Origin of the sequence: Shimia gijangensis, from assembly GCF_900142085.1 — a bacterium.
Classification (GTDB): domain Bacteria; phylum Pseudomonadota; class Alphaproteobacteria; order Rhodobacterales; family Rhodobacteraceae; genus Shimia; species Shimia gijangensis.
Map to the genome: position 1 here is coordinate 113,046 of NZ_FQZQ01000004.1, position 56,874 is coordinate 169,919.

The 56,874-nt window shown below is 54.8% G+C and carries 56 protein-coding genes (1 of these 56 cut by a window edge); 16 read left to right on the forward strand and 40 right to left on the reverse strand.

Annotated elements, in window-relative coordinates; translation table 11 throughout:
* The 3 genes in view from BUC32_RS05030 to BUC32_RS05040 are tightly spaced (at most 51 nt apart) and all read left to right on the forward strand, a layout consistent with a single transcriptional unit that may run on beyond the window.
* On the forward strand, positions 1-217 hold the final stretch of the coding sequence (locus BUC32_RS05030; RefSeq protein ID WP_073250149.1) for an acyl-homoserine-lactone synthase. It extends 428 nt beyond the left edge of the window; only the last 217 of its 645 coding nucleotides appear in the window; its start codon lies off the left edge, out of view; it ends in the stop codon at positions 215-217.
* A gap of 51 nt (positions 218-268) precedes the next feature.
* Positions 269-1,792, forward strand: coding sequence for an ATP-dependent DNA helicase (locus BUC32_RS05035; protein ID WP_073250152.1), 1,524 nt, complete (start codon positions 269-271; stop codon positions 1,790-1,792).
* Entirely contained in the window at positions 1,789-2,523 is a 735-nt protein-coding gene (locus BUC32_RS05040; protein ID WP_073250155.1) for an SDR family oxidoreductase, read from the forward strand. Before BUC32_RS05035 ends, BUC32_RS05040 begins: the two co-directional genes overlap by 4 nt.
* A 57-nt stretch (positions 2,524-2,580) precedes the next feature.
* On the opposite strand, the gene BUC32_RS05045 is transcribed toward BUC32_RS05040, so the two are convergent.
* From BUC32_RS05045 to trpS, 15 genes are all read right to left on the reverse strand, one after another.
* A complete protein-coding gene (locus BUC32_RS05045) occupies positions 2,581-3,342 on the reverse strand; it encodes a TIGR02186 family protein (RefSeq protein ID WP_073250159.1) in 762 nt (253 codons plus the stop codon).
* A 1-nt stretch (position 3,343) separates the two neighbouring features.
* Complete coding sequence (locus BUC32_RS05050) at positions 3,344-4,261, reverse strand: sulfite exporter TauE/SafE family protein (RefSeq protein ID WP_073250503.1); 918 nt, start codon at positions 4,259-4,261, stop codon at positions 3,344-3,346.
* An 83-nt stretch (positions 4,262-4,344) separates the two neighbouring features.
* Positions 4,345-5,313: an ABC transporter permease gene (locus tag BUC32_RS05055; RefSeq protein ID WP_073250162.1), complete on the reverse strand. Its 969-nt coding sequence runs from the start codon at positions 5,311-5,313 to the stop codon at positions 4,345-4,347.
* Positions 5,313-6,407 carry an ABC transporter permease gene (locus BUC32_RS05060; RefSeq protein WP_073250165.1) on the reverse strand — a complete coding sequence of 365 codons (1,095 nt, stop codon included), beginning with the start codon at positions 6,405-6,407 and terminating at the stop codon, positions 5,313-5,315. Before BUC32_RS05060 ends, BUC32_RS05055 begins: the two co-directional genes overlap by 1 nt.
* A gap of 1 nt (position 6,408) precedes the next feature.
* The gene (locus BUC32_RS05065; protein ID WP_073250167.1) at positions 6,409-8,001 is read right to left on the reverse strand and encodes an ABC transporter ATP-binding protein; all 1,593 of its coding nucleotides are present in this window, start codon (positions 7,999-8,001) and stop codon (positions 6,409-6,411) included.
* Positions 7,998-8,354 carry a hypothetical protein gene (locus BUC32_RS05070; RefSeq protein WP_073250170.1) on the reverse strand — a complete coding sequence of 119 codons (357 nt, stop codon included), beginning with the start codon at positions 8,352-8,354 and terminating at the stop codon, positions 7,998-8,000. Before BUC32_RS05070 ends, BUC32_RS05065 begins: the two co-directional genes overlap by 4 nt.
* A gap of 65 nt (positions 8,355-8,419) precedes the next feature.
* Entirely contained in the window at positions 8,420-9,424 is a 1,005-nt protein-coding gene (locus tag BUC32_RS05075) for a BMP family lipoprotein (protein WP_073250172.1), read from the reverse strand.
* A gap of 160 nt (positions 9,425-9,584) precedes the next feature.
* Entirely contained in the window at positions 9,585-9,998 is a 414-nt protein-coding gene (locus BUC32_RS05080; protein ID WP_073250175.1) for a GNAT family N-acetyltransferase, read from the reverse strand.
* Positions 9,995-10,576, reverse strand: coding sequence for a tRNA (adenosine(37)-N6)-threonylcarbamoyltransferase complex dimerization subunit type 1 TsaB (gene tsaB, locus BUC32_RS05085; protein WP_073250178.1), 582 nt, complete (start codon positions 10,574-10,576; stop codon positions 9,995-9,997). The genes BUC32_RS05080 and tsaB overlap by 4 nt, the downstream gene beginning before the upstream one ends.
* Positions 10,566-11,129, reverse strand: coding sequence for a NifU family protein (locus BUC32_RS05090; RefSeq protein WP_073250504.1), 564 nt, complete (start codon positions 11,127-11,129; stop codon positions 10,566-10,568). The genes tsaB and BUC32_RS05090 overlap by 11 nt, the downstream gene beginning before the upstream one ends.
* Before the next feature lie 78 nt (positions 11,130-11,207).
* Positions 11,208-12,272, reverse strand: coding sequence for a COG3904 family protein (locus BUC32_RS05095; RefSeq protein WP_073250181.1), 1,065 nt, complete (start codon positions 12,270-12,272; stop codon positions 11,208-11,210).
* A 1-nt stretch (position 12,273) separates the two neighbouring features.
* The gene (locus tag BUC32_RS05100) at positions 12,274-12,729 is read right to left on the reverse strand and encodes a universal stress protein (RefSeq protein WP_073250184.1); all 456 of its coding nucleotides are present in this window, start codon (positions 12,727-12,729) and stop codon (positions 12,274-12,276) included.
* A 72-nt stretch (positions 12,730-12,801) separates the two neighbouring features.
* Entirely contained in the window at positions 12,802-13,668 is an 867-nt protein-coding gene (locus BUC32_RS05105) for a branched-chain amino acid aminotransferase (protein WP_073250187.1), read from the reverse strand.
* A gap of 143 nt (positions 13,669-13,811) precedes the next feature.
* Positions 13,812-15,695, reverse strand: coding sequence for a PhoX family protein (locus BUC32_RS05110; protein WP_073250190.1), 1,884 nt, complete (start codon positions 15,693-15,695; stop codon positions 13,812-13,814).
* Positions 15,696-15,923: 228 nt separating this feature from the next.
* Positions 15,924-16,958: a tryptophan--tRNA ligase gene (trpS, locus tag BUC32_RS05115; protein WP_073250193.1), complete on the reverse strand. Its 1,035-nt coding sequence runs from the start codon at positions 16,956-16,958 to the stop codon at positions 15,924-15,926.
* Between the two features lie 73 nt (positions 16,959-17,031).
* Here trpS and BUC32_RS05120 point away from each other — a divergent pair, with 73 nt between their 5' ends.
* Positions 17,032-17,718: a rhomboid family intramembrane serine protease gene (locus BUC32_RS05120; RefSeq protein ID WP_073250195.1), complete on the forward strand. Its 687-nt coding sequence runs from the start codon at positions 17,032-17,034 to the stop codon at positions 17,716-17,718.
* A 71-nt stretch (positions 17,719-17,789) separates the two neighbouring features.
* Here the strand turns inward: BUC32_RS05120 and BUC32_RS05125 are convergent, their stop codons facing one another.
* The 4 genes from BUC32_RS05125 to BUC32_RS05140 all read right to left on the reverse strand — a co-directional run bounded on the left by BUC32_RS05125 (position 17,790) and on the right by BUC32_RS05140 (position 23,884).
* Positions 17,790-18,317: an HdeD family acid-resistance protein gene (locus BUC32_RS05125; RefSeq protein WP_073250198.1), complete on the reverse strand. Its 528-nt coding sequence runs from the start codon at positions 18,315-18,317 to the stop codon at positions 17,790-17,792.
* Positions 18,318-18,412: 95 nt separating this feature from the next.
* The gene (gene murJ / locus BUC32_RS05130; protein WP_073250201.1) at positions 18,413-19,957 is read right to left on the reverse strand and encodes a murein biosynthesis integral membrane protein MurJ; all 1,545 of its coding nucleotides are present in this window, start codon (positions 19,955-19,957) and stop codon (positions 18,413-18,415) included.
* Positions 19,954-22,764 (reverse strand): [protein-PII] uridylyltransferase, encoded by a 2,811-nt coding sequence (locus BUC32_RS05135; protein WP_073250206.1) that lies wholly within the window; start codon positions 22,762-22,764, stop codon positions 19,954-19,956. The genes murJ and BUC32_RS05135 overlap by 4 nt, the downstream gene beginning before the upstream one ends.
* Positions 22,724-23,884 carry a penicillin-binding protein activator gene (locus BUC32_RS05140; protein ID WP_073250209.1) on the reverse strand — a complete coding sequence of 387 codons (1,161 nt, stop codon included), beginning with the start codon at positions 23,882-23,884 and terminating at the stop codon, positions 22,724-22,726. Before BUC32_RS05140 ends, BUC32_RS05135 begins: the two co-directional genes overlap by 41 nt.
* Before the next feature lie 97 nt (positions 23,885-23,981).
* Here BUC32_RS05140 and rsmI point away from each other — a divergent pair, with 97 nt between their 5' ends.
* From rsmI to gshB, 3 genes are all read left to right on the forward strand, one after another.
* The gene (gene rsmI, locus BUC32_RS05145; RefSeq protein ID WP_073250212.1) at positions 23,982-24,842 is read left to right on the forward strand and encodes a 16S rRNA (cytidine(1402)-2'-O)-methyltransferase; all 861 of its coding nucleotides are present in this window, start codon (positions 23,982-23,984) and stop codon (positions 24,840-24,842) included.
* 19 nt (positions 24,843-24,861) lie between these two features.
* Complete coding sequence (locus tag BUC32_RS05150) at positions 24,862-25,266, forward strand: YraN family protein (protein WP_245815134.1); 405 nt, start codon at positions 24,862-24,864, stop codon at positions 25,264-25,266.
* 63 nt (positions 25,267-25,329) lie between these two features.
* Positions 25,330-26,265 (forward strand): glutathione synthase, encoded by a 936-nt coding sequence (gene gshB, locus BUC32_RS05155; protein WP_073250217.1) that lies wholly within the window; start codon positions 25,330-25,332, stop codon positions 26,263-26,265.
* A 3-nt stretch (positions 26,266-26,268) separates the two neighbouring features.
* Here gshB and BUC32_RS05160 read toward each other — a convergent pair whose 3' ends face one another.
* The 4 genes from BUC32_RS05160 to cobU form a co-directional block, all read right to left on the reverse strand.
* The gene (locus BUC32_RS05160; RefSeq protein ID WP_073250220.1) at positions 26,269-27,777 is read right to left on the reverse strand and encodes a YifB family Mg chelatase-like AAA ATPase; all 1,509 of its coding nucleotides are present in this window, start codon (positions 27,775-27,777) and stop codon (positions 26,269-26,271) included.
* A gap of 128 nt (positions 27,778-27,905) precedes the next feature.
* Complete coding sequence (locus BUC32_RS05165) at positions 27,906-28,778, reverse strand: glutathione S-transferase (protein ID WP_073250223.1); 873 nt, start codon at positions 28,776-28,778, stop codon at positions 27,906-27,908.
* A 58-nt stretch (positions 28,779-28,836) separates the two neighbouring features.
* Entirely contained in the window at positions 28,837-29,412 is a 576-nt protein-coding gene (locus tag BUC32_RS05170) for a histidine phosphatase family protein (RefSeq protein ID WP_073250224.1), read from the reverse strand.
* A complete protein-coding gene (gene cobU / locus BUC32_RS05175; RefSeq protein WP_073250227.1) occupies positions 29,409-29,930 on the reverse strand; it encodes a bifunctional adenosylcobinamide kinase/adenosylcobinamide-phosphate guanylyltransferase in 522 nt (173 codons plus the stop codon). Before cobU ends, BUC32_RS05170 begins: the two co-directional genes overlap by 4 nt.
* A 94-nt stretch (positions 29,931-30,024) precedes the next feature.
* Here cobU and BUC32_RS05180 point away from each other — a divergent pair, with 94 nt between their 5' ends.
* The 5 genes from BUC32_RS05180 to BUC32_RS05200 all read left to right on the forward strand — a co-directional run bounded on the left by BUC32_RS05180 (position 30,025) and on the right by BUC32_RS05200 (position 34,514).
* Positions 30,025-30,903, forward strand: a complete 879-nt coding sequence (locus BUC32_RS05180) for an RNA polymerase factor sigma-32 (protein WP_073250230.1) — start codon at positions 30,025-30,027, stop codon at positions 30,901-30,903.
* Positions 30,900-31,700: a ChaN family lipoprotein gene (locus BUC32_RS05185; RefSeq protein WP_073250232.1), complete on the forward strand. Its 801-nt coding sequence runs from the start codon at positions 30,900-30,902 to the stop codon at positions 31,698-31,700. The genes BUC32_RS05180 and BUC32_RS05185 overlap by 4 nt, the downstream gene beginning before the upstream one ends.
* A gap of 65 nt (positions 31,701-31,765) precedes the next feature.
* Entirely contained in the window at positions 31,766-32,959 is a 1,194-nt protein-coding gene (gene coaBC / locus BUC32_RS05190; RefSeq protein ID WP_073250235.1) for a bifunctional phosphopantothenoylcysteine decarboxylase/phosphopantothenate--cysteine ligase CoaBC, read from the forward strand.
* A gap of 53 nt (positions 32,960-33,012) precedes the next feature.
* The gene (dut, locus tag BUC32_RS05195; RefSeq protein WP_073250239.1) at positions 33,013-33,474 is read left to right on the forward strand and encodes a dUTP diphosphatase; all 462 of its coding nucleotides are present in this window, start codon (positions 33,013-33,015) and stop codon (positions 33,472-33,474) included.
* Positions 33,474-34,514: a HesA/MoeB/ThiF family protein gene (locus tag BUC32_RS05200; RefSeq protein ID WP_073250242.1), complete on the forward strand. Its 1,041-nt coding sequence runs from the start codon at positions 33,474-33,476 to the stop codon at positions 34,512-34,514. Before dut ends, BUC32_RS05200 begins: the two co-directional genes overlap by 1 nt.
* Positions 34,515-34,520: 6 nt before the next feature.
* Here the strand turns inward: BUC32_RS05200 and BUC32_RS05205 are convergent, their stop codons facing one another.
* Positions 34,521-34,754: a hypothetical protein gene (locus BUC32_RS05205; RefSeq protein ID WP_073250245.1), complete on the reverse strand. Its 234-nt coding sequence runs from the start codon at positions 34,752-34,754 to the stop codon at positions 34,521-34,523.
* 189 nt (positions 34,755-34,943) lie between these two features.
* On the opposite strand from BUC32_RS05205, the gene BUC32_RS05215 reads away from it, so the two are divergent.
* Complete coding sequence (locus BUC32_RS05215; protein ID WP_073250251.1) at positions 34,944-36,953, forward strand: M3 family metallopeptidase; 2,010 nt, start codon at positions 34,944-34,946, stop codon at positions 36,951-36,953.
* A 79-nt stretch (positions 36,954-37,032) separates the two neighbouring features.
* Here the strand turns inward: BUC32_RS05215 and BUC32_RS05220 are convergent, their stop codons facing one another.
* The 7 genes from BUC32_RS05220 to BUC32_RS05250 all read right to left on the reverse strand — a co-directional run bounded on the left by BUC32_RS05220 (position 37,033) and on the right by BUC32_RS05250 (position 44,630).
* Positions 37,033-38,529, reverse strand: coding sequence for a phosphomannomutase/phosphoglucomutase (locus tag BUC32_RS05220; protein ID WP_073250253.1), 1,497 nt, complete (start codon positions 38,527-38,529; stop codon positions 37,033-37,035).
* Between the two features lie 25 nt (positions 38,530-38,554).
* On the reverse strand, positions 38,555-39,388 hold the full coding sequence (kdsA, locus tag BUC32_RS05225) for a 3-deoxy-8-phosphooctulonate synthase (protein ID WP_073250256.1): 834 nt from the start codon (positions 39,386-39,388) through the stop codon (positions 38,555-38,557).
* Positions 39,389-39,391: 3 nt separating this feature from the next.
* A complete protein-coding gene (locus BUC32_RS05230) occupies positions 39,392-41,056 on the reverse strand; it encodes a capsule biosynthesis protein (protein WP_073250259.1) in 1,665 nt (554 codons plus the stop codon).
* Entirely contained in the window at positions 41,034-41,693 is a 660-nt protein-coding gene (locus tag BUC32_RS05235; RefSeq protein WP_073250261.1) for an ABC transporter ATP-binding protein, read from the reverse strand. Before BUC32_RS05235 ends, BUC32_RS05230 begins: the two co-directional genes overlap by 23 nt.
* A 190-nt stretch (positions 41,694-41,883) precedes the next feature.
* A complete protein-coding gene (locus BUC32_RS05240) occupies positions 41,884-43,131 on the reverse strand; it encodes a Na+/H+ antiporter NhaA (RefSeq protein ID WP_073250264.1) in 1,248 nt (415 codons plus the stop codon).
* A gap of 127 nt (positions 43,132-43,258) precedes the next feature.
* Entirely contained in the window at positions 43,259-44,293 is a 1,035-nt protein-coding gene (locus tag BUC32_RS05245) for a permease (RefSeq protein ID WP_073250266.1), read from the reverse strand.
* Positions 44,286-44,630, reverse strand: coding sequence for an ArsR/SmtB family transcription factor (locus tag BUC32_RS05250; RefSeq protein WP_073250269.1), 345 nt, complete (start codon positions 44,628-44,630; stop codon positions 44,286-44,288). Before BUC32_RS05250 ends, BUC32_RS05245 begins: the two co-directional genes overlap by 8 nt.
* A gap of 105 nt (positions 44,631-44,735) precedes the next feature.
* On the opposite strand from BUC32_RS05250, the gene BUC32_RS05255 reads away from it, so the two are divergent.
* Positions 44,736-45,317, forward strand: coding sequence for a uracil-DNA glycosylase family protein (locus tag BUC32_RS05255; protein WP_073250506.1), 582 nt, complete (start codon positions 44,736-44,738; stop codon positions 45,315-45,317).
* Positions 45,314-46,105 carry an SseB family protein gene (locus BUC32_RS05260; RefSeq protein ID WP_073250272.1) on the forward strand — a complete coding sequence of 264 codons (792 nt, stop codon included), beginning with the start codon at positions 45,314-45,316 and terminating at the stop codon, positions 46,103-46,105. Before BUC32_RS05255 ends, BUC32_RS05260 begins: the two co-directional genes overlap by 4 nt.
* Before the next feature lies 1 nt (position 46,106).
* Here BUC32_RS05260 and BUC32_RS05265 read toward each other — a convergent pair whose 3' ends face one another.
* The 6 genes from BUC32_RS05265 to BUC32_RS05290 all read right to left on the reverse strand — a co-directional run bounded on the left by BUC32_RS05265 (position 46,107) and on the right by BUC32_RS05290 (position 52,736).
* Positions 46,107-47,036: a 2-hydroxyacid dehydrogenase gene (locus BUC32_RS05265; RefSeq protein ID WP_073250507.1), complete on the reverse strand. Its 930-nt coding sequence runs from the start codon at positions 47,034-47,036 to the stop codon at positions 46,107-46,109.
* Between the two features lie 59 nt (positions 47,037-47,095).
* A complete protein-coding gene (gene rodA / locus BUC32_RS05270; RefSeq protein ID WP_073250275.1) occupies positions 47,096-48,235 on the reverse strand; it encodes a rod shape-determining protein RodA in 1,140 nt (379 codons plus the stop codon).
* Positions 48,232-50,178 (reverse strand): penicillin-binding protein 2, encoded by a 1,947-nt coding sequence (gene mrdA / locus BUC32_RS05275; protein ID WP_073250278.1) that lies wholly within the window; start codon positions 50,176-50,178, stop codon positions 48,232-48,234. The genes rodA and mrdA overlap by 4 nt, the downstream gene beginning before the upstream one ends.
* Positions 50,175-50,717, reverse strand: coding sequence for a hypothetical protein (locus BUC32_RS05280; RefSeq protein WP_073250281.1), 543 nt, complete (start codon positions 50,715-50,717; stop codon positions 50,175-50,177). Before BUC32_RS05280 ends, mrdA begins: the two co-directional genes overlap by 4 nt.
* Positions 50,710-51,630: a rod shape-determining protein MreC gene (gene mreC / locus BUC32_RS05285; protein ID WP_073250284.1), complete on the reverse strand. Its 921-nt coding sequence runs from the start codon at positions 51,628-51,630 to the stop codon at positions 50,710-50,712. Before mreC ends, BUC32_RS05280 begins: the two co-directional genes overlap by 8 nt.
* A 65-nt stretch (positions 51,631-51,695) precedes the next feature.
* Entirely contained in the window at positions 51,696-52,736 is a 1,041-nt protein-coding gene (locus BUC32_RS05290) for a rod shape-determining protein (protein WP_073250287.1), read from the reverse strand.
* Positions 52,737-52,910: 174 nt separating this feature from the next.
* Here BUC32_RS05290 and BUC32_RS05295 point away from each other — a divergent pair, with 174 nt between their 5' ends.
* Complete coding sequence (locus BUC32_RS05295) at positions 52,911-53,693, forward strand: 23S rRNA (adenine(2030)-N(6))-methyltransferase RlmJ (RefSeq protein WP_073250290.1); 783 nt, start codon at positions 52,911-52,913, stop codon at positions 53,691-53,693.
* Between the two features lie 17 nt (positions 53,694-53,710).
* On the opposite strand, the gene BUC32_RS05300 is transcribed toward BUC32_RS05295, so the two are convergent.
* The 3 genes from BUC32_RS05300 to BUC32_RS05310 form a co-directional block, all read right to left on the reverse strand.
* Entirely contained in the window at positions 53,711-53,962 is a 252-nt protein-coding gene (locus BUC32_RS05300) for a hypothetical protein (RefSeq protein WP_073250292.1), read from the reverse strand.
* 211 nt (positions 53,963-54,173) lie between these two features.
* On the reverse strand, positions 54,174-55,748 hold the full coding sequence (locus tag BUC32_RS05305; RefSeq protein ID WP_073250295.1) for a 2-isopropylmalate synthase: 1,575 nt from the start codon (positions 55,746-55,748) through the stop codon (positions 54,174-54,176).
* Positions 55,749-56,003: 255 nt separating this feature from the next.
* The gene (locus tag BUC32_RS05310) at positions 56,004-56,819 is read right to left on the reverse strand and encodes a COG3904 family protein (RefSeq protein WP_073250298.1); all 816 of its coding nucleotides are present in this window, start codon (positions 56,817-56,819) and stop codon (positions 56,004-56,006) included.
* Between the last annotated feature and the right edge of the window lie 55 nt (positions 56,820-56,874).

Genomic DNA, 56,874 nt, shown 5'->3' on the forward strand with positions numbered 1-56,874 from the left:
GCGCATCTATCGCATGATTGGCTCATCTCCTGAGGTGCTGGGTGCCATGGGAACTGGTCGTGATCAGATTAGCGTTGGTCTGTGGAGTTTCACTGAACAGGCGCGTCTGTCCGTGGCCGAAAAGGCTGGCATACCGCCTGAAACGTCGCGACGTTGGTTTAACCTGGCCTTTGGTGACTTGGTGACCACCGATCAACCGGCGCAGCGTATCGCCTGATTTTCACTTTGAGAACTGGCGCTTGTTTCGGGGCGACTGTAGGGTCGCCTCATGGACAACGCGCTAACTCTTTCCCACGATCAGGCCGAAGCATTTGACAGCATTTCTGAGATGCTGCGAAGCGCAGGTGTCGACCTTGAAGACAGCCTGTTAACGCCGCCGCGCGATGGGAAATCTTCGGTTGCAGCGGTGATCGGCAAGGCTGGGTCAGGCAAGACACTGCTGCTGGCCGAACTGGTGAAAGAGTTGGAGGCGGCCGGGGTTGATATCGTCTCGGGCGACTATGAAGGCAAGCGACGCAAAGACCGGCGCACGTTGGCTATTCTTGCGCCAACGAACAAGGCGGCAAGTGTTCTGAGAATGCGCGGCGTCCCCGCAACGACGATTCATCGAATAATCTATACGCCAGTCTATGACCCAGAGTATGAACGCATCGCAGAATGGTTGCAGGGCAACGGCGAACGTCCTGAGATTGAAGGTCTGACCATTGAGGCTTTGGATCGTGCTATGGCCTTTTACCAAACCCACAAATCGATTCCGGGTGCGCTGGCATCCGCCGGACTTCGCGGATCAGACTTTATCACTGGTTGGAAACGCCGGGATGAACCTCTGGACATTGGTCTCGTCGATGAAGCGTCGATGCTGGACGAGAAGCAGTTCGAAGACCTCAAAGAAATCTTTCCAACACTGTTGTTGTTTGGCGATCCGGCACAGCTGGCTCCGGTGAACCAGTCTGGGTCAATGGTTTTTGAACGTCTGCCTGCGCCGGCCAAATTTGAACTTCAACGCATTCACCGACAGGACGCCGACAATCCAATCCTGGATCTGGCACATGCGCTGGCAGACCCGGCGCTTGAGTTCCACGACTTTGAGACACTGATCGAAGAAACAGCCCGCAAAGATGAGCGTGTGGTTTGGGGACAAAGGGTTGAAGTTGATCTGATGGCACGCTCACCGGTTCTGGTGTGGCGTAATGCGACCCGCATACGACTGATCAACGCGTTTCGATCTGTGCATGGCGCGCCTGAAGATATGCTGCTTGAGGGGGAGCCGTTGATCTGTGATGGGCTGGAATTGCCCTCAAAGCATCGCAAGAAACGGCTTGATCTTGAGGCGCGCGGGCTGATCAAGGGCGCTCAGGTAATTTATCTGGGGCCGGGTCGAAAACCCGGATTTTCCCGTTTGCACGTGATTGGTGCAGAAGATCCACAAGTGTCGGCCGCGTCCATCGTGAAGATCGAGATACCCGACGAGGAAGAGCCGTTTATCCCGTTCGCTGCGCGTATGGGGGCTACGTTCCTGCATGGATCAGCCGTTACGATACACAAGGCGCAAGGCTCGCAATGGGAGAATGTTCAGGTTTTCGCACCGGATCTATACGTAGCAGCCAAAATGGGCCGCGTGGAAGCCGGACAGCCACTGTGGAAGCGGTTGGCCTATGTTGCGATCACCCGAGCTCAGGAGCGTCTGATATGGGTGGTTAGAAACCGGCTATCGCGCCCAACGGGGCCGCTCCGCGTAGATGACTTGCGTGTGGCGCCTGCACCGCTGAAGCTTGAAGAGGAAACAACATGAAATCGGTCCTGATCACCGGCGCTAGCTCGGGCATTGGCGAGGCAACAGCGCGGGAATTTCTGGCGGCCGGCTGGCGGGTTGGTTTGGTGGCGCGACGGGCTGAAAAGCTACACAAACTGGCTGAAAGCCATGAAAATGCGGTCGTACTTGCCGGTGACGTGACGGATGCGGCACGTATGGAAGAGGTCTTTTCCGAGTTTGTGGGCCAAGCTGGCCGATTAGATGTGTTGTTCAATAATGCCGGGTTGTTTGGGGTGGCTGGCCCAATTGACGAGATTGCACTTGAGGATTTTGAACATGTGATGAACGTCAATATCAGGGGCATGTTCATCTGCGCGCGTCTCGCGTTTGGGCATATGCGCAAACAGTCGCCGCAAGGTGGGCGGATCATCAATAACGGGTCATTATCTGCGCATAATCCACGCCCTGGATCAGTTTCTTACACGACAAGCAAACATGCGATTACCGGGCTGACCCGAACCCTTTCACTGGACGGTCGTCCTTTTGATATTGCGTGCGGTCAGATTGATATCGGAAATGCCCGCACCGAAATGGTTGAAGATCTGAACGCCCGCATATTGGCAGCTGATCCCAGCGCCGAACTTATGCCAACGATGAATGTAAAAAATGCGGCAGAGTCCGTTGTGCATATGGCGAGTATGCCGCCGTCCGCAAATGTCCAGTTCATGACTGTGATGGCCACCAAGATGCCATACATTGGGCGTGGGTAGCAGAGCTTTCGAGACGCTCTGCCTTACCATTTCGCAAATTGCATCTCGCCCTGTTGCTTAGCCCTGGCGCAGCATCCGGAAGGCCGCTGATGCACCCCAGCCTGCCGCAATGGCAATCGCCAAAGACAAAAGGCCGTAATACAGCGGTTGTTCACGTGACAGGTTAAACAGCCAGCGTTCCAGGCCCACTTTGCGCACGTCGATCGTGGTTTCAAACTGGGAGACCACCTCGCCGCCGCGTGTCAGGAAAATACGCGTCACGTAGTCCCCTTCGGTCAGGTTCGCGGGCATCGTGATGGACGTGCGAAACAGAGTTTGCTGATCCACAATCACCGAGTTTTCACGAAGCTGATACGATCCGTTGGCTTCTCGGATGCGCATGACCGCATCCGGAAAACGCTGTGCGTCCTGAACGTCCATTGGGGCGCCGACAGATCGGATCATCCGAGGAATGGACACTTTGTACCGCAAATCTTCGACGTGGTTCATGACTTCGTCAAAAGGTTTGCTTGTCGCGACCGCATAAAAACTGGGTGCCGCGTCCACTTCCACATTTTCCGTGTTGATCCAGATGCCGAATTTTTTTTCCTTATAGCGCACGCTGACCGGGTGAGATGGGCCGGCAACCGCAATCACAACCTCCAAAGGCGGGTCATCTTGAATGGCGCTCTCGCGTTTGACCGCGCCAAACAGCAGAATTTCAGAGCCGTCAAAATTGGCGGTGATCGCGACCCGATCCTGGCTCATGCCCAGGACAACTTCTTCAGCGGCCAAGGGTAACGACAGGAGCGAAAAGAGGGTGATTAAACGGATGAACATATCAGTGCCCCCCGCTCGCGCCCAAAGAATACAGCTCAGATGGCATCACCAGCAAATCAAAGGCCAGCTTTCCACACACCGTCAACACCATCATGGCCAGAAGAATGCGCAGTTGTTCTGCCTTTAGTTTGGTGCCGATACGGGTGCCGATCTGGGCGCCGACGACACCACCGATCAACAACAAAACTGCCAGGGCCATGTCCACAGTATAGTTGGTGGTGGCGTGTAGAAGGGTCGTGAAGGCGGTGACAAAAATGATCTGAAACAGCGAGGTTCCGACGACGACTTTGGTTGGCATGCCCAAGAGGTAAATCATCGCGGGCACCATGATGAACCCACCACCAACGCCCATGATTGCCGCTAACACACCAACACAAAGGCCAACGATAAGGGGCGGAATCACTGAGATATAGAGGCCAGACACACGAAAACGCATTTTGAAGGGCAGGCCGTGAATCCAGTTATGTTTCTTGCGCTTAACCGGGCCTGAGTTCTTGCGCGATTTGCGGATCGCATTCAGGCTTTCGATGAACATCAATCCACCGATAATGCCAAGAAATACAACGTAGCAAAGTTTGACCAGCAGATCGACCTGACCCATCGACTTGAGGTAGTTGAATAACATCACCCCAAGTGCAGCCCCAACAAGCCCGCCGATCAGCAGAACCACGCCCATTTTAAGATCAACAGACCTTCGCCTGAAATGCGCAAGGACGCCTGAGAAACTGGAGGCAACGATTTGGTTGGCTTCGGTCGCCACAGCAACAGCCGGGGGGATACCGATAAAAAACAAAAGCGGTGTCATCAAAAACCCGCCGCCGACACCAAACATGCCCGACAGAATCCCGACGATACCGCCCAACCCTAACAACAGGAACGCGTTTACTGAGACTTCGGCTATCGGTAAGTATATCTGCATAACCACTGTTAGCGTGTCGCAGTGCAGCATGGCAACCTGCCCAAGCGGCTTGGACAGGTTAAAAACCAAATTTTGGACTTAGATTAGCGTTCTTTTACGTAAGGCTCGCCACCTGCCCGAGGTGGAATTGCCTTACCGACGAAGCCTGCCAGAATCACGACGGTTAAAATGTAGGGCAATGCGCCTAGCAATTGGACCTGCACTTTGACGCCAATGACCTGTTGAATCAGGTCTGGTCGCAGTTCGAGAGCCTGGAATAATCCAAACAGCAATGTCGCCCACAGCGCGTACCACGGCCGCCATTTGGCAAAGATCAGAGCCGCCAATGCGATGTACCCGCGCCCAGCCGTCATGTCTTTGACAAAGCCCGCTTGCAGGGCGGTCGCCAGATAGGCCCCCGCAAGGCCACAGAGTACGCCACAGATCATCACGGCCGAATAGCGCAGGGCCACAACCGAAACACCGGCTGTATCCACCGAGGCTGGGTTTTCTCCAACGGCACGTAATCTCAGACCGAATCGTGTGCGGAACAAGATCCACCACGTCAGAGGAACCAACGCAAAGGCAATATAGACAAGGATCGGATGGCCAGAGATCAATTCGTAATATAGCGGGCCGATAAACGGCACCTCGCGAAGTGTCTCGGCAAAGGGCAGAGTGATCGGTTCGAACCGCGCCGCCCCTTCCAATTGCGGTGTGCGCCCACCTTGTTTGAACCAATCCTGCGCGATCAGAACCGTCATGCCGCCTGCAAGCATGGTGATCGCCAATCCCGAAATCAACTGGTTGCCTCGGAAGGTGATCGACGCAAGACCGTGGATGCCCGAAAGAACCAAGGACACGCCAATTCCGGCAAGAAGGCCAAGCCAGACCGATCCGGTGCTATAGGCAAACGCGGCCGAAAAGAACGCTGCTGCCAGCATTTTACCTTCAAGACCGATGTCAAAAATGCCTGCGCGTTCCGAATAGAGTCCTGCCAGACAGGCCAGCAACAAGGGAGTGGCCAGACGAACCGTGGTGTCCAGCAATTGCAGAAGGGTCAGAAAATCCATCAGGCGTCTCCCTTGCGAAATGCGAGGAATATCTTTTCAAGCGGCATGCGGACCATGTTGTCCAAAGCGCCCGTAAACAAAATCACCAAAGCCTGAATAACCACAATCAGTTCGCGTGGGATATTGGTCCAAAGGGCCAGTTCCGCACCACCCTGATAAAGAAACCCAAACAGGATCGCGGCAAGAAACACGCCAAACGGATGGCTGCGACCCATCAGGGCGACCGCGATGCCGATAAACCCGGCGCCTTCGGTCGAGTTCAAAACCAATCGTTCGCTTTCGCCCATTGTGGTGTTGATCGACATCATGCCCGCAAGTGCACCCGAGATCACCATAGAAATAACTGTGATTTTCACGGGCGAGATGCCGGCATATTTTGCGGCGGTTTCGGAGTGCCCGAAGGCGCGAATTTCGTAGCCAAGTTTGGTGCGCCAGATCAAGAACCAGACCAGCACACAGGCCGCAACAGCTATGAAGAACGTTACGTTGGCGGGCGCACCGCGAAACATAATTGTCTCAGCGGTTGAGAACATATCGCGGAACGACGGCAGATGTGTCGCCTCGGGGAAGGTGGCTGTGGCGGGATCCATCGAACGTGGCGGGCGCAGAACGTTAACAAGGAAATAGTTCAGCAAGGCCGCTGCGATAAAATTGAACATGATCGTGGTGATAACAATGTGGCTGCCGCGCTTGGCCTGAAGATAGGCCGGAATTACGGCCCAAAGTGCGCCAAACATGGCGGCCCCAAGGCTGGCCCCGATCAGCGCCAATGACCAATGCGGCCATGGAATGAAAAGGCAAACATAAGCCACACCCAAACCACCCAGCATCGCCTGGCCTTCACCGCCGATATTGAACATACGGGCATGAAATGCGACCGCGACAGCAAGGCCGGTAAACATAAAGTTAGTGGCGTAATAAAGCGTATAACCCCAGCCCGCCGAGCGCATCAGCGCGCCCTGAACCATAAGGTTAAAGGCGTCAACCGGGCTTTCGCCAATCGCAAGGATCACCAAGGCTGACAGCATTGCTGCAAGGATCAGTGAGATAAGAGGGATCAGGACAATGTCAGCCCAATGTGGCATCTTTTCCATTTTATGCTCCCCCCAACTCTTGGTCCTGCAAAGCGAATTGCTGGTCCACAACTTTGTAATCTGCGGCCGCCGGTTCTTGGGTGACACCTGCCATCAGAAGGCCCAATTCTTTCTCATCTGTTTGGTCCGGCATGCGTTCGCCCATGATGTGCCCATCAAACATGACCGCAATACGGTCGCTGAGGGATAGGATTTCTTCCAACTCAACGCTGACCAGCAAGATCGCCTTGCCTTGATCGCGCAGGCTGATGATCTGTTGGTGAATGAACTCGATCGCGCCAATGTCGACACCCCGGGTGGGTTGACCAATCAGCAACAGATCCGGGTTGCGTTCAATTTCACGGGCCAGGACAATTTTCTGCTGGTTTCCGCCAGAAAAGTTTTTGGCAGCCAGTTTGGGGTGAGGTGGGCGTACGTCAAACCGCTCCATTTTGGCCTGTGCTTCGGCCTGTATGCCGACATTATCCATCAGGATGCCCTTTTGATAAGTCGGATCGAGGTGATACCCGAAAATGGTGTTTTCCCACGCGGTGTATTCCATAATCAGGCCTTCGCGTTGGCGGTCCTCGGGGACATGGGCAATGCCACGGGCGCGCCGTGATTGGCCATCGCTGTACTTGCCAGTGAGATCAAGCTCTTCACCGTTGATGCGAATGTTGCCTTTGCCATCTGCAAACCCGCCCAACACCTCGAGCAGTTCAGACTGTCCATTTCCGGCCACGCCAGCAATGCCGAGGATTTCCCCGGCGCGCACAGTAAGGTCGATACCTTTCACGCGCAGAACACCTTTGTCATCGATCACGCGAAGCCCTTCAACTTCCAGAACCACATCGCCCGGTGAGGCGGACTTTTTGTCGACTCGCAGCAGAACTTTGCGACCCACCATCAACTCCGCCAGGTGTTCAGGGCTGGTTTCAGATGTTTTTACGGTCGCCGTCATTTCGCCACGACGCATCACGCTTACCGTGTCGGTGATCTCCATGATCTCACGCAGCTTGTGGGTGATAAGGACAATCGTTTTACCTTCTTCACGCAGGCGATCCAGAATTCGAAACAGTTGATCGGCTTCGGCAGGCGTGAGGACACCCGTCGGCTCGTCCAAAATCAGAATGTCAGCCTGACGGTAAAGCGCCTTGAGGATTTCTACACGTTGTTGATGTCCGACGCTTAGGTTTTCGATCAGCGCATCGGGATCGACATTCAATTCGTATTCTTCTGCCAGATGCGACAAAGTTCTGCGCGCCTTAGCCAAGGATGGGCGCAGCAGGCGACCTTCTTCGGCGCCAAGAATGATGTTTTCCAGAACGGTAAAGTTTTCGACCAGTTTAAAGTGTTGGAACACCATACCGATGCCCGCCGCGATGGCAGCCTGGCTATCCGGAATTTGGGTTTTGTCGCCTTTGATGAATATCTCGCCTTTGTCGGCTTTGTAGAAGCCATAAAGGATCGACATCAGTGTCGACTTTCCCGCACCATTTTCGCCAATAATGCCGTGAATTGTTCCTGGCTGCACGGAGATCGAGATATCTTTGTTGGCCTGAACGGGGCCGAAGGCTTTGGAGATGCCTTTGAGTTCAATTGCAGGGGCGGTCATTCAGGCTCTCCCAGACCGACAAATCCGACCATGCGACAAAGGTGGGATTGGTCGTCAGTTTCAATGAAATATTGGCCAAGCTGCGTTCTCCCGTCCGCAAGACGGAATTCAACGGTGGCGCGAAAGCTGTTTTGTGTTTCTGAGAGGCCTGCCAGTCGTGCTGTCGCACCGGGTGCCATTTGCGTGTACATCCCGACATATTCGACAAGCTCGTCAACACTGGGGATGATCCCGGAGGTGCGAGGATCGGCGTAAGACACTTTATCGGACAGGCTGGCGCGCAAGACCGTCTCGCGGATATCCGGATTGGATTCGCCCCAGGCCGCAAAAAAACTCTCAATCGCGTGTGACATCGTATTCCTTTTGCAAAAAGGGCCGCACCGCGGTGGTCCGGCCCTTTGCTTGTTCTCTTGCTGGCTTAGAAGTCGTACGCAGGACAGCTGTCGTTGGTATAGTAAGCCACAACTTCAAGATCACCGCTAATGATCTTAGCGCGCGCGTCTTCCACGGCGGCTTTCATATCGTCCGAGATCAACGGCGCGTTGTGCTCGTCCAGAGCCCAGCCAACACCTTCTTCGGCAAGGCCAAGCGTTGTGAAACCACCGGTTTCCATCTCAGCACCGGCCATCATGGAGTTATAAACAGCCACGTCCACGCGCTTTGTCATCGAGGTCAGAACCTTGCCCGAATGCAGGTGGTTCTGGTTGCTGTCTACGCCGATTGACAGGATGCCTTCGTCGGCAGCGGTTTGCAGAACACCCACGCCCGTGCCGCCAGCCGCTGCATAGACAATGTCTGCGCCTTGGCTGATCTGAGCTTTGGTCAACTCAGAGCCCTTAACTGGGTCGTTCCATGCTGCAGGGGTGGTGCCGGTCATGTTGGCGACAATCTTGATGTCTGGGTTCACGGCCTTAGCACCTTGGGCATATCCGCAGCCAAAGTGACGGATCAGCGGGATGTCCATACCGCCGATAAAGCCGACAGTACCGGTTTTGGAGGACATCGCTGCCAGCATGCCAACCAGATACGAGCCCTGGTGCTCTTGGAAGCCGATCAGTTGCACGTTCGCAGGCACTTCGGGCATCCAGCCATCAATGTTGACAAATTTGGTATCAGGATAGTCACCAGCCACAGATTCAACCGGGGTTGCAAAGGCAAAACCAGTAGTGATCACCGGATTGGCACCAGCCTCGGCAAAGCGACGCAAGGCTTGCTCGCGCTGGGCTTCGGATTGCAGTTCGATTTCCAGAAATTTGCCGCCGGTTTCATCTGCCCAACGTTGCGCGCCACGAAAGGCTGCCTCGTTAAAAGATTTGTCGAACTTGCCGCCAAGGTCGAAAATCAGGGCCGGTTCAGCAAGCGAAGCACCAGCGGTCAAGGCCGCGGCAGCAGCTGCACCGAGGAATTTTTTCATCAGGGTCATGTATCTCTCCCAAGTGTTATTCGGGCCATTTTTAGTTTTGTTCCGGCCCGTTGGACTCATTGATCCAGTCAGATCATCTGCGATTAAGGCCGCAGAGACCCGCAAGGGTCAAGGGAGTATTGACGATTTGGTCAGGATTCCAAGGATTCCTATGCTGACGTCAGGGAAGTGACCGTGTCAGGATGAGCGCATCGACGAAAATGCCGCCTGAGCGAGCGTAATATCTCTTGCGCAAGGCCGTCTGTGCCCAGCCTTCCGACTCATAAAGAGCAATTGCCCGCGTGTTGTCAGCAGCGACTTCCAAAAAAACCGTGGTCGCGCCACGTGCGGCTGCGTGGGTTTGAAAAGCCAACAGACTTTGCCGACCAAATCCGGTGCGTTGTTGAGGTGGGTGTGTTGCGATGGTCAACAATTCGGCTTCATCCGCAATCACGCGACCAATGGCAAAGCCATTTTCCCCCCCGACGACAAAGCAGAAAGGCGAGGCCAGTAACTCGGTAAACTCCTGTGCCGACCAACCCCGGCTATCGGCAAAGGCAGATTGATAGAGTGCTGCGAGATCTTCGGGTGTCATGGCAAAATAGTCGGGGCCGGATCGCGAGGTGGAGCCGCATCTGCGGCTTTGATGTACAGCGGGGCAGGCCGGTCAGAGGTATCCATTCGGTCTTGGGCCACACGCGCGATATTCGCGACCAGCTGGGGCGCGGCGGGTGGGGTCAGAACGGTCACCTCAGGTGTCAAAGGCGCGACTTCCAACCTTGGGGTGCCGCCGGGTTCACAAGCATAGACCTGATCGCGCGGGGCGGGCACGGTAGAAACATGAGAACCTGCCTGACCAAAAGAAGTGGCGTCAAAAGTCGACACGCCAATGGCAGGGATCTCCAAAGCGAGCGCCAGCCCTCGCGCCGCAGATACAGAAATGCGAATGCCCGTAAAATTGCCGGGCCCGACGCCCACCGCGATCGCATCAAGGTCGCCCCAGAGGTGGCCAGCATCAGACAAGGTTTTTTCCAGTAACGGCATCAAATGCTCGGCCTGTCCCCGGCCCATATCCAGAGCATGGGAAGCCAGTATCTGATCGCCGCATAGCAAAGCGGCCGCACAATGCGCGGCCGATGTGTCAAATCCCAGAACCAAAGGTTCAGACGGCAACGGGGCGCACCTCGGTCACTTCGGGAATGTAGTGGCGCAGAAGGTTCTCGATGCCCATTTTTAAGGTCAACGTTGATGACGGGCAGCCCGCGCAGGCGCCCTGCATGTGCAGATAGACAACGCCGCGATCAAATCCGTGGAACGTAATGTCGCCGCCATCCTGCGCAACGGCCGGGCGCACCCGTGTGTCGAGCAATTCTTTGATTTGTCCAACAATTTCACCGTCCGGTCCGTCGTGCTCTGCGTGGCCCGAAGGCGCGGCGGCCTCGCCAGCCATCACTGGCTGACCCGATTGGAAATGCTCCATAATGGCGCCCAGAATGGCGGGTTTCACATGGTCCCATTCGATATCATCCGCTTTGGTGACTGTGACAAAATCATTGCCAAAGAATACACCGCTCACACCTTTGACCGCAAAAATGCGCGCCGCCAGAGGAGAGGCGTCTGAGCCTGTCGCGGTCGGGAAGTCTGCAGTGCCCATTTCCAAAACGGTCTGCCCGGGCAGAAATTTCAGCGTTGCTGGGTTCGGAGTCGATTCAGTTTGGATGAACATTGGCAGACCTTTCTTGTCAGGAATGGATATGCGCTTCTTGCTGCGCGGTGTCAAGGTTTGGAACAGTTCTAAACTGCCTTAGCCAATACAATAACGAAATGCAGCGGCGAGCATTTGCCTGTCCATATCGGATAGGATCAAATTCACCGAATATTCCCCACCAGCGTAATTGGCAAAGCCAAAAGCTGTGAACAACTCTTGCCCTTCAAGCATGGCGTTTGCCATTGCATCATCAATCGTGGCCGAGATGAAGGCTGCTTCATCTGAAACGATCAGTTTGACTGAGGATGCGGGGTATTCGAACTCTTGCTCATCGACCATGGCCCAAAGGCTGGCTTTTTCGTCACCTGTTAGTCCGTGTTCCTTGGAACGCACCAAAAGACCCGGCGTGCCGCCCTTGCAGAACGCAGAAATCTGATCCGCAAGATCATACATTCTGATTGAATCGGTGCGTTCCGAGGACGCAATAATCCCGTCCCGGTAAGGCTTGAGGATAAAAGGCGCGTAGCCCGGAGGTGTCACAAGATCATATTCGCGGGCTTGTTCTGCATCGACGTGATACATGCTTTGGCTATTCTCTGCGCTGGCCACCACAAATACTCGTGCGTCTACGCCCATCTCGAGAATATAGGAAATCAACTGTCCCGAAATGGCTTGGGCCGATTCTCCGTCAATAGTTTGCCCCGCGGCCTTGAAGCGGTGAAACCCAATCAGGCTATCAGAATGCATGACCCGGTTTACACCGCCCATAAACACATAAGCACAAGCACTTTCACAGCGCCCGCCTGGAGGGTAGTCTTCCAAACCGTGCAAGTCCAAGGAACCATCGGAATTGCGGAACATACCTTCGCTACTGCCGACGCGTGTGTTCCATTCCCAGTCTCGTAACAACCGGCCAAATTTCAGAGCTTCGGCCAGATTCCCGCCGGGGCTATTGATGATCAGGCGGTTACCCTCGACACCTTCGTCTTCGACAAATTTTTCAAACCGTTCCGTGAGACCCTTGTCGATGGTGCCTTCCAGCAAAACAAAACAGGTTTCGGAATTGCCCCGTATACAGGTGAAATCCAAGTAGGCTTCGGCTTTTGCTGCGGTCGACAAGCCAATCGCGCAAAGTGCACTTAGAATGGTTTGGCGAAGCATGTCAGGTAATTGCTTCCAGCCGTTCTTTTGACAAATCGCCAGGAACAATGGTCACTGGAATCGGCAGGTTGCCTGAATTGCGCGACATTTGCGTAACCAGCGGACCCGGCCCCTTTTTGTCGTCCCCAGCGCCCAGAACCAGCACTCCGACGTCTTTGTCTTCGCTGATCTGATCAAGGATTTCCCGAACGACTTCGCCCTCCCGGATCACAAGCTCGGGGTCGACCCCTTGTTTGTCACGCATCCATTTGGCGAATACTTCGAAATGCGCGTTGATCCGTTCGCGGGCTTCTTCCCGCATGATGTCACCGACGCCAATCCAATGGTTGAATTCATCTGGAGGAATGACCGATAAAATCTGCACACCGCCTTGAGTATGCGCCGCGCGCATTGCGGCAAAACGCATCGCATTCAGGCATTCACGGCTGTCATCCAGTACGACAAGAAACTTACGCATATCAGATCTCCATTCAGGTTAGAGCATGGCCGTAAGAGAGCATCAGGGCAATAGATGAATCTTTGCCTATGATTAATTCGATGATGCCCAGTCCCAGTACATTTCACGCACGTGACGGGTGACAGGACCAACCTGATATTGACGGTCGTCAAAGGATGTCACCGGTGTCACCTTTGCCATGTTGCCTGACAGGAATACCTCGTCGGCGCCCGCAAAGTCTTCGAATGACAGAACCTTTTCATGCACCAACAAACCGTCGCTCCGCATGTTGGTCAGGTGGCGTGAACGGGTGATGCCAGCCAGAAAGGTGCCGTTTGGAATGGGCGTGAACACCTCTCCGTCCTTGACCATAAAGACATTGGCTGTGGCGGTTTCTGCCACATTGCCCATCGCGTCAGCGACCAAAGCGTTGGCAAACCCCTTTGATCGAGCCTCGACCAGCATGCGCGCGTTGTTGGGATAAAGACAGCCCGCCTTGGCATTCACAACTGCATCCTCAAGGACAGGGCGGCGAAAGCGTGTTCGGGTCAGGCTGGTGGTGGCGTCCGGTTTAGCCATTGGAATTGCCTCAAGGCAAATGGCAAAACCTGTTTTATCCTTGGTGGGGGCAATGGCGCTGTAATCCATGTTCGAATCGATGCCCCAGTACATTGGGCGGATATAAACCGCCTCATCCGGCTGAAACCGTTTCAGGCCTTCGCGCGTAATCTCGAGCATGTCTTCGACAGACACTGTCGGGTTCAGCATCAGCGCTGCCGCCGACCGATTGACACGGGCCAGATGTGCCTCAAGATCAGGGGTCATTCCATCGAAGTATCGCGCACCGTCGAACACTGTGGTGCCCAGCCAGCTGCCGTGATCCGCAGCCCCCATAACCGGAACATCGCTGTCATGCCACGCGCCATCAAAATAGGTTTTCACATTCTTGCTGACGGCCATGGTCTCTTCCCCTCATCCTCGCTTTGGGCGGATGCTAGTCTCGCCCTGCGCCAACGTCCATCCAAAAAGAAAACCCCCGGTCATGTGGGTGACCGGGGTGCGAAAATTGGGTCTGAAATGCGTCGGTTTGAGCTTCTTGGATGCTAGCCGATCAAGCCACCATCGGTGCGAGAGATGGCGAATACACCCGACCGCGGTACTGAGGTTCCACCCCTGGGGAAATGAGAGTTGCCTTTTTCACCGGGGTGTTGGATTCCAACGAACATAGTGCGGCGATCTGGTGACCAACATGCACCGGTCACTTCGCACTCTTTCGGGCCCACCATAAAACGACGAATTTCTCCAGTGGCAGTGTCCCCGCAAAGCATCTGGTTGTTGCCCATCCCGGCAAAGTCACCTTCGTTGGTGTATTTTCCATCGGTTTGAATCCACAACAGGCCGGTTTCATCAAACGCCATGCCATCGGGCGAGTTGAACATATTGCCCGAATTGATGTTTGGCGATCCGGCATAGGCATCATCATGCACGTCAGGATTGCCCGCCAATGCGAACAGGTTCCAGTCAAACTCGGCGGAGGCGTGATCTTCATTGTCCGGGATCCAACGCAGGATTTGACCGTATTTATTCCTGTCACGCGGGTTGGGCCCATTGACCGAAGTGTCATCCCCGCCTGCATTTGGCTTTTTGCCGCGATTCTTGTTGTTGGTTAGTGCCACATAGGATTCAACCTTGGTTGGGTTCACAGCGACCCATTCCGGGCGATCCATTGTGGTTGCGCCCACATGTGATGCTGCTTGACGGGAGTGAATTCGGATTTCAGCCTCCGACATGCCAGTTTTCTCTGGTGTCAGCGCCAACCATTCGCCCCGCAAATCGTCATGAAACTTAGCCACGAACAGATCGCCGGCTTCCAGTAGGTCAGTGTTATCACCTGTCGCCGAGTAGGTGCCTGCCGAGACAAATTTGTACAGAAACTCCCCACGTTCATCATCTCCCAGATAAACAACAGCCTTGCCGTTGGCCGCAATTACTACGGCCGCATTTTCATGTTTGAACCGCCCCAAAGCCGTGCGTTTCTTCGGAGTCGACGTTGGATCAAACGGATCAATCTCAACCACATAGCCCGCGCGGTTCGGCTCGTTGGGATGCTTGGCTACGTCAAAGCGGTCATCCACCCTGGCCCAGCCATACCCCCAGTCTTTGGAAGACACGCCGTAACGCTTCAGCTCGGCGCTGACTTCATGGGCTTCATCTTCGGTTGAAAAGTAACCGTTAAAGTTTTCTTCGCAGGTGAGGTACGTGCCCCAGGGTGTTTCGCCATTGCCGCAATTGTTCCAGGTGCCAAGGGTCTTGGTACCGGTCGGTTCGGCCGCAGTTTTCAACATATCGTGGCCCGCTGCCGGCCCGGTCAGGTCCATTTCTGTGCGCGGGGTGATACGGCGATTGAGATCGCTGTCTTTCACCACCTGCCATTGGCCCGCGTCATCCCGTGCAACTTCAAACACAGACACACCATGCGCCATCATACTTTTTTCAATGTCATCAGAGTCGACCGGCTCGCCTTCAGGTCGGTTGCCCCACAGGATCTTGCGGTTGGTGTATTCGTTGTTGATCGCCATGACAGTGCGTTCGTCTTTGGTAAAGATCGCCATGCCGTCATTGTTGTCGCCAAAGGCACGCGCCTGACTGGCGGCTGTGCCTCGGGTGGCATCGTCAAATTCGGGTACATCCGACCACAGCGGATCGCCCCATTGCACAACCGTCTGCCATTCAAAGCCATCCGGTAGGGTGATAGTGTCTTCGGTGTTGGCGGCAACTTGTTCGAATCCGAACCGATCACCGGCCTGCGCCTCGCGGGTCAAGGCGGTTGTGCCAACCAAAAACGATCCAAGGCCAAAGCTCATGACCCCGCCCAGAAATCCACGGCGCGAAAGGGCGGTTTCCACGATCCGATCAAAGTCCGTTTCTTGGCTCGTCGGATTGATCAGCTCGTCATATTCGTCAAAAGTCAGCTCGTCTCGGTCCATCTCTGGCTCCCTGAATTGCAGCACTTAGCCTAATGCGTTTCGCCACAGAGGCTAGTGCAGACAAGATTCAGATTCGTGACGGTCTTGTGACGGCTATGTAACGCGCCAACAAATTGCTCAAACTTCAAATTTCAAAAAATACTCCAGGGTGAATGCGCTTTGCGCAGGTGGGCAGCCCCCCAGACCGCGCCTAACGGAGCCCCACGAAATCTGGGGCTCCGTTAGGCATCAGGCGCCGACCATGCCGACAATTTCATAGGTCTTCTTGAGGATCGGAGCTGCCACTTCGCGGGCCCGTTCCGCGCCGCGATCAAGTATTTTGTCAATCTCGCCGGCATCTTGTGTCAGCCGCGCCATTTCGGTCGAAATGGGGGCCAGTTTTGCGACGGCTAATTCTGACAATATCGGCTTAAACTCAGAAAACTGCTTGCCGCCCGCGTCTTTCAATACCGCCTCCACCGACATGTCAGCAAGCGCCGCATAAATGTTGACCAGGTTGCGGGCCTCCGGGCGGTTTTCCAGGCCTTTGGCTTCAGAAGGTAAAGCGTCGGGGTCAGTCTTGGCTTTGCGAATCTTCTTAGCAATTGTGTCGGCATCATCTGTCATGTTGATGCGGCTGGCATCCGAGGGATCAGACTTGGACATCTTTTTCGATCCGTCCCTCAAGCTCATCACGCGCGTTGCAGCGCCTTCAATCACGGGTTCCGTGATGGGAAAGAAATCCACACCATAATCATGGTTGAACTTGGTCGCGATATCGCGGGTCAGCTCAAGATGCTGTTTCTGGTCTTCACCCACTGGCACGTGTGTGGCGTGATAGATCAGAATGTCGGCGGCCATCAGAGCGGGGTATGCAAACAGGCCAAGGGAGGCGTTTTGTGCATTCTTGCCTGCTTTGTCCTTGAACTGAGTCATGCGCTGCATCCAACCCATGCGGGCAACACAGTTGAATATCCACGCCAATTGTGCGTGTTCCGGAACGGCCGACTGGTTGAAAAGGATCGACTGTTCTGGATCAATGCCAGCGGCGATGAAACCAGCGCAAAGCTCGCGGGTAGCATGACGGAGCTTCGCAGGGTCTTGCCAGACAGTGATCGCATGCAAATCGACCATGCAATAAATCGTCTCATAGTCCTGGCCTTGCATGTCCACAAAGCGCTTCATCGCGCCGAGATAATTGCCAAGGGTCAGGCCGCCCGAGGGTTGGATCCCCGAAAAGACGCGTTGGGTGAACTGAGAGGACGTTTGGACCGCCTCGATCATGATATTTCTCCGTCTGGATTTATAGGTCTCGTTGCCTTACCCATGACCCAAATCGCCGTCAAGGAGCGCAGGCATGGATCATCCACCCAATCAAAGCCCGATCAACCCGTTACCTCCCGTGGTCGTGGCCTTGTTTTTGGTCATTGTTGGGATCGAAGCCATGTTCGCGCTGGGCGCCCGTGGCATGATCGGCGGTCCCGAAGCGATTGGTTGGCGGATCATGGCGCTGCAAAAGTACGCCTTTTCAGGAGATATTTTTGACTGGATGCTGGTCAACAACATGTGGCCGTTGGAACATGTGATCCGATTTGTCACTTACATGTTTGTCCACGGAAATTTCACCCATGCGGCTTTTGCGGGAGTGATGCTCATCGCGCTTGGCAAAATGGTTGGCGAGGTGTTTTCCGCTGTCTCCACATTGGCTGTGTTCCTTGTGTCGGGCATTACGGGCGCTGTGGTTTTTGGTCTGGTGCTGAACAACCCTGCGCCTTTGTTCGGTGCCTTTCCCGGTGTCTATGGCTTGATAGGGGCGTTTACCTTTCTTTTGTGGACGCGTCTGGGGCAGATGGGCGCCAATCAGGCCCGCGCTTTTTCGATGATCGGATTTCTGATCGGCATCCAGCTGCTTTTTGGTCTGCTGTTTGGCGGCAATCAGGACTGGATCGCAGATGTTGCCGGTTTCGCGACAGGGTTTGCATTGTCGTTCTTTCTGGTACCCGGCGGGTGGCGGCGCATTGTCGAACGCTTGCGTCGGGACTGAGACTTCGGTTCGAACGTAAAAAAGGGCGCATCAGAATGGACGCGCCCATTTTTATTAGGATGAGTAGTTTTTTATGCGTCTGTCATGGCACCATCTTTGCGGGCCAAGGCCAATGCGATCATGCTGACCCCATTTGACAAAAGCTCAACGGCAAGCAAAACGCCAAGCATTGTTGCGGCCGACTGGGGCAAGTTACTTAAGACCATGAACCCCAAAAAGGCGGAAATAATACCAGAAAACATAACTGCCCATTTCAGTTGAGGATTCTCTATCCGCAAGCCAATGATGAGTTTGAACAAGCCAGACGCCAGGAACATGATTCCAACCAAGGTGGTTAAAACCAACATGCCCTTAAGCGGTTCGCCCAAAAGGTTTACACCCAGAAACACTGCGATGACCCCCATAAGGATCGACCACATCTTTCCGCTCCAGCCTTGCGCACGCAGCCCTTCAAAGATTTGAAGAATACCGAGGATCAAAAAGGACCACCCGGCAATCGCGGTAACGACCAGTGACGCCCCAAACGGATTGAACAAAGCCATTAGCCCGGCAATGATACCCAGAATGCCAATGCCGAACAAAATTACCCAATTGCTCATGTCTTACTTCCCTCATTATCCGTGACTGATTTTAGCAAACGGTAATCTAGGGCGACTTGGCAACTGTTCCACTAAATTTGATTGGATTTCTAAGGCTACAAATCGCGTCTGGCGGCGCCTTTGAAATCCGACAGTCGAAAAGCGCCAATCAAATGACCGGTTCCAAAGTAAGTCAGGCAGCCTGAGCCAACAAGGACGGCAAGCGCAAGATACCGCCAACCTTCGGTGCCCAGTGACGGACCCAATACCAGAGCAGTCATCCACAATTGCCCCCCCATCAAGGCGGAAGCGACAACGATGCGGGGCAGTCGGGTTCGAAGGCGTGCATCGAAGCGCGCGACATATCCCATCGGCTTGGTGCCTTTTGCCAGCAATCCCACCATGACCCATGCCGCCAAAGTGGTCGCGATGGCAGGGGCTACCCAACCGATCAAAGGCGACAACCCAACCGCGACGACAACGTTCACACCCATGGCCCATACTGCAAAACGGAACGGGCTTTTGGTGTCCTCGCGTGCAAAAAACAAAGGCTGCAACAGCTTTTGCAGAACAAAGGCAGGCAATCCAAGCCCATAGATCGAGACAGCTACGGCGATAGCGGCACTGTCGTCCGATGTCGCAGCGCCCCTTTCAAACAGAACGGATACCAACGGAAAGGGTATGACCATCAACGCCACTGCACATGGAATGGTCAGGGCCAGAGAAATCTCCCCGGCGCGGGAAAATGCCGTACGTGCGCCGGCATCATCATGGGCTTTTAGTCGGCGTGACAAGTCCGGGAGCAATACAATTCCGATGGCAATACCAACCACGCCCAAGGGCAATTGGTACAATCGGTCTGCAGTATAGAGCCAGCCAACGGCGCGATCAAAATATGAAGCGACCTGTTGACCCACCAAAAGGTTGACCTGAACCACCCCGCCTGCAAGGGCTGCCGGCAAGGCAATCGTGACGAGGCGTTTCATTTCAGGCGACCAGCGTGGACGTTGCAGGCGCATGGGAAATCCTGCTTTGGCCGCAGCAATCCAGACCAACGCAAGCTGGGCCACCCCGGCGACGGGGATCAGCCAGATCAAGGTACGCGCCACGTCAGCGCCTTGCCAGGCGGCGATGGATATCCCGCTCACCAGCAGCACGTTTAGCAGAACAGGCGCGGCGGCTGCGGCTGCAAAACGACCGGTGGCATTCAACACACCTGATAAAAGTGCTGCGAGGGAAATGAACAGGACATAGGGAAAAGCAATCCGCCCAAACTCAACAGACAGATCAAACTGCTCCTGCCCTCTGAACCCGGATGCCAGCCCCCACATCAACCAGGGCATGGCCATCTGCGCGACCAGCGTCAAAACAATCAGAACCGACGCCAACCCCGCAAAGGCTTCGCGGGCAAAGCTAAGCGCGTTTTCTTCCCCTTCAAGCTTCTTGGAGAACTTAGGCACAAAGGCCATGTTGAATGCACCCTCGGCAAAGAACCGACGAAACATGTTGGGCAGGCGAAAGGCCACAACAAAAGCTTCGTACAAAGGGCCAACACCCAAAAGTGCAAGGATCAGCGCATCGCGCACAAAGCCCAGCACCCGGCTGGCCATAGTCCAGCCACCAACCGTCAAAAATCCTCGCATCAGGCGGATGGGTTTCACGTAGTTGCCCTTTCAGCACCCTTGGAAATTGCCTCACGCAATTTCTTTTCCAGAGCGTTCTGTTTGGATTTTGAATGGAACTTCAACCCGAACATGTCTTTTACATAAAAGGCATCAACCACTTGTTCACCGTAAGTCGCGATGACAGCACTTGCGATATAGATATTGGTATTGGCCAGAGTCCGGGTCAGATCGAACAACAGGCCCGGGCGGTCACGCGTATCGACTTCGATGATTGTGTAAATCTCGGACCCATCATTGTCGAATGTGATCGTGGTCGGCACTTTGAAGGCACGTTCGCGTTTCTTGATGACGTCGCGCGACTTGATGGCCTCGGTCGTGACCACTTCGCCGTTCAGAGTTTTTTCGATCATCTGACGCAAGCGCTTCAACCGACTTACCTCATATGGGCTGCCGTCACCGTCCTGAATCCAGAACGCGGCTGTGGCATAGCCATCTTTCGATGTGAATGTGCGCGCATCCACAATGTTGGCCCCCATCAGGGCCAAAGCACCGCACATCCGGCTAAAAATGCCGGGGTGGTCGGCCATGGCAAAGCAAGCTCGGGTGGCGTCCCGATCCTCGTCCGGATGCAGATCAATTCGGATTTCGTTGTCTTCAATATCGCGCAGCAACTCGGCAAAGATTTTGTGGGCGGTGATATGCAGCCCTTGCCAGTAAGGGTCATAGTGCCGTCCAGTTTCTTTTTTGAGCAACTTGGCTGGCCAATCGGATAATTCGGCACGCAGTTTTTTCTTGGCTTCTGTCCCGCGGTTTTCGCGGGTGATTGCTTCCATGCCGTCTTCCAGCGCGACACGGGTCTGGCGATAGAGCGCCCGTATAAGCACGGCCTTCCAATTGTTCCAGGTGTCCGGCCCAACGCCGCGAATGTCACAGACCGTCAACACCGTCAGCAGGTTCAGGCGATCAACTGTCGACACCAATTTGGCAAAATCCCGGATTGTGCGCGGGTCAGCAATATCCCGTTTTTGCGCGGTGTCTGACATCAAAAGGTGATAGCGCACCAGCCATTCCACGGTTTCACTTTCAGCTTTGGTCAGGCCCAGATTGGGAGCAACTTTGCGCGAGATTTGCGCACCCAGAATGGCGTGGTCGATATCACGCCCTTTGCCGATGTCATGCAGCAACATGGCCACCATCAGCACTTTGCGGTTAATACCTCTTTCCAGAATTTCCGAGGACAAAGGCAGTTCTTCCTGCAACTCTTCGCGCTCAATCCCGGCGTAGTTCGAGATCACCTGAATGGTGTGTTCATCTACCGTATAGGAATGATACATATTGAATTGCATCATCGCCACAATGGGTTCGAATTCGGGGATAAACGCGGCAAGAACGCCCAGCTCATTCATTCGCCGCAAAGCGCGTTCCGGATTACCGTGCTTCAATAACAAGTCCAGAAAAATCCGCCGGGCTTCTTTGTTCTGACGCAGATCGTCATCGATCAAATCCAGATTGGCTGTAACCAGTCGCATGGCGTCCGGGTGAATAAGCAATCCGGTGCGCAAGCCTTCTTCGAACAGGCGCAGAATGTTGACCTTGTCTTCCAAGAACGAATCGTCATCGGCGACTGCCAGTCGGTTGTGAATGACTTTGTAGTCTTTCTTAATGCGACGGCGACGGCGAAACAGGCGCTCCATAAGCGGGCCTGCTTTGGCATGATCCGCTTCCAGCTTGGTCAACAGGATGCGGGTCAGATCACCGACACTTGTGGCATGGCGAAAGTACTCTTGCATAAAGTGTTCGACAGCACGCCGCCCACCTTTGTCGCAATACCCCATGCGCTCAGCCACCTCGACTTGAATGTCAAAGCTCAGCTGTTCGACCGGTCGGCGGGAAATCAAATGGATGTGGGCGCGCACAGCCCACAGAAAATTCTCGGCCTTTGCAAAACGTTCATGTTCGTCCTCGCGAAACAGATCGCGATCCAGCAAGTCGCGCGCGGATTGAACGTGGTAGACGTATTTGGCAATCCAGAACATCGACTGAAGGTCGCGCAAACCGCCTTTGCCTTCTTTGACATTCGGCTCGACCATATACCGCTGGCCCTGTTTTTCGTGACGGGCATCACGTTCGGCCAGCTTGGCTTCGATAAACTCGCGCTCGCTGCCGAGAAAAAGATCATTTTGTAAGCGCTCGTTCAGCAGCTCTGCCAAAGGCGCATGTCCGCGTAGAAAGCGATTTTCCAACAGAGAGGTGCGAATGGTGAAATCTTCGCTACCCAGTCGAATGCAGTCATCAACGGTTCGCGACGCATGTCCGACCTTCAGGCGCAAATCCCAAAGAATATATAGCATCGATTCAATGACGCTTTCAGCCCAGGCAGTAATTTTGTAAGGCGTCAGAAACAACAAATCGACGTCGGATTGTGGTGCCATCTCACCACGTCCGTAACCGCCTACCGCCAGCAAGGCGATCCGTTCGCCTTCGGTCGGGGTGGCCAGTGGGTGCAAAATGGTTGTCGCAACAAAATGCGCAGACCCCACAAGACAATCCGTAAGCCACGTATAAGCGCGAGTCATTGGGCGGGCATCGAACGGTTGCGCTAGAAATGCGGCCTCGATTGCTGCGCGCCCGGTTTTTTGCGCACCCATCAGGATTTGTACGACTTCACCGCGCAACGCACGGTCGTCTGTTCGCTTTTCGGCTGCGCTTGTGATTTTGTCCGCGATTGCGCTGCGGTCAAATATCTCATCCACCGCGCAGATAAGCGCGGTGGATGGGTCAGGAATGTTCATTGGTTTCGGTTCAGAAACCGCCGCCGCTGAAGCTTTTTGGGGCTGGGTCAATTGTCACCACCTGTTTGTCGCGGATTGTGACAACGGCCAGTCCGCGCTCGTTCGATCCGTCAGCTCGCAGGCGGAAAATTCCGTTCACCCCTTGAAAGCCAGCACCCTGTGTCAGCGCGCTGGTGGTCAATGCATTGCTTTTACCAGCTTTGACCAGTGCGCCGATCGCCGCAACACCATCATAGGCCAATCCGCCCAACGCGTGAGGCAGCCCGCCGTATGCTTGGGCATAGCGTGTTTGGAACTGTTGCGTCAGCGCAGAGTCAGGCCGTGCGAACCAGCCTCCCTGCACGCCCGGCAAGGCAAGCGTTTGCGACGGGATATCCCAGCGAGTCAGGCCGATGTATTGCACCTTGTCCGCAGTCAGACCAGACTCGGGCAAAAGCTGTGAAATCAAAGGCAATGCACCGGATGTGGAGGATGTCAAAAAGATCGAATCCGCCTGGTTTTGTTCTGCGGTTGCCTTGATGGCACTGACCGCATTCACCACACCTTGCTGCGAAAATTCGTAAGATACGGTGCCTGCATTGCTGGCCGATGTGCCTGCGATTGCGTTGTTGATTGCTGCACTGCCTGCTTGCCCCGAAACGTTACTGGCGTGAGCTACCAAAATTCTCTGTTTTCCCTGAGAGACAGCAAATCTGACAAGGCGATTGGCAGTGTTGTCAAAGGTGGCCCCCAGAACGAACACGTTGCCACCCGCAATGCCGGTATTGTTTGAGAAAGACAAAACGTTGATACCACGACCTGCCACGGCTTTGCCCGCTGCATTCGCCGCTTCACCGTGCAACGGCCCCAGAATGATCTTGGCACCTTCGTCAACTGCTTTGACGGCTGCGGCCTGCGCCGTGGCTGCGTTGCCGGCGGTCGAATACACCCGTAGATCAATTTTCACACCCTCAAGATCAGCTATGGCCAGCCGGGCGGCATTCTCAAGGCTTTGCGCAATCACCGCGTCACCAGAATCACTTGAACCTGAGGGCACCAGCAAAGCGACGGGAACCGGATCTGATGTGGAAATGGTTGGCCCGGTCTCGACGCAAGACACGAGGCCTAGCATTGCAAGGGCCGTCACGGCCCCTTTCAGAAACAGACGGGCAGGGTTATTACGGGTTAACATTAGAATCCTCACTCCCTATGGCGGGTCTGAAATTGACTGGCAAAAAGGCCGCCCACTCAGACGAGGATCATAAACGACACAAGCACTGGGTCCAGCTTTGAATCATCTAATCCAGAGATTGCCGGCAGGGTTGTACTTTGTCGCCACACCGATCGGCAGTGCCCGAGATATCACTTTGCGCGCACTGGATGTGTTGGCGTCGGCGGACGTGATTGCGGCAGAAGACACACGATCAATGCGGCGCTTACTGGAAATCCATGGGGTTGCGCTTGGGGACCGCCCATTGCTGTCTTATCACGATCATTCCGGCGCACGTACCCGCGAGAAATTGTTGGGATTTCTGAGCGCGGGCAAGGCTGTGGCGTATGCTTCCGAGGCCGGTACACCGCTGATAGCGGACCCAGGATATCACCTGTCAAAAGAAGCTGCCGAGGCGGGACATTTGGTGACCTCAGCGCCCGGTCCATCGGCCATCATAACCGCTTTGACTTTGGCAGGCCTTCCTACGGATGCCTTCTTTTTCGGCGGGTTTTTGCCAAATGCCAAGGGCGCACGCAGAACATCTCTTGAGGCATTGCGCGACGTGCCGGGCACTTTGGTATTCTACGAATCCCCTCGTCGGGTGGCTGAAATGCTGAAAGACGCGGCGCGTGTGATGGGGGATGATCGACAAGCGGCAGTCTGCCGCGAGCTGACCAAAAAGTTTGAAGAAGTGCGTCGCGGCACTTTAAGCGACCTCGCGAGCGAATTGGATGGGGTCAATGTCAAAGGTGAGATTGTTGTGCTGATTGATCGGGCTGCACCGCGTGAGATCAGCGACGAGGATCTGACCGAAGCATTGACCGAGGCTTTGAAATCCATGTCGGTGCGGGATGCGGCTGATGGTGTGGCCAAGGCCTTTGGCGCGCATAAACGAAAAGTTTACCAAATGGCTCTTAAGATCGCTGGGAACAGTTGATTTTTTAGGGGACGGGCAATTGGATCAGGCCGCAGGTTTAATGTTTTCGCCGGGCACTGACATCGAAGACAGGGGCAGACGCGCCTACTTGTCAGGCAAAGCGGCCGAAGACGCCGTTGAACGGCACTACCGTCATCTGGGCTGCAGTGTGGTCGCCCGCCGCTGGCGCAAGGGTGCTGGAGAACTGGATTTGGTGCTTCGACAAAGAGGGGTCCTGCTCTTTGTTGAGGTCAAGAAGTCGCGCGATTTTTCCCGAGCAGCAGAAAGTCTGTCTCATCGCCAGATCAATCGCCTGTTGGCTGGTGCGGCATCCTTTATGGCTCATGAACCCAACGGTGAACTCACGGACTGTCGCTTTGATGTGGCTTTGGTCAATCGCTATGGAGAAATTCACATTCTTGAGAATGCACTGGCCGGGTACTGAGAAGGCATTGCAAGGCGCGCCATGGTACGCCATGTAAGGGGCAAGCCAATTTCGAGGATGCCCATGAAAATCGCCTTCCAAATGGACCCGATCCAGTCGGTAGATATCAACGCCGACAGTTCCTTCCGTCTTGCCGAAGAAGCTCAGGCCCGCGGACATGAGTTGTTCTACTACTCCCCAGACCATCTGGCATTTGATGAGGGGCGTGTGACTGCCAAGGGCTATTTTTTTACCGTGCGGCGCGAGCAAGGTAACCATGCCGACCTAAGCGAATTGACCCATGTCGACCTTGCCGACTTTGACGTGGTCTGGCTTCGGCAAGACCCGCCGTTCGACATGCACTATATCACCTCAACCCATATTCTGGATCGCTTGATGCCGGAAACGCTTGTGGTGAACGATCCGTTTTGGGTGCGCAATTACCCTGAAAAACTGTTGGTTCTGGATTTTCCTGACCTCACGCCACCCACGACGATTGCGCGCGATCTGGACGCCATCAAAGCCTTCAAGGGAAAGCATGGCGATGTGATCCTCAAGCCGCTTTACGGCAATGGTGGTGCCGGGGTGTTTCGCTTGGACCGCAACGACCGCAACCTGACGTCTTTGCATGAATTATTCACCAGCTTCAGCCGAGAGCCCTTGATTGTACAGAAGTTCCTGCCTGACGTCAGCAATGGCGATAAACGGATCATTTTGGTTGATGGAGAACCTGTGGGCGCGATCAATCGCGTCCCTGCAAAAGGCGAAACTCGTAGCAATATGCACGTTGGTGGGCGACCTGAGAAAATCGGTCTCAGCGAGCGTGATTTGGAGATCTGTGCCGCCATTGGTCCATTGCTCAAGGAAAAGGGGCAGGTGTTTGTTGGGATTGATGTGATTGGTGACTACCTGACCGAAATCAATGTGACCTCGCCTACGGGCATTCAAGAGCTCGAACGATTTGACGGTGTGAACATCGCTGAAAAAATCTGGCAGGCGATTGAGGCTAAGCGAACCTGAACTCTACTTGGCATCTGCTAGTCGAAAACTGACGGCTTCGGCGATATGAGGCCTGCGTACCTGCGAGCTGGCCTCAAGGTCAGCAATGGTGCGGGCGACCCGTAAAACCCGATGATACCCCCTCGCGGACAAACCAAACCGTTCCGCAACGGTCTGCAAGAATTCACGTCCCTCGGTATCAGGTGTCGCGATTTCTTCCAATATGCCGCCTGCGGCGTCCGCATTCACACGCATACTGGTCTGTCCTTCAAATCGCGCGGATTGAAGGTCGCGCGCGGCGGCGACCCTTGCAGCGATGGCCAGTGAACTATCCCCGTCTGATGGCAAATCCAGATCGCGAAAATCGACAGGTGGCACTTCAATCCTGAGGTCAATCCGGTCCATCAGGGGGCCCGATATTCGACCCATGTAATCTTCGCCACAGACTGGAGCGCGGGAACAGGCCTTGGCGGGATTGAACATTTCTCCGCATCGGCACGGATTGGCCGCCGCCACCAGCATAAATCGACAGGGATACGTCACATGCGCATTGGCGCGCGCAACCATGACTTCACCGGATTCAATCGGTTGGCGCAGGGTTTCCAGAACCGCGCGTGAGAATTCGGGCAATTCGTCCAGAAACAAAACACCGTTATGAGCAAGGCTGATCTCGCCCGGGCTGGCCCGCCGGCCACCGCCCACAATAGCCGCCATTGACGCGGTGTGATGTGGTTCTCGAAACGGGCGCTCACGCGAAATGCCGCCCTGATCCAACAATCCGGCAACGGAATGGATCATTGACGTTTCCAAAGCTTCCTGAGCGGAAAGTGGTGGAAGAACAGAAGGCAGGCGGGATGCCAGCATGGATTTTCCCGAGCCGGGACTTCCTGTCATCAGGAAATGATGACGCCCGGCAGCGGCAATTTCCAGCGCGCGTTTGGCGCGTTCCTGGCCTTTGATATCACGCATGTTTTTGTCCGTTTGCGGACGCACCACTTCGCCAGGTTTGGACGGTGCCAAAGGGGACTGGCCAGTATAGTGTCTCACGACATCTGCTAGGGTTAGGGCTGCAATCACTTGTGTGTTCCCGACCCAGGCCGCTTCGCTTCCCGAAGCTGCCGGGCAAAGTAATATACGGTTGGACTCAGCTGCCGACATCGCAGCGGGCAGTGCCCCGGTGACGGGAACAAGCGTGCCATCCAAAGACAGCTCACCCAACGACACACAGTTTTCCGCGGCATCTTCCGGGATAATGTTCAATGCCGCCAATAGCGCTATGGCGACCGGGAGATCAAAGTGACTGCCTTCCTTTGGCAGATCAGCCGGGGACAGATTGATGGTGATACGCTTAGATGGCAGTGCGATCGCCATGGCGTTCAGGGCGGCGCGCACGCGTTCACGCGCTTCAGAGACGGCTTTGTCGGGCAGCCCCACGATGGAGAATGCGGGCAATCCGGGCGACACGGCACATTGGACCTCGACTGTGAGCGCTTCGACACCCTCGAACGCAACTGTATAGGCGCGCGCAACCATGGCGATCTCCTCCGCAAGTCCTGCAAAAGTGTTAACGCGCCATGGTTAGCGAAAGGTAAACTTTGGTCCGGGAACGGTAAAGAACTTCGAATGCGGGTCTAAAGGCATAAATCATGGGCGGGAGCGCTCTAGCTTGACAAAAGCGCCATGAAGTCTGGCCAGGCTTCTGGGTCAGCAACTGTTTTGTCCCGGCAAAATGGATTGCAAAATCCAAACCGTCTACCATCGAGTTCCATGACGTCGGTGACAGGACGGCCTGAGTAAGGACAAGCGTCGTTTTCGGCGGCGAATCCAGAAACTGCGATTGCAACCAAAGGCTTAGGGCCGGGCCAGTCAATGTTTTCGAACTCTTTGGCGTACCACGGCAAGGTATCACCATGCACCAGACCCATAGCCCGCCAGCGGCGAAAGGCTGGATCGGCAAGGTGTTGGGTGACATATGAGCGGGCCCGTTTACCAATCGGCAGCCCGTATCCCGCAATCCGTGCCGCAACCGGCGCAAAAAATGCATCAGCTGCAGAATATGTGCCACCAAGCCATGGGCCTTGCACATTGAATTTGTCAAAGGCATCCTCCCAGATCGTCTCAATTCTTGCGAGATCGGCCAGAACGGCCTTGGACGGGGAGGTGTCGCGATAGGCCTTTCGCAGGTTCATAGGGTAATCTGATCGCAGCGCAACAAACCCTGAGTGCATTTCAGCCGCGAGGCTGCGGGTGGTTGCGCGGGTCAGCGGATCGCAAGACCACAGCCCGGCGTCCGGGTGGCGTGTTGCAAGTTCTTCAGCAATCGCAAGTGAATCCGACACGACCGCTCCTTCTGGCATGACAACGGTGGGCACAGTTCGAGCTGGGGGGAAATTGGCCAGCTGTTCCTCAACATCCTGACCTGAAAAGTTCAACATGTGTTGCGACCGGGCAATCCCGAATTTTTCAAACAACAACCAGCCGCGTAGCGACCACGAGGAATAGGCGTAATCGCCCAGAAGTAAGGTGTAAGTCATTCATCGAGACTAGCTCAGTCAGAATTCACCGCAAAACGAAAGATTTTGCGCAACATCATCAAGGATTGTGATTGATGGCCTCCACAAACCAACTGCCAGCTGTGTGGATCGTGGTCACGGACAAGTTGTCAATTTTGTGAGAAAAGGCTTCTTCTCCGCTTAGTCCTTCAGCCCGGGCGATCTGTGTCAGAACGACACCGAAATGAGCAACCAATATCAAATCGCGACCTAGATTGTTGGTAATCAGTCGATCAACAGCGATGTCTACCCTGTTGCAAACTTGGTTCCAGCTTTCACCGTTGGGCGGAGCAATATCACCGGGGGTTTCCCAAAAAGCGCGGATGTGGTCCGGAGATTGGGCCTCTATCTCGTTAAATCGTTTAAGCTCCCAGTCCCCAAAGTGCATCTCTCTGAGATTGGGATCATGGGGGAGGCGGGACCGGGTGTCTTGAATCGCATCCGCCGTGTGAACCGCACGGATTAAATCAGAACTGACGATCATCCCATCTTCAGGTAAATGGGCGGAAAGGCGGGACAAAGCCGCCGTATCAGAGAGATCGGCTGGCAAATCTGACCAGCCGACCATGGACTTTGCATGGGTCGGCCCATGGCGGACCAAATACAGGCGGCTCATGGCAATGTTCCTTTCAGAACCAATGGCAGACCGGCCACAACAAAGACAGAAAGGTCTGCTGCATCTGCAAGTTTCTGGTTCAGTTTGCCTTGGGCATCTCGAAATTGGCGGGCCAATGCATTCTCAGGGACGATTCCCATACCGACTTCGTTTGAAACAGTCACCACGCGGCCCTTGCAAGCGGCCATAGCCGCGAGAAGGTTTTCTGTTTCCTGGGCGATATCATTGTTTGCAAACATCTGATTATTTAACCACATCGTCGCACAATCGAGCAAAACGACTTCGCCTTCCGCAACGTCACTAAGAGCTTCCGAAACGCCCAATGGGCATTCTATCGTACGCCAACCCTTGCCTCGGGACTTGCGATGAGACGCAATTTTTGCCTGCATTTCCTTGTCATATGCCTGTGATGTGGCAATGTATACTCTGGGGGCGTTGGTGGCTTTCACCATGGCTTCGGCAAATGCTGATTTGCCTGAAGAAGCGCCTCCGAGTATAAAAGTGCTTTTTAGAATCATCTATTTTGTTCCAAACTAATTCTGCTCTGGAATGATCCAACCTGACATACGTTGCGTAATTCCATTGAAGAGAGCAAGACACAAGGAGATCACCATGGCTGTGTATTCCCCTTTTACGAGTGACTTAACCCGGCGGTCTATGCGGGCTGAAATGCTGGATGCTGAAACCGAAACAGATCTCGCTCGTCGATGGCGGGATGATCGCGACGCACAAGCTTTGCACAGGCTGATACAGGCCTATATGCGCCTGGCTATTTCCATGGCCGGAAAATTCCGGCGAACAGGTCTGTCTTACAGTGATCTGATTCAGGAGGCCTCGCTGGGACTTATGAAAGCCGCCGATCGATTTGATCCTGACCGCGGCGTGAGGTTTTCAACTTACGCTGTTTGGTGGATCAGAGCCGGACTTCAGGACCATGTCATGCGTAACTGGTCTCTTGTGCGCACCGGGTCGACCACATCTCAGAAATCTTTGTTCTTCAATCTTCGACGTGTTCAGGCCCGACTTGAGCGTGAGGCATTGGCGCGGGGTGAAACATTGGACTCCCATCAGGTATGCGAAAGAATCTCGACTGAAATTGGCGTTTCTCTTGCGGATACGGAAATGATGATGGGGCGCATGTCAGGTTCAGACATGTCGTTGAATGCAACTCAAAGCACCGAAGACAGCGGTCGTGAGTGGGTTGATTTGCTGGAAGATGAAGCCGCACTAGGGGCTGAATCAGTTGTCAAAAGGCATGACCACGAAGTCCTGCAAAACCGCATTGATGCAGCGCTTGGTGTTCTTAATCCTCGTGAACAGTTCATTGTACGGCAGCGACGACTACAAGACGAAACTCGCACTCTGGCGGATCTTGGGCAAGAAATGGGGCTGTCAAAAGAACGTGTACGCCAGTTGGAAGCAGCCGCCATGATCAAAATGCGTACTGTACTTGAACGTGACGGTTTGGAGGTGCATGACTTGGTGTCATGAGACACCTGATTCCGGTTCTGGCCTTAGTGGCCTCTCCTTTGTTTGCTGACCAGATTGACCCTTCCGATGTGAGCGCATTGCCATCGGTCGATGTGCTGTTTCTCGGCGAACTGCACGACAACCCATGGCACCATGAAAACCAAACAAAGATTGTTGCGGCGGTTTCTCCGAAGGCGGTCGTTTATGAGATGCTGACCCCGGAACAAGCGGATCGCGTGTCTCCTGACTTGGTTCAGGATCAAGAAAGGCTTCAGGATGTTTTGGCTTGGAATGCCAGTGGCTGGCCGAACTTTTCTTTGTATTATCCGATATTTAGGGCTGCACCATTGGTCTCAGTTTATGGAGCTCAGGTGCCACGGGCGGATGTGAGGGATGCGATAATGGGGCAAGATTTGGCGATAGGTTTTGGCCCAAATGCGGCCCAATATGGTCTGACAACCCCTTTGAGTGAGCAGGAGCAAGCCCAACGGGAAGCCAAACAGTTCGAAGCACATTGCAACGCATTGCCCGAAGAAATGCTGCCAGGAATGGTTTTGGGCCAACGATTGCGAGATGCCACCTTGGCACGTGAAATTGAACGTGCGCTGGCCGAAACAGGCGGTCCAGTGGTTGTGATCACCGGCAATGGCCATGCGCGAAAAGATTGGGGCGCACCTGCTCTGCTGACCTCCGACATTTCACAGCGTAGTGTCGCACAGTTTGAACTTGCACCAAAGGGTGACCAGCCATTCGACTATTGGGTTATTACGGCTGAAGCAGCGCGCGAAGACCCCTGTCTGGCTTTTCGCAAAGACTAGGGTTGGCTTGAGTCCTCGCGCGTCTGGGCCTAGTGTCGGTGCGAAACCTCTGAACAGGTGTCAAGATGCTGACAGACAAACGTATTCTTCTGATTATTGGCGGCGGTATTGCTGCATTCAAATCGCTGGACCTGATCCGGCGCCTGCGCGAGCGGGGTGCCTGGGTGACGCCGGTGCTGACCAACTCTGGGGCCGAATTTGTGACGCCCTTGTCTGTGTCAGCATTGACCGGAGAAAAAACCTTTCGCGATTTGTTTGATCTGACAGATGAGGCCGAGATGGGCCATATTCAGCTGTCCCGTTCCGCAGATTTGGTGGTGATTGCACCGGGAACGGCGGATTTGATGGCCAAGATGGCGAACGGACTTGCCAATGATCTCGCCTCAACCCTTCTTTTGGCAACAGATACCCCTGTTCTGGTGGCGCCAGCAATGAATGTGCGGATGTGGGAACACCCTGCAACCCGGCGGAACGTGTCGACATTGCGGGGCGATGGCGTGATGTTTGTCGGCCCGAACGAGGGCGACATGGCTTGCGGCGAATATGGTCCGGGCCGCATGTCAGAGCCGCTTGAGATTGTCTCGGCAATTGAAACGGCTTTGGCTGAAGGGCCTCTCACAGGACGGCGTATTCTGGTGACATCCGGCCCCACACACGAGCCGATTGACCCGGTGCGCTATATTGCGAACCGGTCCTCCGGGGCGCAGGGCACGGCGATTGCACGGGCTTTGACTGCGATGGGGGCCGACGTGGTGTTTGTTACCGGGCCGGCTGATGTGGCCAGACCCGAAGGTGCGCATGTGGTTGAGGTCGAGACAGCCGCGCAAATGCTTGACGCCGTGCAAGCGGTGCTTCCGGTTGATGCCGCCGTCTTTGCCGCGGCTGTGGCCGACTGGCGGGTGGCCAGCGCATCAGACAGCAAGATCAAGAAACAAAAAGGCGCCATTCCCGCGATGGAGTTCGCCGAAAACCCCGATATTCTGGCCACAGTTAGCCAAATGGCCTCGGGGCGTCCGCCCTTGGTTGTGGGGTTTGCGGCTGAAACTGATGATGTGATCGACAACGCCACTGCCAAACGCCTGCGCAAGGGATGCGATTGGATTGTGGCCAATGATGTAAGCCCGGAAACAGGCATCATGGGGGGGAGTGAGAACGCTGTGACGCTGGTTTCCGATGACGGTGCCGAACATTGGCCACGAATGGGTAAGGATGAAGTGGCCCATCAATTGGCCGAACGGATTGCCGCAGCACTGGGTTAGGGGATCGCTCGGAACATCTGTGTATTTGAACAAGAAAAAAAAGGAGCAGTCCCTTGGTGCAAATCAGGTTGATCTGGCTTGACGGGGCGGACCAGAGCGTGGCTTTGCCCTCTTACGAAACTGCAGGGGCAGCTGGTGCGGATGTGCGCGCAAATTTCTCTGAAGAGGCACGCGATGGCGTTGTTTTACAACCCGGTGAGCGGGCATTGATCCCAACGGGCCTCAGCCTTGAAATCCCCGAAGGGTTCGAAGTGCAGGTGCGACCGCGGTCCGGTCTGGCTCTGAAGAAAGGGATCACCATTCCCAACAGTCCAGGAACAATCGACAGTGATTATCGCGGACCGTTGGGGGTAATTGCTCTGAACACAGGGCAACAACCATTTCACATCGAACACGGTGCTCGGATTGCTCAGTTGGTGGTGGCTCCGGTGGTGCAAGCGGGATTTGAGATGACAAGCAGTCTAAGTGACACTGCACGCGGGGCCGGTGGATTTGGGTCAACCGGAGCGAGCTGATGCTAAACGTTTTGTTTCTGGCCGCTGTCCTTTACGGGATCGGCGCGGTGATGGGCGCACCCAAGCGTGCCCGTTGGACCATGATCGTTATTCTGTATCTTGCGGTCCTACTGGCCCATCTGGTTTTGCCCTCAGACAACCCGGTGCGATTGGCCACAGGTGAAAGCCCTGTGTTGTGGTTGCTGATAGGTGGGTTTGCGGTAATTGTGCTGGTCTATCGTGCTGGGCTGAATTGGCTACGCGCGCGTGCCTATGAACCAGAGGACACCATGACCGACGCCCCGTTCACCGATACCGAACTCAACCGCTATGCCCGCCACATTGTTTTGCGTGAAATCGGAGGCCTTGGGCAGAAAAAACTGAAAGACGCCAAGGTATTGGTGATCGGGGCTGGAGGGCTTGGATCACCCGCGTTGTTGTATCTGGCCGCAGCAGGTGTGGGCACCATCGGTATCGTTGATGACGACGAGGTTGACAATTCAAACCTTCAGCGTCAAGTGATTCATCAGGACCGCTCGATCGGCTCCGCCAAAGTTTTCTCGGCGATGGAGGCGATGAAGGCCCAGAATCCCTTTGTTGAAGTGAAGCCCTATCACCGCCGCCTGACCGAAGATGACGCTGCAGCGCTGATTGGTGATTATGACCTAGTGTTGGATGGCACAGATAACTTCAGCACACGATATCTGGTCAACAGGATCTGTGCAGCGCTGGGCAAGCCTTTGATTTCCGGTGCGCTTTCTCAGTGGGAAGGCCAGTTGAGCGTGTTTGATCCGGCCAGCGATGCGCCGTGTTATCAATGTGTGTTTCCCGAAGCACCGGCGGACGGTTTGGCCCCAAGTTGTTCCGAGGCGGGTGTTATTGGCCCCTTGCCGGGGGTGATCGGGTCAATGATGGCGGTTGAGGCGGTTAAGGTGATCGCAGGTGCCGGCGCACCCTTGCGTGGGGAGATGATGATCTATGACGCGCTTTACGGAGAAAGCCGCAAGATCACACTCAAAAAGCGGGATGATTGCCCTGTCTGTGGTGAAACTTCAGGGTAATCCCGTCTACAAAACCCCTGCCAAATCAGCGGTCAAATCCTCAGGATCTTCCAGCTCGATTGACAGGCGGATCACCCCGCCACCTGCATCATGCGCCAGTTTGCTGACGGCGGCCAAATCGGTGAGGCGAGCAATCGGGTTCACTGGGCTTTCTGAAGGCACCATTGGGTTTTGGGCTTCAGCACCGATGCAACAGCGGTGCAGACGCGCCTGTGGGCGGATCGGGAAATTTTCCGGCATGGATGGCGATGGTGGGCGCGTTTTTGGCTGTTGCGAAAGGGCATGTCAGGCTCCCTCGTGGTCTGGTTCAACCTGAGGGCATGAGTTTTGCGATCAAGTCTGAAAGCGACATGGAAAATGAAGCGCTTTGGGTCAATCTGGTTGCGCTTTTGCCAAGCGCGCCTAGGTTGATCTTTAAAGGAGACACCGATGACCAATCCGCTTTTGTCCAACTGGAACACACCCTTTGCGTTGGCCCCATTTAATACGATTTCAGACGAGGACTTTGCATCGGCGTTTGAGGAGGCTTTGGCCGCCCATGCTGCGGAAATCGCTGGTATTGCCAATAATCCCGAACCCGCCAGTTTTGCCAATACGGTTGAAGCTATGGAGGCGGCAGGCGAGGCGCTGGACAAAGTTTTGTCCGTGTTTTTCACCGTGGCCGGGGCAGACAGCAATCCGGATCGTGAAGCATTGCAACGCGATTTTTCTCCAAGATTGGCGGCGCACTCATCAGCGATATCATCTAACAAGGCCTTGTTCGCACGGGTTGCCCAAGTCTGGGCCGACCGCGGAAACTTGAACTTGAGTGAGGAGCAACAGAGAGTTCTGTTGCTGTCGCATCGCGGGTTTGTCCGTGCTGGAGCCGCTCTGGAAGGCGTGGCAGATGACCGGATGAAGGAGATCATGGGCCGGTTGGCTGAATTGGGCACTTCGTTTGTTCAGAACCTGCTGGCGGATGAGCGGGACTGGTTTATGGAATTGTCCGAAGATGACCTGGAAGGTTTGCCGCAATTTGTTGTGGATGCCACACGGGCTGCCGGCGAAGAAAAGCAGGCAAGCGGACCGGTCGTGACACTGTCGCGATCGTTGATCGTGCCTTTCCTGCAGTTTTCGCCCCGTCGCGATTTGCGCGAATTCGCCTTTAACGCATGGGCGGCACGTGGTGCCAACGGGGGCGAGAAAGACAATCGTGGCATTGCTGCTGAAACACTGGCGTTGCGAGAAGAGCGCGCGCAGTTGTTGGGGTACGATAGCTTTGCGGCCTTCAAATTGGAAACCGAAATGGCGCGCACACCCGAGGTTGTGCGCACGTTGTTGATGGACGTCTGGCAGCCTGCCAAGGCACGTGCTGAAGCGGATGCGGCTGTTTTGACTGAGATGATGCATGCCGATGGGATAAACGGAGATCTGGAGCCGTGGGACTGGCGCTATTACGCAGAACAAAGACGCAAGGCAGAGCATGATCTGGATGAGGCGACTCTCAAACCATACCTTCAGCTTGAACGTATGATTGAGGCATCTTTTTCCTGCGCAAACCGGCTGTTTGACCTGGAATTTCGCGCACTGGACGTGCCGCTGTACCATGAAGACTGCCGCGCCTGGGAGGTGACCCGTAACGATGTGCATGTCGCCGTGTTCATTGGGGATTATTTTGCACGTGGCTCAAAGCGATCAGGTGCTTGGTGTTCAGCAATGCGTTCGCAAGCGAAGTTCCCAAAGGTGCAGGCGCCGGTTGTGATCAACGTGTGCAACTTTGCCAAAGGCGATCCGGCACTGCTGAGTTATGATGACGCCCGAACGCTGTTCCACGAGTTTGGTCATGCGCTGCATCAGATGCTGTCGAACGTGACCTATGAACGGGTTTCGGGCACGTCAGTGGCCCGTGATTTTGTTGAGCTTCCATCCCAGTTGTACGAGCACTGGTTGGAAGTGCCTGAAGTTCTGGCTGAATTTGCAACGCACGCTGAAACCGGTGAAGCCATGCCACAAGAAATGTTGACCAAAGTGCTGGGTGCCGCCAATTTTGATATGGGGTTCCAAACGGTGGAATACGTGGCCTCTGCACTGGTGGATTTGGCTTTTCATGATGGCAATGCGCCAACGGACCCTATGGTTAAACAAGCTGAGGTATTGGACGCAATCGGTATGCCCGGCGCAATCACAATGCGCCACGCCACGCCGCAGTTTGCCCATGTCTTTGCCGGAGACGGGTATTCTTCTGGTTATTACAGCTACATGTGGTCCGAAGTGATGGACGCCGATGCATTTGCCGCTTTTGAAGAGGTCGGAGATGCTTTTGACACCAAGACCGCAAAATCCTTAGAGGCCAACATTCTATCGACCGGCGGGTCGGTCGAGGCAGAAGATCTTTACAAAAAGTTCAGAGGCCGTCTGCCGGGTGTCGAAGCCCTGTTGAAAGGACGCGGCCTGGCCTGATGGCCCAACCTCGTCAATACCCCAACCTTGATAGGGGGGGTACTTCGAGGGCGGGAGTGTCAGGTTTGCGGAACGCACGTCAGATGGATTGGTCGTAGTCACCCACAAGGGGTTCAGTGCGGATCACGGCATCAATGTCCGCAAAGATCGCCCGCATTTCCGCTTCACTTTGTGAGCTTTCACAAACCACCACGAGGTTGGGTGTATTAGACGAAGCCCGCACCAGTCCCCAGCTGCCATTGTCAAGAATGACACGCGCACCATTGACGGTCACAACCTCTTTGATTGGGCGGCCAGCGAGCGTTTCGCCAGCTTCGGACTTGGCGACCAGTTTTTGCACCAACCGCTCTAGCACCTGATATTTCTCGGTGTCGGCGCACCACGGTGACATAGTGGGTGTCGCCCATGTTCTGGGCAAGGCTTTGCGCAAATCTGACATGGACATTTTGGGGTTGCGATCCATCAGTTTGCAAATTTCAACAGCCACCCGCATGCCGCAGTCATATCCCCGTCCAATGGGTTCGGCGAGGAAGTAGTGACCGGATTTCTCAAAGCCAGCCAGCGCACCAATTTCTTTGACACGCCGTTTCATGTGGCTGTGCCCGGTTTTCCAATAGTCGGCGGTCACACCTTGCTTTTGTAGTTCCGGATCGCTGGCGAACAGACCGGTTGATTTCACATCCGCAACAAAAGTGCTTCCGGGGTAAATCTTTGACAGATCGCGGGCCATTATTACCCCCACTTTGTCGGCAAAAATCTCTTCTCCCTCGTCATCCACAACACCGCAGCGATCTCCGTCCCCATCGAACCCAAGAGCCATATCCGCACCCGACGCTTTGACCGAGTCGGACATGTCATGCAGCATTTCCATGGCTTCCGGGTTTGGGTTGTAGTGGGGGAACGTATAGTCCAGCTTGGTGTGCGAGGGCACAACTTCAACGCCCATACGCTCGAACACTTCTGGTGCAAAAGCCGCGGCCGTGCCGTTGCCTGTCGCACACACGACTTTGAGCGGACGGCTCATGCGGAAATCGCCAACCAGATCGTCAATGTAGGCCTCTTTCACGCCTTCAACGAATTCGTAGTGCCCACCCGCGTGTGGTTCGCCGTCGCCGTTCAGGACGATATCACGCAGTTCGGACATTTCGTCGGGGCCATGTGTCAGCGGGCGTTCAAACCCCATTTTGACACCGGTCCAGCCGTTTGGATTGTGCGAAGCCGTCACCATCGCTACTGCCGGCACGTCGAGATGAAACTGGGAAAAATAGGCCATTGGCGACACCGCTGGACCGATGTCTTTCACCTGGATACCTGCCTGCATCAGACCCAGAATGAGCGCGTTCTTGATCGACAGAGAATAGTCCCGATAGTCGTTGGCAACAGCGATCACTGGAGGGATGCCCCGGCGACGCATCTGGGTACCAAGGCCTAGGCCTAGAGCCGTGATACCCGGAAGGTTTATCTCTTCAGGAAACTTCCAGCGAGCATCATATTCGCGAAACCCGGTTGGCTGGATCATTGGATCCCGTAGAAACTCCCATGTATTTGGGGTCACGTCTGAAATTGGGCGTGTCATGGCGTTTGCTTTCAAATGTATTTTGTTAAATCGAAATCGGGTTTGCCTTTGCCAGATTATCGAACGCCATAAGCGTGTCGATCAACTTTGGCATGTCGCGAAGGTAAATCATATTTGGCCCATCACAGGGTGCGTTGTCCGGGTCTTGGTGGGTTTCGGTGAAGACTGCTCCGATACCCGTGGCCACGGCCGCCCGGGCAAGAACAGGAGCAAATTCACGTTGGCCACCCGAAGCACCACCCAGACCACCGGGTTGTGCAACCGCATGGGTCGCGTCCATGACCACCGGATAGCCCGTCCTGGCCATTTCCGGCAGCGACTGCATATCTACGACAAGACGGTTGTACCCAAACGAAGCCCCGCGTTCCGTCAGCAAGATACGCTTGTTGCCTGTGCTTTCAATTTTCGTGACAACGTTCGGCATGTCCCAAGGAGCCAAAAACTGACCTTTTTTAACGTTGATTGCAGCGCCTGTTTTTCCTGCAGCAACAAGCAGCGCAGTTTGGCGGCATAAAAAGGCAGGGATCTGTAGAATATCAACAACCTCTGCCACGGGCGCACATTGGCTGGGGTCGTGGATGTCTGTCAAAACAGGGACGCCAAACGTGTCCTTGACGGATTGGAGCACCTTCAAACCGGCGTCTATACCAAGCCCCGGTGCCGCATTGAGCGAAGTCCGATTGGCTTTGTCGAAAGAGCCTTTGAACACATATTGTGCTCCGGCTTTGTCGCAGGCCTCTTTCAGGGTGCCAGCAATCATCTGCGCGTGATCTGCGCTTTCCAATTGGCAAGGTCCTGCAATCAGGGTGAGGGCGGTGTCATTTGCAATGGTCAAATTGCCGACAGAGATTTGTTTCATGGGCTATGAGGATACCTGTTCGCGAAGGATTGAGGCCGTCAGTGAGATCATCAGATAGATACCCGAGAAGATCAAAAAAGCCAGAATAGTGTTCTCAAAAGATCTTGGATAGCTGGGGTCTTCTGATGCCACTGGTTCTACGCTGGTTGTCAGGTAGCGTACTTGGCGGCTTGCTTCAAGTTCGGTCTGTTTCAATGTCTGTAAAGCAGACTGCATCAACAGGTCCGCGGTGGCAAGATCGGCCTGAGCCATCCGAATTTGCGCGGTTTTTTGCGCCAACGAAGATTCACCCTCCGCCGCCTGATGCATTTTGGATTCCAAAGTGGCCAGAAGGTTGGACAGACGGCGAATATCGCCTTTGACGCCCTCAACCCGCGCTTTGTTGGGGCGAAGATTGTCCTCAAGTGCGGCCAGCTGTAATTCTTTTTCCTGCAGTTGGATTTGCACGTTGGAAACCTGCGTTCTCAAACTGGCGATCAGGCCTTCAGGGTCGATCACTGTTCCTTCCTGTAAGAGAACCAGTGCTTCTTGAGCTTCACGCCGTTCGTTCTTGGCCTGCCCAAGGCTGTCGCGGGCGTCACGCAGATGGTCTTCACGCTTTCGCTGGGACAAATCATCCGCCCGTTCCTCTGCATAGGAGATCAAAGCGCGGGAGAAATTTGTGGCGACTTCAGGATTTGCCGCAATCACTTCCATGCGGATCGAACCTTCTGTCGGATCGTAGCTGATTTTGACGTATTTCTTGTAGAGTTTATACGCTTTTTCATGTGAGGGGTTCGGGTCAAGTCGCTGGATCGGGTCAATTGTTGGATTCGAAAAATGTGATTTGAAACCTACGTCCCGATCCAGACGCAGCATTGCGTCCTTTGAGGTCAGATAGTCCTGCACAGCGATTGCGTCGCCATTCACGTTGAGCTGTGATGGCAGAAGCGAGCCAAGACCCGACCCCGATCCACCTTCTGCCTGTTGCACAAGAAAGGCCGACTTCGTGGAATACATAGGAGTGGCGACAGAGTAGAAATACCACCCAGCCAGAAGGGTCGGCAAAAACACAAAAACGGCCAGACGCGCAAATAGCAAGGCCAGGCGACGACGGCGTCGTTGCGCGATTTCTTTTTGTATCTGTGTGATCTCTTTGGCACGGCGTTCTGCCGGTGAGTCTTGGGCCAGTTCGGTAGAAGGAAGTGAGCCTTTGCTGAGCGCCGTTGTTTGCGGCAGCTGAATTCGGCCCTGTTGACTGGCACCAGAAGTGCCGCTGTCCTGTGTTACAAGATCCAGCATATTTGTCCGCTGGAATGGATCAATCCCATTGGCCCGCAACAAGCGTACCGCGTCAAAATCAGACGTGGCAGCCAAACCGTTTTTTTGCGCCACGCGTCTGGCCATACGCAATTGGCGACCCGTTAAACCTTCGCGTTTGATGCCGTCAATTTCAAGCTCGGCACCCGTCGTCTGTTCCGTATCTTGCGATGCGGGCAACGAGCTTGGTGTCGGCGCTACGCGTGGTGTTTTGGACGGTTTGGCAATGTGGTTCACCGCCCTTTGGCCAGGGTCGGAAGCCGGTATTGGACGCTGTGGCGCCGCACTTGGCTGCGCGACGCCAGAAACTTCTGGCCCAACACTGCTGCGCCGAATTCGAAACTTTTTAGCCTTGGGTTTGGTAGTCATAGAGCTGCTTTGCCTCTTCCAAGGTGTCAAACATATACAATTGCCCGTTCATCAGAACCCCCGCTGAGCGGGCAAATTTTTCAAGAGTTTGAGCCTGATGTGAAACGATGATGATAGTAGTGGTACGCAAGCGTTCTTTCAGAACTTCGCCGGCTTTTCGGTTGAACTCAACATCTGTCGACGATGGCATGCCTTCATCGATCAGATATATGTCAAAATCAAGCGCAAGCATCAGAGCAAAAGTGAACCGTGAACGCATCCCCGAAGAATAGGTTCCCAAGGGCTGTTCAAAGTACTCCCCTAGCCCACAGAGCCAACGGCAAAAGGCTTCGACATAATCGGGGTCCAGTCCGTAGAGCCGTGCGATGTACCGGCTGTTTTCAACGGCCGAGTGTTTGTTCACCACGCCACCCATGAACCCGAGCGGAAATGAAATACGGCAACTGCGTCGGATCTCTCCTTCGTCCGGCTTTTCCAGGCCAGCCATCATGTTGATGAGGGTGGTTTTCCCAGTGCCGTTGGGAGCAAGAATTCCCAGCGAGTGACCAAGTTCCACACGGAAAGAAACACGATCAAGGATGACCTTGCGCTGACTTCCTGTCCAGAAGGACTTACTCACATTTTCAAATTCGAGCATCTATCGCTCCGGCTCTGCTCTGGCCACCCCACTTTACGGGGCTTTCATTAACGCTCTGTTTGGCGTCTTACATTTTAATATGTCGGATTTCAGGGGGAATAAGCAACTCAAAGCCGCAGTAAATAGGCCCTAAAATACCAAAAAACCGGCGCTTTCGCACCAGTTTCTTGTTGAATTAGTGAAAACTCTCTTAAAGGTTGCGCTTTTCAACGCGAAAGAGCTTGCCTGCAATGATCGAAATTGCAGCCGCACCGAACGAGAACAACGCGCCCATTTTGGCGGCATCCTGAACTGGGCCGGCGTCAAATGCGACGGATGCTACAAACAAAGACACCGTAAAGCCGATCGCTGCTACACAGCCAATGACGACAAGGTCGATAATGCGCATGCCTTCCGGGATGCCCAATCGAAGTGGTACTGCGGCGAGCCAGCCAAACAGCAAAATTCCAATAGGCTTGCCCAAAAGCAACCCTGCCAAAACCAACCAAGTGGCGTCACCCATAGCGGACAGCTGAACTCCTGCATTCAGAAGTCCAAAGAAGAAAAGGACAATTTCAACGGGGTATTTCAGCGAATGTTCCATCACGTTCAAAAGGTCATGCAGATGCTCTTCGGCAGCCGAAAATATACCAAATGCCCGGTCGGCGTGTGGAATGGTTGGTACGATTGGCAGCAAACCCAATGCCGGGTGCAGGCCCGAGCGCATAAAGGCGTACCAGCTGACTGCACCAGCCAAAGCATAAGGCACAAAATGCAGTTTTGTGCGCACAAAAGTCGACATCGGGCGATTTTGATTACCCCGGTCCATGCGACGTGGCAGCCAGTTGAAAACGACAAATACGATGATTGCCGCTGCGAGCGATACCCAAAGCCAATTTGGTGCCAATTCCCCTGATGGGTAGAATATGGCTAGAATAATCAGCCCTGCAGCATCATCAGCGATGGCTAGCAACAACAAAAACCGCACTGCCGGATGGCCCGCGCCGAAAACCATACGCCCAACCAGATATGAAAAAGCAATGTCAGTGGCGGTTGGGATCGCCCAACCATTGGCGACTGCGTTGTACGTGTCCGACCCCATGAACATGGCAAGGCCAAGATATACTGCGATTGGGCCAAACATCCCGCCGGCGGTTGCGAACAGTGGCGTCGCCGCCTTTTTTCCGCGCAGCGAGCCGTTCTTGAGGATCACAGCCTCCCAGACCTCTTTTGCGGCAATCGCAAAAAACAGGGCCATCAGAAGGTCATTCACGAGATAATGCAGCGTCAGAGTACGATGGCCATGGTGTAAATGACCGATAGGAGCATCTTCCCAAATCACAAACTCAACGAAGTGGTGATAACTTAGGTAATCCACATTTGCCCAAAGAAGCGCTGTCAAAGCACCAAAAACCAACAACAATGAATTGTCGGTTAAAAAACTCCAGACGCGATACATCTATTCTCCACCCTCCAAGTTTTGTTTGAAATGACTTAGCGGAAAGCAATCTAGGGGGCAACGAGATCAAGGGAGGCAATCCGTTACGCGAAACGGATTGCCTCCCTTCGGTTTACTTAAGCCTGATTTAGGCAAATGCCTGCCAAGCGACACCAGCAATAAATGCACCGACCATCGCAAAGCCAATATAGGCCGCAAACACACGTGGTTTGACCAGCGCCCAGACTGCGATTGCGGCCGGAATGCAGCTGACACCTCCGGCAATCACAAAGCTCATCGCCGCTCCATTTGACATGCCCTGCTGCAACAGCGCGTCCACCAATGGCACAGCGCCGTAACCGTTCAGATAGGCCGGAGCGCCGACCAATGCGCCTAGAATGATCGGCTTGATGCCTGAGCCACCCAGAACGCCAGCGATCATTTCGGCGGGCACATAGGTCAGCATGAGAGCTTCGATCACATAAGCCAGGGCTAGCCATTTCAGTAAGAACAGGCCATTGGTAAGGACAGCACCACGGAATGTTTCGCGGCGCTCAGCTTCCTTCCAGAACGTCCATACAGGTTTGGCGGAAAAGGGCTTTTCGACACCGCAGCACCCACCAACCTGTGGCTGTTCCCTCAAAGGATCGGTAAAGACCGCGGTTTTTGCAAAGGTCATCGTCAGAAAGCCTCCCATGAGGCCAAGACCCACTGCAGCAAAGGTTTTTGCCACAGCGAAATCCAAACCCAATGTGCCCGCAGTCACCGCGAACATTGCCGGGTCCATCAAAGGAGAAGCCAGCCAAAACGCCATGACAGCTGACAAAGGTGCGCCGACCGCCAGCAAAGCGGCAATAAAGGGGATCACCTCGCACGAGCAGAACGGAGACAGTCCGCCCAAAAGGGCCGCAAACAAGATCATGCGCGTCTCGCGGCCTTCAAAGGCTTTAGCCAGCAGGTTTTCCGCTCCGGATGCTTTGAGATATCCGATGGCAAGGATGGCAAACAAAATGAACGGGGCAGTGTGGCCGAGCGCGCCAATCGCAAAAGTAACCGTCGGAACAAGTTGCGGCAGGTCCAGAACGGCAACGGCGATCAGGATTAAAACCAGCACCAGCCAGGCTTTGTCGATCTGAGCCAGTTTTGAACCGATGAGGGAAGGTGTGTGAGTGGTATCAGCCATGGTCGTGATCCTTGTTTGGCTCTGAGCTGTCTGCACAGCATTCTTGCAGCAAAAACTGAGATAGGATTCGTATCTCGTCATATGCCACAGCGGCGCAAATGATCGAGCGCCCTTGTTTTTCCTGCGTGACGAGGCCGGATTGCGCTAGAATTTTCATGTGATGGGTGAGGGTCGAACCGGTCACGCCACTGCGCTGACCCAGTTCGCCGATGCTCAGACCTTCGGGGCCTGCGCGCACAAGGCATCGCAGCACCGAAAGGCGTTGTTCCGATCCAAGCGCTGCAAAGGTCGATGCTGCGATGGTCAGAGAAATGTCATCTGTTGATTCATGTTTCATATTTCTAGAAATATCGAAATATAATTATTGCGCAAGAAATATTTCGGGAAATATCGAAATAAATGCGACTTCCTGTTTGATGCGCTCTGTCGCAAGATGCATGAGATGACTTTACCCGAAGAGATACGCGCATGCCGTTTGTGCAAAACCCGGTTCGCTGCAACGGCATCGGCGCATATACCGCGCCCCGTGCCATGGTTTCGACCTTCTGCACGGGTGTTGATCGCGGGGCAGGCGCCCGGAGCAAGGGTTCACGACAGTGGGCGTCCCTTTACGGATCCGTCTGGCGATCGCCTGCGTGAATGGATGGGGGTGGGTGATGAAACTTTTTATGACCAAGCGCAAATCGCCATTCTTCCCATGGCGTTTTGCTTTCCGGGCTACGATGCCAAGGGCAGCGATCTGCCTCCGCCGCCAATCTGTGCCCAAACGTGGCGCGACAAGGCGCTTGGTAGCTTGCCAAATGTGCAACTGACTGTGCTTGTCGGCGGGTACGCGCAAAAGTGGCACCTCAAGTCTCGGGGAGGGGTGACTGCAACCGTGACAGGGTGGCGCGACCATGCGCCCGCGCGCTTTCCCTTGCCACATCCTTCGTGGCGCAATACGGCATGGATCAGGAAAAACCCGTGGTTCGAGACAGATCTGCTACCCGAGCTGCGCGCAAGGATCAAAGAGGTTCTGCAATGAGCGATTTGACACCGTTGGATCAGGCCCATGCCCTGATGGATGTAAATACCGAGGATGACACCACACGTCTGCGATTTTACGAACGTTTGGCCGATGTCGAGCTGTTCGTCCTTCTGTCCAAGGAGGCCGAGGGAGAAAGCATTTCACCGGAACTATTTGAATTGCCTGAACATGCGGTTGTTCTGGTTTTCGACACCGAAGAACGACTTGCATCTTTTGTCGGCAAGCCAGCACCTTATGCCGCCTTGTCTGGTCGCGTCATTGCGGCAATGCTGGCGGGTCAGAACATTGGATTGGGTGTGAACCTTGAAGTTGCGCCGTCGTCAGTGATGGTTCCGCCCGAGGCTTTATCCTGGCTGGCACAAACCCTGACCCATGCACCGGATGAAGTCGAAGCGCGCGCCCAAGAGTTCAGCACACCAGCCGGCTTGCCCGAAGCGCTGATTACGGCGCTGGATCAAAAGCTGTCGACCGCCGTGGGGCTTGCGAAATGCGCCTATCTTGTGGGGGTGACTTATGATGATGGCGCCAAAAGCCATCTTCTGGGCTTTGTCGATGCGATCCCCGACGCCCAAAGCGCATTAGCCAAGGCGGTCTCCGAAGCGCTGACATTTTCCGGAATCGAGGTAGGCGCGCTGGATGTTGGTTTTTTTGACGCGGCCAACCCGGTCTCGGCCCAATTGGCCCGTGCGGGTTTGCGATTTGACCTGCCGGAACCACCAACAGCCGCAGAATACACCCCGACTGTGCCGGGAAGCGATCCAGATAACCCGCCTAAATTACGCTGATCTAGTAACCTGCGCTGCGATCCGCCAAAAATCTCAAGGGCTCGCCGTTTTCACTGCGCCTCACATTTTCTGCAACAATCTGGCTGGCACTTGAGGGTCGTGTTTCGCTGGCTATATGCGGCGTCACAGTCACGTTGGGGTGCGCCCAAAACGGATGGTCCACAGGCAGTGGTTCTACGCGGAAAACATCCAGTGTCGCGTGGGCAATTTGTCCTGTGTCCAACGCGGCCAGCAATGCTTCATCATCAATCAATGGACCCCGCCCAGGATTAATTAGGAAAGCCCCTTTGGGCATTGCGGCCAAAGCGTCTGCATCAATGAGGTTTTCTGTGGCCGCTGTATTAGGAAGCAACAGCACAAGAATGTCTGCCGTCGACAGAGCTTTGCCAAGCCCCTCTTCGCCGCAAAGGCAGGTGATGCCTTCTGCTTCTTTTTGCGTACGGCTCCAGCCGGTGACAGGAAAGCCCAGCCCATGCAGTGCCTTGGCACAGGCCATGCCCAATTCGCCAAGACCCAATACGGTCACTCGGCGATCATCAGCCAGCGGTGGCACGTAATCGCGCCATTCGCCGTCCTGACCTTTGATATGCAGGTCCATACCCAGATGGTGACGTAAGGCATGGCCTGTCACCCATTCCCTCATGCCCTGAGACAACCCGTGGTCCACCATCCGCGCAAGAGGTTGGGTCAGGGTTGGATTGCTAATGATGTTCTCAACCCCGGCCCATAGGTTCAGCACGGCCTTGCAGCGCGTATAGGGTGTGAAATCCTGCAGCGGGCTGTTGGGAGCATAGACGATGTAATCAACCTCGTGTGGGGCGAAATCAATCCGCAAATCCACGTCAAGTCCAAGGTCGTTGAAAGCCTTGGTCAGCGGGGCCTCATATGTCACCCAACGTTCTGGCAAGGCGGCAAAAAGCACGTTGATCATGGGCAAGGTCTCCGACGGGTGGGGCATTTTGGCTGTGGCACGGTCCGCTTTTGCCAGGATCATCGCGGCCGGTGGATATGTGCGCTTTGTATCAGTCCAAAGGCAACCATCAAGACCAACATTGCCGAACCACCGTAAGACACTAGCGGCAAGGGCACACCCACGACAGGTGCAAGCCCCATGACCATGGACATATTCACCGCAAAAAACAAAAAGAATGTCGACGCGATGCCGAGGATCATCAAAGACGAAAACCGGTCCCGATTGGCCAATGCAGCCAGCACACAGAAAACGATAATGAGCGCATATAATCCAAGCAGAGAAATCCCACCCACAAAGCCAAACTCTTCGGCCAGAGTTGTAAAGATAAAATCTGTGTGCTTTTCGGGCAGAAAATTCAGCCGTGATTGCGTGCCTTGCATAAATCCGCGGCCGGTCCAACCGCCAGATCCAAGTGCGATCTTGGACTGGGTAATGTGATACCCTGCGCCCAGTGGATCACTGGCGGGATCCAGAAAGGTGTCGATTCGGCGAAACTGATAGTCTTTCAGCAATTGCCAACTTGTATCGCGCGATTGAAAAACCGCCACAACCAGCCCAACAAAAAGCGTGGTGACCGCAGCAAAATACCCCCAGTGCACCCCCGCTATGAACATCACCATTGCACCCCCGGTGATCAGCAAAATCGACGTGCCAAGGTCAGGTTGGCGCAGCACCATCGCCGTTGGCAGCAAGATCGCCAGCACCGGCAGCAGGACCCAAAATGGGCGGGACAACTTTTTGGGTGGCAACCAGTCATAGTAGGCGGCAAGTGACATCACCAGTGTGACTTTCATCAACTCTGAGGGCTGCAGGCGCATGAATCCAAGATCGATCCAGCGTTGGGCCCCCATACCGACACTCCCCATAAATTCGACAAGGATCAGCAGAACAATGGTTGCAAGATACGCAGCTACAGACATGTTCCGCCAAAACCAGATTGGCACCATGGCCACAGTCACCATGACAGCCAGGCCCAGGGTAAATCGTTTGATCTGAGGTTCGGCCCATGGGCTGAACGACCCTCCCGCGACCGAATACAGCATCATAAAGCCAACGCCCGCGACCGATGTCAGCAGGACAATCAGCGGCCAGTTCAGGAACAACACTTTGCGCAACCCTGTCGGGACCGTTTTGACAGAATACTCAAGATAACTCATGTGCGCGTGCCCCCCCGAACGTCTTGAGGGTCAGGCATCAAAGCCCGAAGACGTTCTTGTTGGGCTTTGATCTTGCGGCGATCTCTTGATGGGTAAGCTTCCAGAGGTGGGTCGCCCTTGTAAAGTGCCTGCAATGTGATGTCGCGCGCGATTGGGGCCGCTGCAGTGGATCCTCCTCCTCCGTGTTCGACGACGACCGCGACTGCGATTTCTGGCGTGTCGAAGGGTGCGAAGTTCACGAACAACGCGTGGTCTCGCCTTTCCCAAGGCAGGTCTTTGTTGCGGGTCACACCTGCGGCACGTTCTGCAGCGGTGATATTGCGCACCTGACTAGTGCCGGTCTTGCCTGCAAGTTTGAATTCTTCCGGAACAATGCGACTGCCATAGGCTGTGCCGCGCCGGTTGTTTGAAACTGCAAACATCGCTTTACGAATCTGACGCAGATGGTTTTCGTTAAGCCCTAATGGCGCGGGTTCGGGTACAGGTTCTTCCACGCCGTTAGAAGATTTTACCATACGCGGATTGATCTGCAGGCCTGAGGCTAATCGCGCCGTCATAACCGCCAATTGCAAGGGGGATGCCAATACAAACCCCTGACCAATCGAAGCATTTACAGTGTCACCCGGTACCCAGTTTTGTCCTCGTACCTGCTCTTTCCAGGTGCGTGTTGGATTCAATCCACGCGCCACGCCAGAAAGAGGTATGTCATGGCGAACACCCAACCCTAAACGCGCCGCCATTGTCGAAATCTTGTCGATTCCAATTTCGAGGGCGACTTCGTAAAAATAGACATCGCAACTCTCGCGCAAGGCTTTCTGCAAATCCATATGACCGTGACCTGCCCGTTTCCAGCAGTGGAACCTGCGGTCAGATACTTCCAGATGGCCCGGACACCAAACGGTATCCTCGGAACTGAAAACCCCTTCTTCCAAAGCGGCCAGCGCCGTGATCATTTTGAAGGTTGAGCCCGGTGGATACGTGCCTTGTACGGATTTTGCCGCCAGCGGGCGAAATTTGTTGTCGGTCAGCGCCTTGTAGTCCGCCACGGAAATACCGGTCACAAACAGGTTCGGATCAAACGTAGGGGCTGAATTGATTGCCAGAAGATCGCCGTTGCGGCAATCCATCACAATAGCAGCAGCGCTTTCGCCCTCAAGCCGTGCTTGCACGTAAGATTGCAGGTTTTGGTCCAGTGTCAGTTGCAAGTCCTGACCTTGGTCGCCCTCTTGGCGATCCAGTTCGCGCATAATGCGCCCAACCGAGTTAACTTCAACCCGCTTGGTGCCGGCTGATCCTCGCAGTCCACCTTCTCGTTTGGCTTCAACTCCGACTTTGCCGATCTGAAATCGCGGGATGCGCAAAAGCGGGTCGGGGTTGGCAATTTTAGACAGATCATAGTCACTGACCGGACCGACATAGCCAACCACATGGGCAAAATCGCCTTGCAGAGGGTATTGCCGCGACAGACCGACTTCGGGCGTGACACCGGGCAGGGCCGGGGCATTCACGGAAACCCGGCTCATTTCCTCCCACGAGACATGATCAGCCACCGTCACTGGAAGGAAAGGGGCTGAGCGTTTCATCTCGGCCATAGCGCGATTGAGCGAGTCTTCGTCCAGTTCGACCAACGTAGACAGGCGTTCAATTACCTTGTCGACATCCCCTGCATCCTCTTGGACGATAGTGATCCGGTAAGAAGGTTCGTTTCGCGCCAATGCCACGCCGTTTCGGTCAAAAATTTCTCCGCGCGCTGGAGGCAACAGGCGAATATTGACGCGGTTTTCCTCGGCCAGCAGGCGGAACTGATCAGATTGTTCGACCTGGAGATACCGCATTCGCAGCGCGAGCATTCCCATAAATCCAAGCTGCACACCGCCGAGCAGCATTGCACGTCGACTGAGAAGCCTTTGCGACTCGGAGCTATCGGCGTTGGGGCGCCTCATGTGACACCCGCCATTGCATCTGTTTCACCCGGCCCGATCTTACGAACGCCCAACACAAAACGCGATGCCAGAGCCACCAGCGGGAAGAAGATCACATTCATGGCTAATTGCATCAAGCTCAGCCCCAAAGAGGTTTGATCGACCAAAAAAACCGCAAGGATGATCCGGTTGGTAAGCAAGATTCCAGCCAACACAACTGACACGGTCACCCATTCAACCATGAATGTGGAATCGCGCAAACCGGGTTCCTGACGCTTGAGGATATGACGCGCCCCGACCATGACCGCTGCCATGACGCCCGGTGGTCGCAGCAAAATAAAGTCCGCCACCAGCGTGATGAACGCCACCGAAAGTGCTGGCGTGAATTCCGGACGCCGCACCGCCCAGGCAACAGTCAGAAGAACGACGAAATCTGGCCCAGCCCAACCACGCGGCATGGTTTGTAGGGGCAAAAGTTGCACATAGAGAATGGCCATCACCAGTCCCATATAGACGAATGTCATCCGCCACTTGCGCGCGCGTCCCTGCACTTCAGCCATTTCCGGCCTCATCTGCGGTGTCAGTGGCGCCGGAAGTTTCGGGCTCGGGGGAGGGGTGCGGAAGTATGACAGTTCCAGGCGTGTCGATGCTTTCTTGCCCATGATCTCGCAGGACTCGTAAAAACTCAAGTCGCTCATAATCAGCGGACAGGCGCACGCGCAGTCGCCCGCCTGGATCGGCGGCAACCTGACCAACCAAAAGTCCGCTTGGGAACACGCCACCATCGCCCGAAGAAATCACCCGGTCCCCAGGGCGAACCTGTTCGGGGCTTGCAAGAAAATCGATGTAGGGTGCTATCGAGTTGTCACCGGCAACAATCGCGGTCTGTCCAGAGGGTTGGATCAAAACCGGGATGCGGCTTGAACTGTCACTTAACAAAATCACCCGGCTTGAGGAATTACCAACGCCAGAAATGCGGCCGACAAGGCCGATACCGTCCATTGCGGCCCAGCCATCGACAACACCATCGCGCGCACCGATGTTCAGCAAAACCGATTGGCGAAACGGAGACCCACTGTCGGCCAGCACGACGCCTGTCACAAATGTCAGACGCGGATCCAGTCGTACGTTGTTCAAATCAAGAAGCCGCGCGTTTTCCTGTTCCAGCTGGAGAGCGGCCTCTTTCCATGCTTTCATTTGCTGAAGCTCACGACGCAGCTCTTTGTTCTGTTCGACGATACGCTGATAGCTTTGGAAGTCGCGGGTAAGATTGACTGCTCCGGTCACTGGCGCCATGGCCCAATCCATAGAAGGAACAACCTTGTCCACAACCTGCGCCCGGAACCTTTCTACGCGAGGACTATCGATGCGCCAGACAAAGAAAATGGCCAGCAAACACAGGATCAACACCGCCAGCAACAGTCGCCTGAACGGTGCGATAAAGTCTTCGCTTTGTTTTCTGTCTTTTGCCACGTCGCCCTCGGTTCAGGTGGATCGCCCGAGACTGGCACGCGGGCGCGCCGCGCGTCAATTCTGGCTTAGCTGTCGTAGTCGATGGCGTGGCGCAGCTGTTTTTCGTATTCCAGCGCCTTGCCGGTGCCCAATGCCACGCAACTAAGGCTGTCATCCGCAATCGACACGGCCAGCCCAGTTTGTTCGCGCAGCGCCAAATCCAGATCCCCTAAAAGCGCACCGCCACCGGTCAGCATAACGCCACGGTCCACGATATCTGCTGCGAGATCGGGCGGTGTGGCTTCCAAAGCGGTCATCACGGCTTCGCAAATCTGCTGCACTGGCTCGGCCAGAGCTTCGGCAACTTGGGCCTGAGAAATCTCGGTTTCCTTGGGGACGCCATTCAACAGGTCTCGGCCGCGAATTTGCATCGACTGGCCACGGCCATCGTCGGGCATGCGCGCCGTTCCGATCTGCGTTTTGATACGCTCTGCGGTCGATTCCCCGACCAAAAGATTCTGGTTGCGACGCAGATAGTTGATGATGGCTTCGTCCATGCGGTCTCCGCCAACGCGGACCGAACGGGCATAGACGATGTCACCCAAACTCAGAACAGCCACCTCGGTGGTCCCGCCGCCGATGTCCACAACCATGTTGCCGGTTGGGTCGGTGATGGGCATGCCTGCACCAATTGCTGCCGCAATAGGTTCTGCTATCAATCCGGCGCGGCGCGCACCTGCCGAGAGAACCGACTGGCGAATTGCGCGTTTCTCAACCGGGGTCGCACCATGAGGCACGCACACAATGATTTTGGGTTTCGAGAACGTCGAGCGCTTGTGCACCTTGCGGATGAAGTGTTTGATCATCTCTTCGGCTGTATCAAAGTCAGCAATCACCCCATCGCGCATCGGGCGAATGGCTTCGATGGACCCCGGTGTGCGGCCCAGCATCAGCTTGGCATCTTCGCCAACGGCCAGCACTTTTTTCACGCCGTCTTTGACGTGATAGGCCACCACAGAAGGCTCAGACAGGATAACACCCTTGCCTTTGACATAGACCAGCGTATTTGCCGTCCCAAGGTCGATTGCCATGTCAGATGTAAACAGGCCGCCCAGATTTCTCAGCATGTGTGTTCCGTTCCCGCAGAGTATCCGAAAAAGACCCGCGACTCTGCCAGAGAGCGGGCGAGTTTCTTATATGGGGGGGATGCCATTTGTGAAAGCCCCTCAAATGGTTAAATCAGCGCGTTTCCGCCGTGGAACGAGGCTATTCAAGGCGGGTTTGGCAAGGTAGGGAGGAGTATGCTGTCGTATCAACATATCTACCACGCCGGGAATCTCGCGGACGTTCAGAAACACGCTTTGTTAAGTGTGGCGCTGGACTACATGACTCGTAAAGACAAACCCTTGAGTTATCTGGAAACACACGCCGGGCGGGGATTGTATCAGCTGGATGCCGAAGAAGCCGTCAAAACTGGCGAAGCCGAGGCCGGGATCAGTGCCGTCGGGGATTGGTTTGACGCAGAGCACCCCTATCGCAAATCGCTGGACGCAGTGCGCACAAACTATGGCGAAGCGGCATACCCGGGTTCACCGATGGTGGCCGAAGCGTTGCTGCGGCGCGGTGACAAGATGCATTTGGCTGAACTGCACCCGCAAGAAAGCGAAGCCCTTAGCGGCGCGATGATGGGCAGTGGCGCGAAGGTTTATGAAAAGGACGGGTTTCAGATGGCGCAATCCATCTGCCCGCCTGATCCACGCCGCGGACTCATGCTGATTGACCCCAGCTACGAAATCAAATCAGACTATGAAACATTGCCCAAGTTTATCGGCCAGTTGCACCGAAAATGGAACGTTGGGGTGATTGCTTTGTGGTATCCGATCCTGACCAGTGGTGCGCATAAACCGATGCTGGCGGCACTTGAGGCGCAAAACCTGCCAAAGGTCCTGCGCCACGAAGTGCGGTTCCCACCTATGCGCGAGGGACATCGCATGGTGGGATCTGGCATGTTCATTGTGAACGCGCCATATGGACTGGAAGACGAGGCCAAAAGATTGAGTGGATTGTTCTCAAGCGTTTTCTAAGGCTTCAGGGCTGATGATTAGCTTCCCTGACGGCCATCTTGCTTGCAATCGCGTTTGTCTTTGCCAACTGCACCTTCTGATTGCCGGCAATCCTGACGGGTGTCACGACGATCACCACGGCGGTTCATACCATTTGTGCCTGCAACTTCGTAGCTTTCGACTTGCGGGGTCGAGGGTGTCGATTGGGCTTCATAGGTCGGTGCCGCTGCAAAAGCGAGGCTGGCACTGAGGACCAAAGCGGTGGCGGCGGTCAAAGATTTTGCAAACATTTCGTATCCGATCAACTAAAGGGTTTTGAGACATCTGGGCGTCTCTGTTGATTGACATATTTGAACGAAGTGCCCGAATTACTTTTGAATTCTTGCCATTGCTTTGGCCTTTTGCGCCAGATGCAATCTGGTGAAACGCGGTTTGATAACTGGAAAGAGCAAACAGAAAAGGCCGCCATTTTTGACGGCCTTTTCAAATCTATTGAAAGACTTAGGTCACATCTTTCCAGTTGATTTCCCGGTTGTCCGCGCCTTCGCCCATTTTGCCGCGACGTACCATCAGGCGGTTCAGCGCATGAATGTAGGCTTTGGCCGAGGCCACGACCGTATCAGTATCAGCGGACTGACCTGTCGCGATGTTGCCGTCTTCTTCCAGACGTACCGAAACGGTGGCCTGTGCATCTGTGCCTTCGGTGACTGCGTGAACTTGGTAAAGCTGCAGATGGGCTTTGTTTGGGTGCACTTCGCGCACGGCGTTAAAAGCCGCATCAACCGGACCATCACCCTGACAAATGGCGGTTTTGTTCTCGCCGTCGACAGACATTACCATCGTTGCCTCAGCTGGGCCGCCGGTGCCACAGGCCACGCGCAAGGTCACCAGTTTCAACCGATCGTTTTCAGCGTCTTCGCCGGTGCGCATCAAGGCAATGATGTCATCATCAAACACTTCTTTCTTGCGATCGGCCAGGTCCTTGAAGCGTACAAACACGTCTTTCAACTGGTTGTCGCCAACGTCAAAGCCAAGGTGCTCCAGCTTATCCCGCAATGCGGCCCGGCCCGAATGCTTACCCAAGGGCAAAGACGTGCCCGACAGGCCCACATCTTCGGGCAACATAATCTCAAAGTTTTCGCGATTCTTCAGCATACCGTCCTGGTGGATGCCACTTTCATGGGCAAAGGCGTTTTTGCCGACGATGGCTTTGTTAAACTGAACCGGAAAGCCCGAAACGGTAGCTACACGGCGTGAAATGGCCATGATTTTGGTGGTGTCGATGCCAGTGTGCCAGGGCATGATATCATTGCGCGTTTTCAATGCCATGACAACTTCTTCGAGTGCCGTGTTGCCTGCACGTTCGCCCAAGCCATTGATTGTGCATTCGATTTGGCGTGCCCCGCCAGCAACCGCGGCCAGTGAGTTCGCCGTCGCCATACCCAGATCGTTGTGACAGTGCGTGGCAAAGACCACCTCATCTGCGCCAGGAACCGTTGTGATCAGGTTGCGGATCAGGTCGGCGCTTTCGTCTGGTGCAGTATAGCCCACGGTGTCGGGAATGTTGATGGTGGTGGCGCCTGCCTTGATGGCAATCTCGACCACACGGCACAGGTAATCCCACTCGGTCCGTGTGGCATCCATAGGTGACCACTGCACATTTTCGCACAGATTGCGGGCGTGGCTGACCGTTTCGTGAATTTTGTCGGCCATTTCATCCATGGTGAGGTTCGGAATGGCGCGGTGCAGTTCGGATGTACCGATAAAGGTGTGAATGCGGCTTTGCTCGGCGTGTTTGATCGCCTCCCAACAACGATCAATATCCGTGAAATTTGCTCGGGCCAATCCGCAGATGCGACTATTCTTCGATCGCTCGGCGATTTCGGATACGGCCTTAAAGTCGCCTTCTGAAGCGATTGGGAAACCTGCCTCGATGATGTCCACGCCCATATCATCGAGCATCTCGGCGATCTCGATCTTTTCATCATGAGTCATGGTCGCACCGGGGCTTTGTTCGCCATCACGCAGTGTCGTGTCGAAGATCAAGACGCGATCTTGTTTTGTCGTATTAGTCATTTTTGGATCTCTCTTTTTTCTACTAAAGCCTAGGCGCGAAGCGGCATCCTCTGAGCGGTCGCGCCAGACAACGGCACGCTCAGAGGCGGGCTAGTAGAAGAAGGTCGGCCGGAATCGCAGCGCGAATGCACTGTGCGGGGGCTGCGATATGGACCATGGTCATCATGCGGGGAATTTATACATGGCGATGAAGAAATGGAAAGCCCCATTTGTCATGGATTTTGAGGAAGTCGGGCAAATCCATCACCCTTCATACTATCTCTCAATAAATGGGAGGGTGACGACGCCCGCGTCTGAAAGTTCTTGTTGGGACGGAAACCAGATGTCGCTTGGCGGTGTCAGAAAGGCTTTGTCCACGAAACTGTCGGCGATACCCATCATGGTAAATGAGGCGCGGTCTGTGGCTTCTTCCTCGGCGATGTCGACCAACTGAACCTGGCTGACATTGGAATATCCATGAAAACCCAACCTGCCGGTGGCACCAAGGCTTCGAGAGGGGCTGGCCACAAAAATCAGCGTGCAGGCAGAAGCACAAGTACCGTCCACATGCGTCTGCAGTGAATTTTCGCGAACCAGACGGGCAATTGCCCGGGCCGCAAACACCCGCCCCCCATCGCTAGCGAGGTGGATCGCCTTGGTGTTCGAATGTTGTTCGATAGCAGCTTTCAAGGCGTCAAACATCCCGAAATTAATTGGGCCTGACAAGAGAATGTAATTTGGTTCGACACGCACACCTGTTGGCGTATCGTCTTGCAAAGATGCCTGCGGTACTTGATTTGCCGTTACGCGATCAAGTTGTGGGGCCAGAAAAACCGGAATGCAAATCAGTATAGATCCATATCCAAAAACGGAAATCAGAAAATCCGGGGTGCTGCGTTGGTGGCGCGCCAGCGCGCGCCAGCTGCCCACTATTTGCCAGACAAGGACTGTGATGTCCAAACTCAACAGCGGCAGCCCACCATTTGCGGCAATCACAAAGCGGAGCCCCAAAAGAGTCAGAGCCAAATTTGGCAAAACTGAAACCTGACCCCGCCAATGGGCCATGGGAAAATGAATTACCCGTGCAAGCATGCCCAAACCTAACATTGGTTTGTCGGGGCTTCCAACTGATCTCCCTTGGAAGCGC

What these genes read in the sequence shown, in the direction of transcription:
- BUC32_RS05280 (WP_073250281.1), bottom strand. Translation starts at nt 50,717, where the DNA reads ATGGCTGAAGTGCAGGGACGCGCGCGCAAGTGGCGGATGACATTCGTC.
- BUC32_RS05040 (WP_073250155.1), top strand. Translation starts at nt 1,789, where the DNA reads ATGAAATCGGTCCTGATCACCGGCGCTAGCTCGGGCATTGGCGAGGCA.
- BUC32_RS05250 (WP_073250269.1), bottom strand. Translation starts at nt 44,630, where the DNA reads ATGAAACATGAATCAACAGATGACATTTCTCTGACCATCGCAGCATCG.
- BUC32_RS05065 (WP_073250167.1), bottom strand. Translation starts at nt 8,001, where the DNA reads ATGACCGCCCCTGCAATTGAACTCAAAGGCATCTCCAAAGCCTTCGGC.
- kdsA (WP_073250256.1), bottom strand. Translation starts at nt 39,388, where the DNA reads ATGAAACAAATCTCTGTCGGCAATTTGACCATTGCAAATGACACCGCC.
- BUC32_RS05205 (WP_073250245.1), bottom strand. Translation starts at nt 34,754, where the DNA reads ATGCCGGAAAATTTCCCGATCCGCCCACAGGCGCGTCTGCACCGCTGT.
- BUC32_RS05265 (WP_073250507.1), bottom strand. Translation starts at nt 47,036, where the DNA reads ATGATCAACGTGCTTTTTGCCGCCTTGCCAGAACGTTGGGTGACATAT.
- BUC32_RS05045 (WP_073250159.1), bottom strand. Translation starts at nt 3,342, where the DNA reads ATGTTCATCCGTTTAATCACCCTCTTTTCGCTCCTGTCGTTACCCTTG.
- trpS (WP_073250193.1), bottom strand. Translation starts at nt 16,958, where the DNA reads ATGATCGAGGCGGTCCAAACGTCCTCTCAGTTCACCCAACGCGTCTTT.
- BUC32_RS05245 (WP_073250266.1), bottom strand. Translation starts at nt 44,293, where the DNA reads ATGGCTGATACCACTCACACACCTTCCCTCATCGGTTCAAAACTGGCT.
- BUC32_RS05300 (WP_073250292.1), bottom strand. Translation starts at nt 53,962, where the DNA reads ATGTTTGCAAAATCTTTGACCGCCGCCACCGCTTTGGTCCTCAGTGCC.
- rodA (WP_073250275.1), bottom strand. Translation starts at nt 48,235, where the DNA reads ATGAGTTATCTTGAGTATTCTGTCAAAACGGTCCCGACAGGGTTGCGC.
- BUC32_RS05310 (WP_073250298.1), bottom strand. Translation starts at nt 56,819, where the DNA reads ATGCTTGCACGGGTAATTCATTTTCCCATGGCCCATTGGCGGGGTCAG.
- BUC32_RS05185 (WP_073250232.1), top strand. Translation starts at nt 30,900, where the DNA reads ATGAGACACCTGATTCCGGTTCTGGCCTTAGTGGCCTCTCCTTTGTTT.
- BUC32_RS05140 (WP_073250209.1), bottom strand. Translation starts at nt 23,884, where the DNA reads ATGTTAACCCGTAATAACCCTGCCCGTCTGTTTCTGAAAGGGGCCGTG.
- BUC32_RS05100 (WP_073250184.1), bottom strand. Translation starts at nt 12,729, where the DNA reads ATGCGTAAGTTTCTTGTCGTACTGGATGACAGCCGTGAATGCCTGAAT.
- BUC32_RS05260 (WP_073250272.1), top strand. Translation starts at nt 45,314, where the DNA reads ATGAGCGATTTGACACCGTTGGATCAGGCCCATGCCCTGATGGATGTA.
- BUC32_RS05055 (WP_073250162.1), bottom strand. Translation starts at nt 5,313, where the DNA reads ATGGATTTTCTGACCCTTCTGCAATTGCTGGACACCACGGTTCGTCTG.
- BUC32_RS05180 (WP_073250230.1), top strand. Translation starts at nt 30,025, where the DNA reads ATGGCTGTGTATTCCCCTTTTACGAGTGACTTAACCCGGCGGTCTATG.
- BUC32_RS05110 (WP_073250190.1), bottom strand. Translation starts at nt 15,695, where the DNA reads ATGGACCGAGACGAGCTGACTTTTGACGAATATGACGAGCTGATCAAT.
- BUC32_RS05095 (WP_073250181.1), bottom strand. Translation starts at nt 12,272, where the DNA reads ATGCTTCGCCAAACCATTCTAAGTGCACTTTGCGCGATTGGCTTGTCG.
- BUC32_RS05090 (WP_073250504.1), bottom strand. Translation starts at nt 11,129, where the DNA reads ATGTTCATCCAAACTGAATCGACTCCGAACCCAGCAACGCTGAAATTT.
- BUC32_RS05165 (WP_073250223.1), bottom strand. Translation starts at nt 28,778, where the DNA reads ATGACTTACACCTTACTTCTGGGCGATTACGCCTATTCCTCGTGGTCG.
- BUC32_RS05290 (WP_073250287.1), bottom strand. Translation starts at nt 52,736, where the DNA reads ATGCTGAGAAATCTGGGCGGCCTGTTTACATCTGACATGGCAATCGAC.
- BUC32_RS05215 (WP_073250251.1), top strand. Translation starts at nt 34,944, where the DNA reads ATGACCAATCCGCTTTTGTCCAACTGGAACACACCCTTTGCGTTGGCC.
- BUC32_RS05295 (WP_073250290.1), top strand. Translation starts at nt 52,911, where the DNA reads ATGCTGTCGTATCAACATATCTACCACGCCGGGAATCTCGCGGACGTT.
- BUC32_RS05170 (WP_073250224.1), bottom strand. Translation starts at nt 29,412, where the DNA reads ATGAGCCGCCTGTATTTGGTCCGCCATGGGCCGACCCATGCAAAGTCC.
- BUC32_RS05105 (WP_073250187.1), bottom strand. Translation starts at nt 13,668, where the DNA reads ATGGCCGTCAGCAAGAATGTGAAAACCTATTTTGATGGCGCGTGGCAT.
- BUC32_RS05035 (WP_073250152.1), top strand. Translation starts at nt 269, where the DNA reads ATGGACAACGCGCTAACTCTTTCCCACGATCAGGCCGAAGCATTTGAC.
- BUC32_RS05050 (WP_073250503.1), bottom strand. Translation starts at nt 4,261, where the DNA reads ATGCAGATATACTTACCGATAGCCGAAGTCTCAGTAAACGCGTTCCTG.
- BUC32_RS05235 (WP_073250261.1), bottom strand. Translation starts at nt 41,693, where the DNA reads ATGCTCGAATTTGAAAATGTGAGTAAGTCCTTCTGGACAGGAAGTCAG.
- coaBC (WP_073250235.1), top strand. Translation starts at nt 31,766, where the DNA reads ATGCTGACAGACAAACGTATTCTTCTGATTATTGGCGGCGGTATTGCT.
- BUC32_RS05120 (WP_073250195.1), top strand. Translation starts at nt 17,032, where the DNA reads ATGGATCATCCACCCAATCAAAGCCCGATCAACCCGTTACCTCCCGTG.
- gshB (WP_073250217.1), top strand. Translation starts at nt 25,330, where the DNA reads ATGAAAATCGCCTTCCAAATGGACCCGATCCAGTCGGTAGATATCAAC.
- BUC32_RS05240 (WP_073250264.1), bottom strand. Translation starts at nt 43,131, where the DNA reads ATGTATCGCGTCTGGAGTTTTTTAACCGACAATTCATTGTTGTTGGTT.
- cobU (WP_073250227.1), bottom strand. Translation starts at nt 29,930, where the DNA reads ATGATTCTAAAAAGCACTTTTATACTCGGAGGCGCTTCTTCAGGCAAA.
- BUC32_RS05255 (WP_073250506.1), top strand. Translation starts at nt 44,736, where the DNA reads ATGACTTTACCCGAAGAGATACGCGCATGCCGTTTGTGCAAAACCCGG.
- BUC32_RS05230 (WP_073250259.1), bottom strand. Translation starts at nt 41,056, where the DNA reads ATGACTACCAAACCCAAGGCTAAAAAGTTTCGAATTCGGCGCAGCAGT.
- BUC32_RS05220 (WP_073250253.1), bottom strand. Translation starts at nt 38,529, where the DNA reads ATGACACGCCCAATTTCAGACGTGACCCCAAATACATGGGAGTTTCTA.
- BUC32_RS05060 (WP_073250165.1), bottom strand. Translation starts at nt 6,407, where the DNA reads ATGGAAAAGATGCCACATTGGGCTGACATTGTCCTGATCCCTCTTATC.
- BUC32_RS05200 (WP_073250242.1), top strand. Translation starts at nt 33,474, where the DNA reads ATGCTAAACGTTTTGTTTCTGGCCGCTGTCCTTTACGGGATCGGCGCG.
- mrdA (WP_073250278.1), bottom strand. Translation starts at nt 50,178, where the DNA reads ATGAGGCGCCCCAACGCCGATAGCTCCGAGTCGCAAAGGCTTCTCAGT.
- BUC32_RS05080 (WP_073250175.1), bottom strand. Translation starts at nt 9,998, where the DNA reads ATGACACCCGAAGATCTCGCAGCACTCTATCAATCTGCCTTTGCCGAT.
- BUC32_RS05075 (WP_073250172.1), bottom strand. Translation starts at nt 9,424, where the DNA reads ATGACCCTGATGAAAAAATTCCTCGGTGCAGCTGCTGCCGCGGCCTTG.
- BUC32_RS05160 (WP_073250220.1), bottom strand. Translation starts at nt 27,777, where the DNA reads ATGGTTGCGCGCGCCTATACAGTTGCGTTCGAGGGTGTCGAAGCGCTC.
- BUC32_RS05305 (WP_073250295.1), bottom strand. Translation starts at nt 55,748, where the DNA reads ATGACTAATACGACAAAACAAGATCGCGTCTTGATCTTCGACACGACA.
- BUC32_RS05070 (WP_073250170.1), bottom strand. Translation starts at nt 8,354, where the DNA reads ATGTCACACGCGATTGAGAGTTTTTTTGCGGCCTGGGGCGAATCCAAT.
- BUC32_RS05125 (WP_073250198.1), bottom strand. Translation starts at nt 18,317, where the DNA reads ATGAGCAATTGGGTAATTTTGTTCGGCATTGGCATTCTGGGTATCATT.